Source organism: Sphingobium sp. FW306-1B-F04DB (genome assembly GCF_058781925.1).
Genome location: NZ_JBYSXE010000021.1, coordinates 1 through 57671, shown reverse-complemented (window position 1 = coordinate 57671; position 57671 = coordinate 1). Strand labels below are relative to the sequence as shown.

Sequence of the window (57671 nt, the reverse complement as noted above, 5' to 3'; positions counted from 1 at the left end):
AGACCGCCAATTCATCGGTCGAGGCAGCGGCGTGCTGCGCCCCGCGGCCGCCGTAGGTCATCACGGGAGCCGCGCTCGCCGCCACGCCCTCAAAGGATGAGCGCAGGCGATCGTTGACCGCGTCCCTGACGAAGCGACTGTCTTCGAGCATCGCGCTGCGCATCGTCGCATGGATCTCACCCGATATTGCGTCAAGCGCTTGCCGCACGCCGTCGTCCTGGATCTGGCGAACGATCGCATCGTACACCGGCGTGCCCAGGCCAGTGCTTTCGAACCCGACGGCCGCTGCGCACTGGTTGGCGGTCCGTGCCAGCTCGCAGAAGGTCACATTGTTGCGGATCGACTCAAGATAGACGTGATTGGAGTCATAGGTCAGGATCAGATTGACGAAGGGCAGATCGGTGAACGTCAGCCCATCGAACTCACCTGTCCTACCGCCGGCGGCGCTGACAAGCGTCCAGCGGCTTCCCGGTGTGTAGTTTCCGTCCATCGCCACGACATCGATCGTCCCGCCGTCGATCAAGGCAGTACCGCTCGCGGCAATCAGATCCCCAGTCCCGCTCGCCGCAATGTCCGCGGCATAGAGCGAATTCGGTGCGAAGCGCACATTGCCCGCGACCGTCAGCGTGCCGATCGCGCCTGTCGCGTTGCCGGGCGCGATCGTGCCCGCATTGTTTACGTTGCCCATGATCCGGCCGCTGCCCGCCAGGACCGCGACCGGCGCGACATCGACCGTCGGCGTCGTCAGCGCTCCCACAACATTGAGCATGCCGCCGGTGATCTGGGTGCCCGCGCTGAAGCTCTGGCTGCCCGTCAGCGTGACGGCGCCGGTATTCTGCTTGGTCAACGTCTCGAAGTTGACCGTGCGGCCCGCATCGAAGCTCAGCGCTGCGGCGTTGTTGAGGATCAGCAGGTCGCCCGTCCCATGCGCGCCGCCGCTGATCATGTTATTGAGCACCGCGCCGTCGTTGAGCGTCAGTCTGTCATCGCCGTCGCCGAGATCGACGATGCCTGAGCCGCTCACAACGCCGGCCAGGGTAAAGCTGTCGCCGCTGGCGCTGGTCGTATAGCTGCCGTTGACGATGAGCGTCGCGCCGCTCGCAACGGTGGTGTCGAGCGTGCTGCCCGCCGCCGCGACGATGCTGCCGCCCGCTGCCACATTGAGCGTGCCCGCGAGCACCTCGACCACGGTGAAGTCCGAGCTCATCGGGCCATTGATGTTGAGCACCCCGACGCCCGTCTTGCTCAGCGTCTCGAAGCCCTGCACCGCGCCCAAATCGGCGCTGAACGCGATGTCGGTATTGAAGGTGTCGGCCCCGGTCCCGGCCACGACCGTTCCCAGGATATTGGTGCCGTCACGGATGGTCAGCGTATCGTCGCCAGCTCCGAGCACAAAGACACCGCCGCCCGTGTCGAGCGTGCCAGCCACATCGAGCAGGTCGACGCCGTCACCCAGGTCGCCCGTCGCCCGCAGCCTGCCCGCGGTCCCCACCGTCACGGTGTTGGCGCCCGTACTGCCCGTGATTGCCGCGGGCGTCGCCCCCGCCGCCTGCAGCGTGCCGTCGACAGCGAGACCGGTGTCGTTCGCCAGCGTCACGGTCGGCGTCTCGAGGATGGCGTCGACGTCCAGCGTGCCGCCGATGATATCGGTGCCGATGCTGTAGTAGTGGTTTCCGACAAGCGTCGCCGTGCCGGTGTTCTGTTTGCTCAGATGTTCGAAGTTGATGATCGTGCCACTGCCGAACGTCAGTGCCACGGCGTTGTTCAACACCAAAGTGTCGCTGGCAGGCGGCGCGCCGCCGTCGAGCGTGCCTGTATAGCCGCTGAGGTCCGCGCCGTCGTTCAAGGTCAGGACGTCGTCGCCATCGCCCAGCGCAATCGCGCCCAAACCCCTGACAGCCCCTGAGACGTCGAACGTGTCGTTGTCCGCGCTCGCGGTATAGCTGCCATCGACAGTGAGCGTCGCGCCGCTCGCAACGGTGGTGTCGAGCGTGCTGCCCGCCGCCGCGACGATGCTGCCGCCCGCTGCCACATTGAGCGTGCCCGCGAGCACCTCGACCACGGTGAAATCCGAGCTCATCGGGCCATTGATGTTGAGCACCCCGGCACCGGTCTTGCTCAGCGTCTCGAAGCCCTGCACCGCGCCCAGGTCAGCGCTGAACGCGATGTCGGTATTGAAGGTGTCGGCCCCGGTTCCGGCCACGACCCTGCCCCGGATCGTGGTGCCGTCATGGATGGTCAGCGTATCGTTGCCGCCGCCCAGATCGAAGCTGCCCGCGCCCGTGTCGAGCGTGCCCGCCACATCGAGCGTGTCCGCACCATTGCCGAGACTGCCCGTCGCCCGCAGCGTGCCCGCGGCACCTACCGTCACGGTGTTGGCGCCCGTACTGCCCGTGATCGTCGCCTGGGTCGCCCCCGCCGCCTGCAACGTGCCGTCAACAACGAGAACGGTGCCGTTCGCCAGCGTCACGGTCGGCGTCTCGAGGCTGCCGTCGACATCCAGCGTGCCACCCGTGATCTGGGTGCCCGCGCTGAACATGTGGATCCCGGTCATCGTCGCGGTGCCGGTGTTCTGCTTGGTCAGGAGCTCGAAACCCGCAGTGGTGCCGCCATGGAAAGTCAGCGCCGCAGCATTGTTCAGCACAACCCGGTCGCTGGTCGTTGCGCCGCCGCCATCGATCGCACTCGACAGCGCCGACAGATCGGCGCCGTCGTTCAGGGTCAGGACGTCATTGCCGTTGCCGAGCGCAATCGTCCCCAAGCCCCTGACAATCCCGGATACGTTGAACGTGTCGTTGCCCGCGCCGGCGGTATAGCGGCCATCGACAATGAGCGTCGCGCCACTGGCGACCGTGGTGGCGAGCGTGCCTCCCGGCACGGCGACGATGCTGCCGCCGGCCGCCACATTGAGCGTGCCCGCGAGCACATTGACCGCGGTGAAGTCCGAGCTCATCGGGCCATTGAGGTTGAGCACCCCGACGCCGGTCTTGCGCAAAGTCTCGAAGCCCTGCACCGCGCCCAGATCGGCGTTGAGTGCGATGCTGGTGTTGAAGATATCGGTGCCGGCTCCTGCCACGACCCTGCCCAGGATCGTGGTGCCGTCATGGATGGTCAGCGTATCGTTGCCCGCGCCCAGATCGAAGCTGCCCGGGCCCGTGTCGAGCGTGCCGGCGACATCGAGCACATCAGCACCATTGCCCAGACTGCCCGTCGCCCGCAATGTGCCCCCGGCGCCCACCGTCACCGTGTTCACGCCCGTGCTACCCGTGATCGCCGTCGGAGCGGCCCCCGTCGCCTGCAGCGTGCCGTCGACGATCAGTGCAGTGCCGTTTGCCAGCGTCACGGTCGGCGTCTCGAGGCTCCCGTCGACATCGAGCGTGCCGCCAGTGATCTGGGTGCCCGCGCTGAACATGTGGCTGCCCGTGGTCGTAAGCACGCCCGCGTTCTGCTTGGTCAGTCGCTCGAAACCCCTGATGCTTCCGCTACCGACGGTGAAGGCAGCGGTCTTGTTGATCACAAGGGTATCGGCGCCCCCGGCGGTGCCGGCGTCGATGCCCATGCCGCTGATCACCCCGCCATTGTTCAGGGTCAGGGTATCGTCGCCCGCCCCCAGGCTGAGCAGCGCAGCACCGGTATCGAGAGTACCGGCGAGGATCACGACATCGTTGCCCCCGGCGAGGTCGCCATTGACGCGCAGAATCCCGCCGCCGTTGACGTTGATCCTGTTTACGCCGGCATCTCCGCTGAGCAGGGGCGTCGTGGCGCCTGCTGCTTGCACGGTGCCGTTCACGGTCAGGGTGGAGGTGCCGGTCATCGTCAGAGTCGGCGTGGTGAGTCCACCGTTCACCTGCAGCGTGCCCGCGCTGATCCTGGCGGCGCCAATGCTGCTGCTCGCGGCGGTAAGCACGGTCGTGCCCGTGCCGATCTGTGCCAGCGTGCCGGGGCCGCTCAATGTGCCATTGAACGTGAGACTGTTGCTGCGGTTGATCGACAGCGTCGATGCCGCTGAATTGACGGCCACATTGCCACTGCCGGCGGTGCCGGTGGTGCCCCCGTTTCCAATCACCAGATTGCCGCTGTTGATCGCGGTGCCGCCCGAATAGCTGTTGTTGCCCGCAAATATCCAGGTGCCCGCGCCATTGAGGACGAGATTGCCGCTGCCCGAGATGACACCGGATATGCCGTTGGCGGCGCCGCTGAAACTGCCGCCAAGCGTCGCGGTGTTTGCAATCGCCACGGTGCCGCTCAGTGCCAGCGCGCCGCTGCCGTTGTTGCTGAGGGTACCGTTGTTGATCGTAAATGGCCGGTTGGTGCTGGCGCCCGCGCCGATATAGTTCAATGTGCCGTTGCTGCTGACGCCGATGGCGCCGGTAGAGCCGGTGCCGGTGCCGAAGGAACTGGCGATACCCGCATTCGCGAGCACAGGGGCCCGCATCGTCACGTTCGCAATACTGGTGGTGCCGCCATAGGTATTCGCGCCGCCGAGCGTGATGGTCTGCCCGCTCGAGCCGGTGAAGCTCGCGGGCTTTGTGGGAGCGGCGATGCTGATCGCGCCGAGCAAGTCCAGGTTGGACCCGGCGGCCTCAAAGATGGCGGTGCCTGCCCCGGTACCGGTCACCGCGATGTTGCCGGTCAGCGTCAACGTGCCGCTGCCCGCATTGCGAAGCCGAAAGCCGCCTCCGCTGACGGTCTGCACTGCCCAGTTGCGGTTGGAGCTGTGGCCCGTGCCGGTGTAGTTCAGGGTTGGGCTGCCACTGGTGGGGGTCACAAGGACGGTGCCGTCGGCCACCGTGGTAGGTGCTCCCAGAGAACTGGCCACGCCCAGATCGGCGATGGACGAGAAGGAATAAGTGCCGTTCGCCCCGTTAAACCGGGTCTGGCCAATATAGTCGTTGGCGTTATTGCTCAGGGTGACACCAGGCAGCGCTATGATCCCGCCCGCGCCCGTGAAGCGCGCCGCGCCCACGCCCGCGCCGGTCAGGGTGACGCTACCGCTGGTCAGCGTGACTACCCGGGTGGCGGCCAGCGCGCCGGTGCTGCCGAGTTGCGTGCCGCCGGCCATCACGATGCCGTTGCTGGCAGCGCCTAACGCGGCGTTGCCGTTGACGTTCAGGATGCCGCCATTGACGGCGATTCCGCCGCTGAAGCTATTGACGCCATTGAGCGTCAAGGTGCCGGCACCGGCCTTGGTCAGACCCGCGGTACCGGCGATGATGGAGTTGATGGTCGCGGAGACGCCCGCATTGTTGGTGATGGTCGGCGTGACGTCGCTCAGCGTCAATGTGCTGCCGCTGAGTGTATAGGCGTCTGTCTCGAAGGTGATGTTGTGCACCGTGATCGGGACGCTCAGCGTCACCGTCCCCGGGGTGCCGCCGAAAAAGGCGTTGTCGATCCCGGCATTGTTCCAGCTGCCGTAAGGACCGCTCAAGCCGTCATTATTGGCGCTCCATATGCTCGGGGTCGTGTTCCATGTACCAGTGCCGCCCCGCCCGGCGGCCGTGCCGTTGCGGTCCCAGTACCTGTCCGCATTCTGCGCACGCGCGGCGTCGGCGAGAAGGGCGCAGCACAGCGCAAGTGCAATCGTGCTGCCCCGCGCGCGCAGATGCCAGCGGTGGTTTCTGCCGTCGCCGCGGCGAACCACGCCAACCTGGAAAACAGCTCGATTCTTTTGACGCCGACGCTGGGCAGACGCCAAGTTCAAGTCGAGCGAAAAATACGCGCCTTGATCCCCATCGAGGCGCGGGCAGACGCCCGATGGACGCGAGAACTCCCCCCAGTTCGAAATGATGGTCCTCCCCCACGAAAGACTGTCTTCTGTCGCGCAGACGGTGCCATTTTGAATACAAAATATGAATATTTAACTATGTTTTGCCCGCTCGCGGAAAACGACCTTATTTCTCAACATGTTGTGCTGCGCGTCAGGTAAGGCGAGTATGATGCCTGACGCCGTTCTGGCCGAACCGCGAACTGGATCTGGCCGCGGGGAGTCGTGTTGGAGGATCGCCGACCCCGCCAGGGAGGCGATAGCGCGTTCGGCAATAACGAAGGCCCTGCGGCGCATTTTGCCGCTGATCGGGCTGGGCCTACCTCTTTGCTATATGGACCGCGTCAACGTGAGCTTCGCGGCGACGCAGATGAGCGACGACCTGACGTTTGGCGCATTTCGGCCCGGCTACCGCCGTCGCCCCCTTCTGGCGGGCTGCCCGCGGTCGGATGCCATCGAGAAAGGCCGCGCCGATTGCGATGTGGCCCATGCGCGATTGGGCTGGGCCTGCATGCGGAACCGCAACTCGCCACCGGCCGTGATTTCGCCATGCCGCAGGAAGCTGCGGTCGAGCGGCGTGCCGTTCAGGGAAACCGATCCGACATAGGGATGCGCCTCGTCCAGCCCTTCGGCGACGATCGTGAAGCGCTTGCCGTTGGGCAAATTGAGCACGGCGCGGTTCACGAACGGTCGACCGATGACATATTCGAGGCTTCCCGGGGCCACCGGGTAGAAGCCCAGCGCGGTGAACACGAGCCATGCCGACATCTGGCCGAGATCGTCATTGCCCGATAGCCCGTCGGGCGCCGCCTTGTACTGGCTCTCGATGATCTGTCGCAGCCGTTCCTGGGTGCGCCAGGGAGCGCCTGCATAGTTGTAGAGATATGCCACGTGGTGGCTTGGCTCGTTGCCATGGATGTACTGGCCGATGAGCCCCGCAATGTCCTCGGCATGGCTGTAATCGAGCTTCGAATTGTCATACTCGAACATCTGGTCGAGCTTGGCGATCGCGGCCTTGTCACCGCCCATCAGCTGGAACAGCCCCGCCTGGTCGTGCGGGACGAACCAGCTGTACTGCCATGCATTGCCCTCGGTATAGTCCGATCCATAGTTGATCGCGGTCGGATCGAAGGGCGTCCTGAAGCTGCCATCGGCCTTGCGTGCGCGAACGAAGCCGGTTTGCCGGTCGAAGCTGTTGCGCCAGTTGCCCGCGCGCTTCTCGAACTGCAGCGCGATATCGGTCCGGCCCAGCGCGCGCGCCATCCGCGCGATGGTCCAGTCGTCATAGGCATATTCCACGGTCTTGGACGCGGCCTCGGGCTCGCGGTCGATCGGCACATAGCCGCGCTGCATATATTCGCCGAGCCCGCCATAGGGCGCATAGCTGGCGCTCTTGACCATGGCGTCCAGCGCCGCATTGGCGTCGAAACCGCGAATGCCCTTCAGCCAGGCGTCGGCGATCACCGGCACGGCATGATAGCCGATCATCGTCCAGGTCTCGCGGCCCTGGAACTGCCAGACCGGGAGTATGCCGTGCGGGCTTGTCTGCTGGCTGGCGAGAAGCGAGCGGACCATCTCGCTGTTGACGCTTTCAGGCTGGATCAGCGTGAGCAGGGGGTGCTCGGCGCGAAACGTGTCCCAGAGCGAAAAGGTCGAGCGGTAGGTGAAGCCCTCGGCGCGATGAACCTGGTCGTCGGGCCCGCGGTAGCGTCCGTCCGCGTCGCTGGCGACCGAGGGCGCTATCAGCGTATGGTAGAGCGCGGTGCTGAGCATGCGGCGCATCGGTGCGGGGGCGTCGAATTCGATCGCTCCCAATGCCTGTCGCCAGGACGTCGCGGTCGCCTCTCGGATCTGGTCGAAATTGCCGGGTTCCGCAGCAAGGTTCGCGATGGCGCCGGCCTCGTCGACCGAGGAAAGCGCGACCTTCATTTCCAATGGGCGGTCGAGCCGTCCGAAGTCGAAGCGTGCGACGAGCGCGCGTCCCGAGCGCTCGGGTCCGGAATCGGATCCGCGATGAGGGCCTTGGAAACCCTTGTAGGGAACATCGGCTTCCTTGCTGACGAAGGCGTGACCCGTGAGCGGTGCGGAAAAGCGCATTGCGAAATGCAGCTTGCGCGCGGGCGCCCAGCCGCGCGTCTCGCGCGTGCCGGTCACCGTTCCGTCCGGGTGCAGACGGATCGACGACCAGAGTATCTTGCCGGGATAGTTGTACAGCGACGAGCGGAGATCGAGCACGAGATGTGCTGCGTCCGAAGGACGGAAGCTGTAGCGGTGGGCCCCCACGCGCGTCCCGGCGGTCAGCTCGGCACGCACATGCGCGTCGCTCAGCGTCACGGCATAATAGCCGGGCCGCGCTTGCTCTTCGCTGTGCGAGTAGCTTGATCGATAACCCGATCCCGGCGCCTTGGCGTCGCCCGGCTCGAGCGGAACGGTGTCGCCGCTGACGGGCATCACGAGAAAATCGCCAAGATCCGAATGCCCGGCGCCCGAAAAATGCGTGTGCGAAAATCCCTGGATGGTGGGGTCCTCGTAGCGGTAGCCCGCGGCATGATCGTAGCACGCCCGGATCACGCAGCCGGTGTCGGTATCGGGGCTGAGCTGGACCATGCCGAAGGGCGCGACCGCGCCTGGGAAGGTGTGTCCCTCGCCACCCGTGCCGATCAAGGGATCGACATCAACATAGCTATCCGAAGCGGGCGCGGCCGAGGCGGCGAGCGCAATCGACAGGACGGCGATCGAGATCTTGGAGGCGACGCGCATACGGATTGGACCTCGGGACGGAAAGTGGAAGGGGAAGGGTGGTCGAGACCGCGGCTTTTGGGAACGGTGTTCGTCTTGTCCTGCAACGCAGCACCCCTGACGGGGCACTGTGAAGCGCCGACCTCAGTGCCCTGCCGCGGGCAGTGCTCCGTCGGTGGATTGCGATGCGCGGACGCGTGCGGCGCTCCAGCCGAAGACAAGGATCAGCAGATAGCAAAGCATCGGCACCAGGAACGCGACGAAGCGGCTGCCCGTGACGTCCGCCACCTGGGCAAAGGCCAGCGGGACAAAGGCGCCACCGACGATCGCCATGCACAGCAGTCCCGAGGTAGCCGAAGGTGGCGCGGACGAACGCTCGATGGTGAGGGTGAAGATCACCGGGAACATGATCGAATTGAAAAGGCCGATCGAAAGGGCGGTGATTCCGGCGACGCTGCCCGTCGATTGGCTCACGACCAGGCACATCAGAGCGGCAAAGCCCGCCGCCACGGCCAGGAGCGGGCCCGCCGGCAGGCGCGTGAGCAGGGCCGAGCCGACGAAACGGCCGATCATCGCGCCCAGCCAGTACAGGCTGACAAGGCTGCCCGCGCGAACGGCGCTGACCGCAAGGACGTCGGGCTGCTCGAGGAAGTTTACGAGCGCGCTGCCGATCGCCACCTCCGCGCCGACATAAAGGAAGATCGCGGCCGCGCCGGCGAGCGCCCAGCGCGAGGAAAAGGCACTGCCGATCGACGCGCTCGCCTCCGGCCGCGGCGCCGCGGCGGTGATCTGCCCGCGCGCGCGCCAAAGGAAGATCGCAAGCACCCCGATCACTGTCGCGATGAAGAGATAGGCGATGTCGATACGTCCGAGCGAATAGGCGATCTTGGCCTGGGTCACCTCGCCGCCGTCGAACAGGCCGCCCTGCAGCAGCGTATGCGCGGCAAGATAGGGGCCGACGACAGTGCCGAAGGAGTTGAAGGCCTGGCTCAGCACCAGCCGGAAGTGCGATCGCTCGGGCGGTCCCAGCACCGCTGACAGCGGGTTTGCGGCAACCTGGAGAAGCGTGATTCCCGACGCGATCACGAAGAGGCCCACGAGCACGATCGGATAGGCGTGAACCAGCGTTGCAAGCGGCATGATGAGGCACCCGACGATCATCGTGGCGAGTGCGACGATGATCGCATTCGCCGCTCCGATGCGACCGAGGATGGCGGCCGCCGGCAGCGATACGATGCCATAGGCAAGAAAGAAGGCGAACTGCGTGAGGAAACTCTCGGCGTCGGTGAGCGAGAAGATCATCTTCACCGCGGGGATCAGCACATCATTGACCGACGTCACCGCCCCCCAGATGAAGAACAGCACGGTGACATAGGCGAAGGATGAATTCGTTCGGGTAGATGTCATGTCCTCTCCTGTCCGGATGAATCCGGATCGCGTGGTTGCCGGCAGGGGAATATCACGGGTTCCAAATTAGTAAAATTGGTTTTCTAATTCGTGTTGCTTCGCGCGCTCCCGTGCGCGGCGACCGTAGAGCGGTTGTCCTCGCGACGTCACCCCCCCATCACCTCTCGACGCATCCGGTGCTCGGCGGGGCGCCATGCAGGTTACGCCCTCCAAACTGAGTGGGCGTGGCTCGAATGTTTTACAATTAGAAAATTGCTTTATTAAAACCAATTGACAAAATTAATTTGTTTAATGAATGTGGCGGCCATCCGGACGGTCGGAAGGCGCAAACGTCGGCGACCCGGAAAGCTGGAAAAAAGAAGGAGAGGGGCCGATGGAGCGAACTGCTGGGTTGCACGTATCTTCACCAGCGCTTGGCCGAATCTGCCTGCTCTCGGTCGCCGCGGTCGCGCTGATCGGCGCGGATACGGCCTTTGGCCAGGCCGGTGTAGCAGCGAGCCGACCCGACCAATCCGTCGAAGAAGCCAACCCGCTGGTCGGGACTGCGCCGCTGGACCGCAAGGACCTGATCGGCAACGCGCCGCCTCCCGGTGAACCCGTCTATTCGGGCCAGACGTCTCCGGGCGCGCGGTTGCCGCATAGCGCGGTCGAGACCGCGCCGGTCAACGTCAATCTCGAGCTGAGCTATCCCACGGGCGTTCCCGCGCCCTATCACTATCCCAATCCCACGATGATCGGTTTTACCGGCGGCGGCGGTGCCACCTATGGCGGCAATGCGAAGCCGATCGTCATGCCGGTCGTGGGTGACTGGACCGTGCCGCCCGCCTACAGCCAGTCCTACTACGACAAGGCGCGCGAGGCCGCCTCGCCCGGATATTATTCGGTCTATCTCGACACCTTCCGGACGCAGGTGGAGCTGACTGCGACGCAGTGGACCAGCATGATGCGGTTCACCTTTCCGGAGAGCGAGCGGGCGAACGTCATCATCAACCTGCCGCGCGAGGGTGGCGACGTCGAGATCGTGAGCGACCGCGTCGTGCGCGGCGTCTCGAAGGACCGCGAGAACGCGGCGGACGGGCCCTATTTCGTCGCCGAATTCTCAAAGCCATTCAGCGCGCAGGGCACCTTCCGGGCGGCGATCGACCGCAAGGGGTGGGGCATAGGCGAGCAGGATGTCGACGCTGAAAGGCGCGGTGTCAGCGGCAATTATGCGGGCGCCTATGTCACCTTCGCCACCAGCCAGGGCGAGCAGGTGCTGATGAAGATCGCGCACGGCCACAGCTATGCCGAGGCCGAGCAGCGACTGCGCGCCGAGAATCCCGGTTGGGATTTCAAGCGCGTTCACGATGAGGCGCGCGCTGAATGGGCGAAGCTCCTGGGTCGTGTCGAGATCACCGGCGGCACGCCGAAGCAGCGCAAGCTTTTCTATTCGACGCTGTTCCAGTCCTTCGCGAGTCCCCGGCTCATTGCCGCCAAGGGAGAGCGGTTCACCGACAGCAAGGGGCAGGTGAAGACGGCGGACTATGACCGCTACAGCCCCGTGCCTTTCTGGGATACCGGTCGCAACCAGATCGCGTTGCTCGAGTTGATGGAGCCCGAGCTGGTGCAGGACATCATGCGCTCGGAGCTCGACATGGCGCGCGAGCGCGGGTTCATGAACACCTCGTTCCACGGCGACAATGCGGTGTTCCTCTATCTCGGTGCGATGGAACGCGGCATCCCGTTCGATTACGCGGCCGCCTATGAGTATCTTCGCAAGAACGCGACCGATCCCAAGGGGCCGCGCGGCTATCTGTCCGAATATATGGCAAAGGGCTGGATCTCGGACATCGTGCCCGAGGGGAATCCCAGCCCGCCCTATGCCGGCGGCAAGGCGGGCGCCGACAAGACGCTCGAATATGCCTGGGACGATCATGCACTGGCGCTGATGGCGCGGCGGCTCGGCCGGACGGACGACCAGGCGCTGTTCCTGAAGCGCGCGGGCAATTACCGCAATGTCTTCGATGCCTCGACGGGATTCATGCGCGGCCGGACCGAGGACGGGAAGTGGATTTCGCCCTTCGATCCGGCTGAGCCCTATTACAACTTCATGATGAAGGAGGCGTCGGGTTGGTCGACCCTATGGCTCGTGCCGCACGACGTGCAGGGGCTGATCGACCTGCTCGGCGGCCGCGAAGCCTTCAACGCCAAGCTCGATGCGTTCTTCGACACGCCATACAATCCCAAGGGCATTTGTCGCGACTGCACAGGCATGATCGGGCAATATGTCCAGGGCAACCAGCCCGACCAGCAGGCGCCCTATCTCTATGCCTGGAGCGGCCAGCCTTGGAAGACGCAGGCGCTGGTGCGCCGCATCCTCGACCAGCTCTATGGAAGCGATGCCGCCGGCTATGGCTATCCGGGGATGGATGACCAGGGCGCGACCTCGTCCTGGTATGCGATGAGCGCGATGGGCTTCTACCCCGTCGATCCCTCGACGCCGCACTACGTCATCGGCAGCCCCATTTTCGATCGCGTCAGGCTGCGCATGGGCAACGGCCGGGCGCTTGAGATCATCGCGGAGAACAACTCGGCTGAAAATATGTACGTCCAGTCGGCAACGCTGAACGGCAGGGCTTGGACAAAACCGTGGTTCAGCCATGGCGACATCAAGAATGGAGCTAAGCTGGTGTTGAAGATGGGCCCCAAGCCCAATCCCGGATGGGGCAGCGCGCCCGATGCGGCGCCGCCCTCGATGTCGGAGGCCGCGCGATGAAAGCGGCAGGAACGGCCGCATCGCGCATGCGTATGCTGGCGGTGGCGCTCCTGTGCGCGGCGGCACCGTTTGGCCCTGTGTCGGCGCAGGCGCCCGAGCCAGCGGCGCAGGACAAGGTTTTCACCGGTGAGGTGATGACGCGCTGGGGGCGTGAAGTGACGCCCGAAAATGCGTGGCGCAGCTATCCGCGCCCGCAGCTGCGGCGCGATGCGTGGCAGAATCTGAACGGTCTCTGGGACTATGCGATCACGCCGCCCGCGGTCGCGATGCCGCAGCAGATGGACGGCAAGATCCTCGTCCCCTTCGCTGTCGAATCGCGCCTGTCGGGGGTGGCGCGCCGCGTGGGTCCCGAGGATCGCATCTGGTATCGCCGCAGCTTCACCGTGCCCGCCGCATGGGCCGGCCAGAACGTGATGCTCAATTTCGGCGCGGTCGATTACGAGGCGAAAATCTGGGTCAACGGCGCGATTGTCGGCGGCCACAAGGGCGGCTTCGATGCCTTCGGCCTCGACATCACGCCCTATCTCCGGTCGGGCGAGAATGAACTGATCGTCCAGGTGGCCGATCCGACGAGCGCGGGCAGCCAGCCGCGCGGCAAGCAGATCCTCGACCCCGATGGCATTTGGTACACCGCCGTCAGCGGGATCTGGCAGACCGTCTGGCTCGAGCCCGTGCCCAAGCTGCACATCGCCGATGTGCGCGCTACCCCCGATATCGACCGGGGCGTTGTCGAGGTGGACGTAGCGCTGAGCAGCTGGGCGAATGATACCGATGCGGTCCGGATAACGGCGAGCGCGGGCGGCAAGACGATCGCCTCTACGGTCGTTCGCGCCAATCGCCATGCGACGCTGGCGATCCCGAGCGCGAGGCTCTGGTCGCCTGAGAACCCGTTCCTCTACGACCTCAAGGCTGAGCTGGTGACGGTGCGCGATCCCTATGCGGGGCACGAGGACCGCGACCGCAAGGCCTATGACGCTCGCTTCACCGAGGGGGAGCGCAAGACCTACGCCGCCGCACAGGTAGTTGGTGCGCCTCGGGATGGCGTCGAAAGCTATTTCGGCATGCGCAAGATTTCGGTCGGGCCGGGGGCGGTCCACGGCCAGCCTGTGCTGCTGCTCAACAACAAGCCCTATTTCCAGCACGGCACGCTCGACCAGGGATGGTGGCCAGACGGGCTGCACACACCGCCGTCCGAGGAAGCGATGAAGAGCGATCTCGTCTTCCTCAAGCAGGCGGGCTTCAACATGGTGCGCAAGCACATCAAGATCGAGCCCGCGCGCTATTATTACGACGCCGACCGGCTGGGCATGCTGATCTGGCAGGACATGCCGTCGGGCGGGGGCGAGGACCAGTTTGTCACCGGCACGAGCAAGAGCCAGGCGGTGATGTCGTCCGACATGATGGCGCAGCATCAGGACGAGCTTACGCGCATGATCGGCGATCTGCGCGGCTTCCCCTCGATCGTGATGTGGGTGATCAACAACGAGGGCTGGGGCCAGTACGATTCTGCGACGCTGGCGCGGTACACGAAGGGCATGGACCCGAGCCGGCTCGTCAATGCCGACAGCGGGTGGCTCGACGTCGCGCCCGATGTGTCGGACGTGTTCGACATCCACACCTATGAGGATGTGCCGAGGACGCCCGAACGTCAGGCGCGCCGCGCCATCGTGCTGGGCGAATATGGCGGCATCGGCATGCCGGTCGGCGGCCATCTGTGGTGGTCAGGCAAGCGCAACTGGGGGTATCAGACCGCCAAGGACGAAGCCGACTATCTTGCGCGTTTCCGGCTCAAGCTGGAGGGCGTGATCCGGCAGGCTAAAGAGCATGGCCTCAGCGCCGCGGTCTACACCCAGACCAGCGACGTCGAGGGCGAGGTCAATGGTCTGCTGACCTATGACCGCGCGGTCCCCAAGGCATCGGCAAAGGCGCTCGCGGACATTGCTGCGCCGCTGTCGGAGCAGGGCGCACAGGCGTCGAAGCCGTCCAAGAAAAATCCATAATATCAAATATTTGATCAGGAGAATTTTGCTTCGGACAATACAATTGACAAATTGCTTTTTTTATTCTGGAATTAGCATCGATGGGAATCGCCTCGCCAAATTCGTTCGGGCGGGGAGGCAATCAAATGCGAGGGTGGAGATCACCCCGAGTTGGGAGGATGTCAGAAATGAATTTGGGGCAAGCCAGTTTTGGTCGCGGCATCGTGCGGGGTAAAATGATCCGCCACCTGCTTCTGTCGGCAAGCGTCATTGCCGGCATGACCGCCGCGGCGCATGCGCAGGACGCGCAACCGACGACCGAGGATGCCGCGGCTCAGCAGGCATCGGGTGCCGCCGATGATGCCGAGGCGATTGTTGTCACCGGCTATCGCGAATCGATCGAGGAAAGCCTTCGTCAGAAGCGCGAATCGAACGCTGTCGTGGACATCATCACCGCCGAGGACATCGGCAAATTCCCCGACAAGAACGTCGCCGACTCGCTGCAGCGCGTGCCCGGCGTGGTCATCACGCGCGACGGCGGCGAAGGCAGCCGCGTCAGCATTCGCGGCCTTCAGCCGGGACTGACTCTGTCGCTGCTCAACGGCAACTTCCTCGCCGGCGCCGACAGTGGCGATCCGCAGCGCTCGTTCAATTATGTGTTGCTACCGTCGAACTTCATCGCCAGCACCGAGGTCTACAAGTCGTCGGAAGCCCGTCTCGAGGAAGGCGGCGTCGGCGGTACGATCATCCTCAATACCCGTCGCCCGTTCGACGTACCCGCATGGTCCGGCTTCGTCTCGGCGGAAGGCACCTATTCCGACACGACCGAGAAATTCGAGCCGCAGTTCGCCGGCCAGGTCTCGTGGAAGAACGATGACGAGACCTTCGGCGTGCTCGTTGGCGGCGTCTACCAGAAGCGTTCGAACCGCGAACTGCGCGGCTCGACCGAAACCTGGCGCTGGTGGAGCGATCGCGATGCCAACGGCGACATCATCACCCCCGCGACCGACGTCAACGGAAACCCGTTCGCCAATGACGACGCCATCTCCTACTGGCCGGGCGGCGGCACGACCACACAGGGCGGACAGCATTATTCGGGATACTGGGCGCCGCAATCGGTCAACACCGAAGTCTTCAACCAGGATCGCGAGCGCTATGGAATCCAGGCGACGGTCCAGGTGCGTCCGTTCGAGGACTTGACCGTCACCTCGAACTATTTCCGTTTCGAGTATAGCAGCAATTTCGTGAGCAACGTGCTCAAGATTCCCGAATGGGGTTATGGCAACTTCTTCACGGGCGCGGAGTTCGACAAGAGCGGAACCATCTTCCAGTCGGCGCAGTTCCAGGTGCCTGCAGCGGGGACGGGGTGCCTCGCCAACAATCCGCCCTGCACCATGGAGACGCCGCAGCTCGCCGGCAGCTTCAGCCGCGAGAAGCAGGTTTCGGACACCTTCGAAACCGAGGTTGCGTTCAACCGGGATAGCTTCGACGCCGTGCTCAAGCTCGGCAAGACCAAGGCAAGCGGCGGGCCGTCGATGCGGTTCAATGTTGCCGCGAAGCCGCGCCTCACGACCACGGGCGCCGAGCAGAACGGCAACTTCCTGAGCGCCTGGGATTTCTCGAACGGTCGGGTCAACATGGAATTCTCGCCCGAACTCCAGGAGAATATCAAGAAGGGCATCGCGCAGATCGATATCGGTTCGACCGGTTCGAGCTTCGTCAACAGCGAGCTTGCGCAGCGTTATGCTCAGCTGGACCTGACCCAGCGCTTCGAGGACAGCTTCCTCAGCTCGGTCCAGGTCGGCGCGAAGTGGCGCGACCTCAGCATCCACCGCGAAACCGGGCGCAACGAATGGTATGCGAATGCCGCGACCAAGCAGCGCTATCAGGACACGCCGCAGGGCGCGGTCGCGCTCCCTGAATTCTTCTACGACAAGCCCATCGGCAACATCGCGGGCGGCTTCAACGCGAGTTCGTTCCCCGGGATCGATTTCAATCGCTACCTGGCGCACCTGAACTCGACCTACGGCCCCGCGGTGCGTGTCGAGGAGACCGACTTCGTCTATGATCTCGGTGAGCGCGTCTGGGGTGGTTATGTCCAGGCCAATTTCGAAAGCGGCGGCTTCCGCGGCAATATCGGCCTGCGCGTCGCCAATACCAAGCAGTCGGGCAACACCTCGGATCGGCTCCAGTATCTGAACGACTATTGCGTCGACGGCCCGGGCGGCCCCTTCTCGCCGCCGCCGCTGGGGCCGGACGGCAACTGCCTTGTGCTTCCGCGCGACGACCGCGAGGACATCGTCAACACGCGCGTCGATCAGTCGAAAACCTATACCGACTGGCTTCCCAGCCTGAACGTCGCCTACGAGGTCACGCCCGACGTGCTGCTGCGCGGTGCGGTCGCTAAGGTGATCGCGCGTCCGTCCTTCAACGACCTGGGCTCGCAGCGTTCGCTGACCTATCGCTCGGCGGAATATGCCTATGACCGTGGCCAGTTCGGCGAATTCGAGGGCTGGTCGGGCAGCGGCGGCAACGCCGAGTTGAAGCCCTTCTCGGCATGGCAGTACGACCTCGGCATCGAATGGTATTTCCAGCAGGGTTCGGTGCTGGGCGCGACGCTGTTCCGCAAGGAGGTGTCCGACTTCGTCGTGCCGCTCGTGATCGACGTGACGCGCGAGGTGGCGGGCGAGCAGGTGCTGATCCAACCCTATTCGACGGTCGCCAACGGCTCGAACGCAGTATCGCAGGGCATCGAGCTTTATGCACAGCACACGCTGCCCTTCGGCCTCGGTGCGCAGGTGAACTTCACCTATAACGACACGTCGAAGGCCGATATCACGCTCGACGGGCAGAAGGTCGGCACATCGGCGCTGGTCGGAAGCTCCAAGACGCAGGTCAACGCCTCGGTATTCTATGAAAACGACAAGCTGCTGCTGCGTGCCTCGTACAACCGTCGCGGCACCGTGGTTGGCGGTCTCGCCTCGGGCCTGAACGAATACACCCGGCCCTACCAGCAGGTCGACCTCAACGCATCCTACGAACTGTTCGACAACCTGGTGCTCACCGCATCGATCATCAACCTCACCAAGTCGGAAGAAAGCCGGTACCTTGGCAACGACACCAAGGATCGTTTCACCTACAGGAACTATTTCGGGCGCCGCGGCTATGTCGGCATCTCGTATAATTTCTGAGGTCTCCGGTTAAAGGTCCCCAGGGGATGGTTTCAGCCTCCGCCATCCCCCTCCGATCCCGCCAGGTGCCGTCTGCACCTGGCGGGAGATGACCGGGGAGTATCGCGCAGGGGGCTGTGTGGATTGCAAGGGGTAGGCGTCGGGCGATGAGGAAGCATCTAGCGGGCATCGCAACTGCGGCCGCGCTGCTGGTGGCAGGATCGGCACTGGCGTCGAACCCGATCGTGCCCGGCTGGTATGCCGATCCCGAGATCCACGTCTTCCAAGGCCGTTACTGGATCTATCCCACCTATTCAGATCATTTCGGCGAGCCCGATGTTTCGCACCGCTTCTCGCCTGCGCAGCAGGACTTGCGAAAGCGGCAGATGCTGCGGCCGTCCTACGCCATCCAGACCTTCTTCAACGCCTTTTCCTCGACCGACCTCGTCCACTGGACGAAGCACGAGCATGTGCTCGACGTCGAGAATGTCGGCTGGGCCGCCTATGCGGTCTGGGCGCCCTCGGTGATCGAGGCCAACGGCAAATACTACATGTTCTTCAGCGCCAACGACATCCAGAGTGACGCGGAGCCGGGCGGTATCGGGCTGGCGGTGAGCGATCACCCCGGCGGCCCGTTCCGGGACGCGATCGGCAAGCCGCTGATCGACAGGTTCCACAATGGCGCGCAGCCCATCGATCCCTTCGCCTTCCGTGACAGGGACGGACAGGTCTATCTCTATTATGGCGGCTGGAAGCACTGCAACGTCGTCAGGCTCAGCAAGGATCTGAAGTCGGTCGTGCCCCATGAGGATGGCACGCTGTTCAAGGAGATAACCCCGCCGGGCTATGTCGAAGGTTCGTTCATGATCGAGCGCAAGGGCGTCTATTACCTGATGTGGTCCGAGGGCGGCTGGACGGGCCCCGACTACAGCGTCGCCTATGCGATGGGGTCGAGCCCGACGGGACCGTTCAAGCCGATGGGCAAGATTCTGGCGCAAGACTTCGCTATTGCGCGGGGGGCGGGGCATCATTCGGTGGTGAACGTCCCGGGCACCGACGAGTGGTACATCGCCTATCACCGCCGACCGCTCGACACCGACAAGGGCGAGCATCGCGAGCTCGCGATCGACCGCATGATCTTCAACACCGATGGCACGATCCGCCCGATCGTGATGACCAACAAAGGCGTGGCACCGCGGCCGCTTGTGGCCACGCGTCCGGCGCCCACGAACAAGCAAGGGGAGTAAGGTTTTGAGCAAGAGCTCGTTCAAGCTGCGTGGTGCATTGCTGGCGCTTCTGGCAACCGGCGCATCGCTGGCGGCGCCGGCGGTCGCGCAAGAGGCGCCGCAGGAAGCGCTGGTTGATCTGGTCAACCCGCTGATGGGCACCGATTCGAGCTTCGAGCTCTCCTACGGCAACACCTATCCCGCGGTCGCGGTGCCGTGGGGCATGAACTTCTGGACCCCCGTCACGGGCGAGATGGGGAATGGCTGGGGCTATACCTATGACGCCCACAAGATCAGCGGGATCAAGCAGACCCACCAGCCCAGCCCGTGGATGAACGACTATGCCGCGTTCGAGCTGATGGCGGTGACAGGTCCGCTGCGCATCAAGCAGGACGAGCGCGCTTCCTGGTACAGCCACAAGGCCGAGGAGAGCCGGCCTTACAAGTACAAGGCGTATCTCGCCGATTACGACGTGACGGCGGAGGTCGTGCCGACCAGCCGCGCCGCGCAGTTCCGCTTCACCTTCCCCGAAAGCGACGACGCGCACATCATCCTCGATGCGTACAACGAAGGCTCGATGGTGACGGTCGACGCGAAGCGGCGGCGCATCACCGGCTATGTCCGCAACAACAGCGGCGGCGTGCCCGCGAACTTCCACAACTATTTCGTGCTCGAGTTCGATCACGACTTCACCGTCAGCCGCACCTGGGACCAGAACTGGCAGCTGCACGACGCGCCCAAAAGCGAGGGCGCGCATGTCGGAGCGGTCGTCAGCTTCAAGACAAAGAAGGGCGAGCAGGTCGGCATCAAGGTCGCCTCCTCCTTCATCAGCCTCGAGCAGGCCGAGCGCAATCTCGCGCAGGAGGTCGGCGGCGACCGTTTCGAGCAGACCGAGGCCAAGGCGCGCGCGGTATGGGAAAAGGAGCTGTCGCGCATCCGCGTGACCGATCCCGACATCGACAATCGCCGCACTTTCTACTCGGCGCTGTACCGCATGCTGCAGTTCCCGCGCACCTTCCACGAGGTCGACGCCAAGGGCCAGACCGTCCACTACAGCCCCTATGACGGCAAGGTGCATCCTGGCCCGATGTTCACCGATAACGGCTTCTGGGACACCTGGCGCGCGGTCTTCCCCTTCTTCGCCTTCATGTATCCCGAGCTCGACAGCCAGATCATGCAGGGGCTGGTCAACACCTACAAGCAGTCTGGCTGGCTGCCCGAATGGGCGAGCCCCGGCCATCGCAGCGTGATGATCGGGTCCAACTCGGCGATCCTCATCGCCGACGCCTATGCCAACGGTGTTCGCGGCTTCGATGTCGAGACGCTCTACGAAGCGATGGTCAAGAATGCGACCACGTCCGAGGGGCGTCCGCGTGACGACAAGGGCAGGGTGCTGACCGCGGTCGGGCGCGAGGGTGTCGAGCATTACAACCGGCTCGGCTATGTGCCCTATGACGTCGGGATCAACGAGAGCGCGGCGCGCACGCTCGAATATGCGACCGCCGATTTCGCGCTCTCGCGGCTGGCGGCGGCACTCGGCAAGACCGAGGACGCAAAGAAATACGCGGCGCAGGCGCAGAATTACCGCAAGCTGTTCGATCCCCAGTCGGGCTGGATGCGCGGGCGCAACCAGAACGGAAGCTGGGCAACGCCCTTCAACCCGCTGAAATGGGGCGACGCCTTCACCGAGGGCAATTCGCTCCACTATAGCTGGTCGGTGATGCAGGACGTTCAGGGCCTCGCCGACCTGATGGGTGGCGACACGGCCTTCGTCGACCGGCTGGATTCTATCTTCACGACGCCGCCGCTGTTCGACGACAGCTATTACGGCCAGACGATCCACGAGATCCGCGAAATGCAGATCGTCAACATGGGCCAGTACGCCCATGGCAACCAGCCGATCCAGCACATGATCTATCTCTATGACTGGGCGGGCGCGCCGTGGAAGGCGCAGTATCACGTCCGCAACGTGATGGATAAGCTCTACTCGTCCGCGCCCGACGGCTATCCGGGCGACGAGGACAATGGCCAGACCTCGGCCTGGTATGTCTTCTCGGCATTGGGCTTCTATCCGGTCACGCCCACGGTGGGCCAGTATGCGATCGGCAGCCCGCTGTTCCGCAACGTCCAGCTTACGCTGCCCAACGGCAAGACGCTGACGATCGAGGCCGAGAACAACGGCCCCGACAATGTCTATATCCAGTCGGTCACCTTCAATGGCCAGCCGCACGACAATACCTGGCTCTCGCGCGAGGCTATGCAACAGGGCGGCACGCTGCACTTCGTGATGGGCCCGCAGCCCAACAAGCAATGGGGCAGTACCAAGGCGGCGGCGCCCTTCTCGATGAGCGCGCCGGCGAAGCAATGACGGCGCGGCATAGCCAATCAACGGGAGAGAATGTGTGATCGATCTTAGCCGTCGCGACGTGCTGTCGAGCGCGGGCGCGCTTGCCGTGGCAACCGCGCTTCCGGGCGCCGCCGCCGCGCAGCAGCGCGTCTCCCAGCGTCCGCCAAAGGACAAGCGACGCTTCACGAGCAAGGCCGTCGAGGCCGAGATCGCGCGGGTGAAGTCGAAGATCGCCGACCCCGAGCTCGCCTGGCTGTTCGAGAATTGCTACCCGAACACGCTCGACACAACCGTCTTTCTCGGCGAGGTCGACGGCAAACCCGACACCTTCGTCATCACGGGCGATATCGATGCGATGTGGCTCCGCGACAGTTCTGCGCAGCTCCAGACCTATGTCCATCTGACGCCGAAGGACGCCGGGCTGCGTCGCCTCTTCCACGGCGCGCTGCAGCGTCAGGCGCGCTGCATCCTGATCGATCCCTATGCCAACGCCTACACCAGGGATCCGGCGGCGAAGTCGAACCTGTCGGCGATCAACGACAAGACCGAAATGAAGCCCGGGGTCGCCGAGCGGAAGTGGGAGATCGACTCGCTCTGCTATCCGATGCGCCTCGCGCATGCCTACTGGACCGCGACGCGCGACAAGACGCCGTTCGATGGGCTCTGGGCGAAGGGGATGGCGGTGGCGGTGGCCACGCTTCGCGAGCAGCAACGCAAGGATGGACCCGGCGGCTATCATTTCCAGCGCGTCGATCCCTCGCCGACCGAGACGCTGATGTTCGGCGGTTATGGCGCGCCGACGAAGAAGGTCGGCCTGATCCATTCGGGCTTCCGCCCTTCCGACGACGCGTGTGTGTTTCCGTTCCTGATCCCGTCCAACCTGTTCGCGGTGTCAGCGCTGGGCATGCTCGCAACCGTGCTGCGCGAGGCGCGCGGCGACGATGCGGCCGCGCGCGACTGCGAGGCGCTGGCTAGCGAAGTGCGGCAGGCGCTTGAGGCGCACGGGAAGATGCCCGACGGCAAAGGCGGGGAGGTCTGGGCCTTTGAGGTCGATGGTTATGGCAACGCCATCTTCATGGACGACGCCAATGTCCCGAGCCTGTCGGGGCTGCCATTGCTCGGCGCGGCCGAGCGCAACGATCCGCTTTATCGTCGCACCGCCGCGCTCGCGTGGAGCCCGCGTAACCCCTATTTCTTCTCGGGCACCGCGGCCGAAGGGATCGGCGGGCCGCATGTCGGCATGGACATGGTCTGGCCGATGTCGATCATCACCCGCGCGCTGCTGAGCGATGATGACGCCGTGATCCTGCAATGCGTGCGCTGGCTCAAGGACACGCATGGCGGGACGGGCTTCATGCACGAATCCTTCCATAAGGATGATCCGACGAAGTTCACGCGGAGCTGGTTCGCCTGGGCGAACGGCCTGTTCGGCGACCTGATCCTCGATCTCGAGCGCCGCAAGCCCGCAATGATCACCGCGCGTATCTGACGAGAGGAAACTAGCATGCTGCGTACCAACCGCCGACAGATGCTGGCGGGAACCGGCCTTGCCGCGCTCGCCGGCCTGGCCCCGCGCACGGGATGGGCGCAGGCGCCGATGCCCGGAAAGCCCGACCTGTTCGTCGGCACCGGCGGCCACGGGCACACCTTTCCCGGCGCGTCGCTGCCCTTCGGCATGGCGCAGCTCAGCCCTGACACCGACAATGCGCGCTGGGATGCGTGCTCGGGCTATCACGACACCGACAGCTCGATCATGGGCTTTTCGCACACGCATCTTTCGGGGACGGGCATCGGCGACATGCTCGACGTGCTCGTGGTGCCGACGCGCGGCAAGCTCGAGCTCGTGCCCGGGGCGCTCGACAATCCCGATGGCGGCTATCGCCAGCGCTTCTCCGACGAGCATGCCGAGCCCGGCTATTATCGCGTGCGCCTCGAATCCGGTGTGCTCGCCGAGCTGACGGTCACCGAGCGCTGCGGCCTCCACCGCTACCGCTTCCCGAACGGGCCGGGGCACATCCTGATCGATTTCGCGCACATGATCCTCGACACATGGGACAAGGGTACGCTGATCGAGAATGCATCGCTCGCGCTTGGCGCCGACGGGCTGCTGACCGGCAGCCGGCAGGTCAACCGCTGGGCCAAGGGACGCCACATCCATTTCGCGATGCAGCTTTCGCGTCGCCCCGATCGCGTCCAGTTCTTCGGCGATGGCGACGCGCCCGCAGCCAAGGGGGCGACGGGGATCACGGGCAAGAGCCTCAAGGTCGCGCTGTTCTTCGACGATGCCGGCGGCGAACCGATCCTCATCAAGACCGGGGTCTCGGCGGTCGACGTGAGCGGCGCGCGCGCCGCGCTCGCAAAGGAGGCACCGGGCTGGGATTTCGACGGCGCCCGCGACGCGGCACGCGGCATCTGGGCGAAGGAGATCGACTGCGTCCGCGTCAAGGGCGGCACCGAGGCGCAGCGCACCATACTCGCCAGCGCGCTCTATCACAGCTTCCTTGCGCCGACGCTCTTCACCGATGTCGATGGCCGTTATGTCGGCCTCGACCGCACGGTGCACCAGACGCCCGAGGGCTCGCCCGCGTTCAGCACCTATTCGCTCTGGGACACCTATCGCGCGCTGCATCCGCTGCTGACGCTGGTCCGCCCCGAGCGTGCGGCGATGTTCACGCGCGACCTGATCCGCCACACCGCCCAGAGCCCTTATGGTCCGCCGGTCTGGCCGCTTCAGGGCGTCGAAACAGGCTGCATGATCGGCTGGCACTCGGTCGTCGTGCTCGCCGAGGCGAAGGTGAAGGGGATCGAGGCGGACTATGCCGCGGCATGGCCCAATATCCGCCGCCGCGCCTTCGATCGCGACTTCAAGGACAGCGACAGCTCGCTGGGCCGCGGCTATTATTACGACCTCGGTTACATCCCCGCCGACAAGGTCTGGGAATCGGTCAGCCGCACGCAGGAATACGCCTATGACGACTGGGCGATGGCCGTGCTCGCGGAGGCCGCGGGCGCGCATGAGGATGCCGCGACGCTGCGCAAGCGCAGCCTCAACTACCGCAACGTGCTCGACGCCTCGATCGGTTTCGCGCGCCCCAAATTTTCTGACGGCAAATGGTGGGAGCCCTACGACCCGATCCAGATCGGCCACGATCCCAAGAAGCACCGCGACTACACCGAGGCGAATGGCTGGCAGACGACCTTCCTCAACCAGCACGACATCTATGGCCAGATAAAGCTGTTCGGCGGCGACGCGGCGTTCGAGAAGAAGCTCGACGGCTTCTTCAACGCGCCCTCGACATTGCCCGACAATGCGCCGCCCGACATATCGGGGTTGGTCGGCCAGTACGCGCATGGCAACGAGCCCGATCAGCACGCCGCGTATCTCTATGCCTATTGCGGCGCGCCGTGGAAGACGCAGGCGATGGTCCGCCGGTTGCTGACCGAGATGTACAAGGCGGCGCCCGACGGCGTGATCGGCAATGATGATTGCGGCCAGATGAGCGCGTGGTTCATCCTCTCCGCGCTCGGCTTCTATCCGGTCGATCCGGTGAGCGCGGCCTATGTCTTCGGCTCTCCGCTCTTCGACGAGGCGGAGGTAGGGGTCGGCAACGGCCGGACGCTGCGTATCCGCGCGACGGGCAACGGCCCCGCCAGCCCCTATGTCCAGTCGGTGCGCTGGAACGGTCGTCCTTACAGCCGCAACTGGATCAGCCATGCCGAACTCGCAAAGGGCGGCGAGCTACTCTTCGAAATGGGGCCGCGCCCGTCCTCGTTCGGCGCAGCCATCAAGGACCGCCCACCCTCGTTCGGCAACGCGCCTGGTTGAAGATGGTGGCTCGCTACGCGCCGATGATGGCCGCGCCTGCGCCGCGCGGCGCCTTCCAGAGCGCGCCGGGTTTGGGCAACAGGAAATGGCTGAACGGCAGGATCGCGGCGCCCACTGCCGGTGCATCTTCGGACAGGGCGGCCCGGACGACAGGCGCGATCGCGGGTAGCTTGGTCGCCATGTCTTCCATGCGTGCGTTCACCCGGTCGGCGATCTGCTCCACCAGATATGTGGGCAGCCGTCCGCCCAGTAGCACGGCTGCCGGATTGACGAGGCAATTCACGGCCGCGAGTGGTTCGACAAGCTCTTCGGCCGCGGTGTTGATCCATTGATCGATACAGGCACTCAATGCCGCGGACGGCGCGTCGTTCGACATCGCCTCGGCGAGCGGGAAGCCCTGCGCCGCGAGTTCCCTGGCCAGCGCCGAGAGAGAGACCATATTCTGCAATGGTTCGTCGCGCCCGTTGGCGCGATGCGTGCGCATGAAGCCGATCTCGCCGCTTCGCCCGTCGGCGCCGCGCACATAATTGCCGTCCACGACGAGGCCGCCCCCCAGGCCCGAGGAAACCAGGATGTAGAAAAAGCTGTTCATGGTCTGGCCAAGGCCCAGCTGCATCTCGCCCATGGCGGCCGCGGCGGCGTCGTTCTCGGTGAAGACGGGCAGGTGGTAGGGCTCGGCGAACAGCGCCTCCATCCCGAGGCCCTCCCACTGCGCATAGGCGGCGGGCCGTCCGGGCAATTCCACCGAGCCGAGATCGTCGGGCACGGCAACGCCAATTCCAACGATCTTCTTTGCGTCGACGCCGGCAGCTTCGAGCATGCCGGCGATCGAGCGCTGGTAGAGCGCCCGCACATCGTTAGGCAGGGCATAATCGACTTCTTCGGTCACACGCGCGAGCGTCTGCCCCGAGAAATCGACGAGGACGATCGTGATGTGATCCCGATCGATATTGATGCCGATCGAAAAGCAGGCGTCGCTCCGGATGACGAGCTTGGTTGGCGGCTGGCCGCGACCCCCGCGCCGCTGGCCGGCTTCCTCGATCAAGCCCTCCTGGAGGAGGCGCTTGGTGATGTTGGCGATGGCGGGCGCAGTCAGTCCGGTAATGTTCGCCAATTCGACCCGCGTAAGCGATCCGCCCACCCTGATGGCATGCAGCGTTATCCGCTGGTTGTGATCGGCCGCGCGTTCCAGGTTCGTGCCCGACAATCGCGGACGATCGCGATGGGAAGACGTCGTCATGCTGTGGGGCTCGCTGGAAGAGGGATGCCCGGAATCCGCTGCCCGGTCCTGCCGGGAGATGTCGCTGCTGTTCGTCGCCATGTGTCGGCTTCCCACCTTTATGGTTCAGTCGTCAATGGTTTCAGTACAACGGCCGGGCAGTTCCGGGCCCTCAGGACAGGACAGCACGCGTCGCGACCCGCTTTGCGCGGTTCATATGGTTGCTTTTTGCTCAATCCGATCATGTCGGGTTGCATCCGAAATTGAATAATGCAATTTAATGTATTAATTATCATCGCGGCCCAGACAAGCCGCGAATGCGAGCTTCGACAGGGCTTGCGCTGCAAAGAGGGAGGAGCGTGAAGATGCCGCCAGGATCAGCTTTCTGCGCATATGGGGCGCCCGTCGGCGCGCGAAATGCCTATCCTCGCACGAATGCCTGGGTCGAGGGGCCTGGCGCGCGCTTGTCGACGACAATTCTGTTGGCGGTGCTTGTCGCTGCGGGGGCGAGATAAGCGATCGTGAGCGAGACTGGACGTCCGATGTCGGCCATGGCTGATCTTCCTTTTGCCGGTGTCGAGCTCGGCGGCACCAAATGCGTATGCACCTTCGCTTATGGCCCGGATGCCATACTCGATCAGCGCACGGTACCAACGACGTCGCCCGACGAGACGTTGCCGGCCCTTCTCGCCATATTGCGGGAGTGGCATGAGGAACGCGGCTTTGCCGGGCTCGGGCTGGCGTCCTTCGGGCCGCTGGACCTCAATCCAGGGTCAGCGAGCCATGGGCGCATTCTGGCCACGGCCAAGCTCGCATGGCGCAATGCGGATGTGCTCGGCACGCTCTCGGCGCCTTTCGCGGTCCCGGTGGGTTTTGATACCGATGTGAATGGCGCCGCGATCGCGGAAATGCTCTGGGGTTCCGGGCAGGGATTGCGCGATTTCGCCTATGTCACTGTTGGCACGGGGGTCGGCGTCGGGCTTATCGTCCACGGCCTGCCGACGCGCGGCATCGGGCACAGCGAAATCGGGCATATGCGTGTGCCCCGCCGGCCCGGCGACACCGCGCCCAGCGCCTGTCCCTATCATTCCGACTGCGTGGAAGGGCTGGCGTCGGGGACAGCGCTCGCGGCGCGCCTGGCCGGGCGTTCGCCTGCCGATGTGGCGTCAGACGATCCGGTCTGGGAGCCGATCGTCGACGCGCTTGCGGCGATGTGCCATTCGCTCGTTTGCGGAACTGGGCCGCTGCGGATTGCGATCGGAGGCGGCGTGTTTTCAAGCCAGCCGCACCTGATCGGGCGCATCAACGAAGCACTGGTTCAAAGCCTGGGGGGCTATATGCAGTTGCCCGAGGGCACGGACTATGTCGTCGCGCCGCGCCTGCTCGCACAGGCCGGGCCGTTGGGATCGATCGCTCTCGCGATCAGTGCCGCGAAAAGTGATCCGACCGAAACTCCTTGCGCCGTCGGCTAGGCCACGGCAGAGCAAAGGTGGCGAGAATGCCGAGACTTGATGCGACCTATGTTGAAAAGCCCTGGGGGCGCACGACCCTGCCCTCCTTCCTGCAGGATCATGCGGGCAGACGCATCGGCGAGGTCCATTTTCAAGGGCCGCAAGGCGATAAGGATCCCTTGCTGGTCAAATATATCACCACCAGCGAACGGCTCTCGATCCAGGTGCACCCTGACGACGCCCAGGCCCGCGCTGCGGGCATGGCGCGCGGCAAGGAGGAGTGCTGGTACATCCTGGATTGCGCGCCGGGCGCCGTGCTCGGCATCGGCTTCAGAGATGCGCTGACGGAGGACGCATTCGAGGCTGCGGCCCGCGACGGGTCGATCGAGGAGCTTATCGACTGGAAGCCCGTGCGGCCGGGCGACTTCTTCTTCATTCCTGCCGGAACTGTTCACGCCATTGGTGCCGATATCGTGCTGGCAGAGATTCAGCAGAACGCCGACATCACCTACCGGCTCTATGACTATGGCCGTCCGCGTGCGCTGCATCTCGAGCAGGGAAGGGCGGTGAGCAAGCTCGTCCCATATGATCAACCCGCGATGAATGGGCCCCTCGGCACGCAGCAGCGACTTCTTTCGACCGATGTTGCACCCTTCCAGGTCGATCTGAAACACTGGCGGGGCGGCGAAACCTTGCAGCTGACGGGAAGCGACCAGATCTGGTTCCTCCCGCTGAGCGGCAGGGGTACGGTCGATGGACTCGAGTTCCTCCCCGGCGAATGCTGGTTGATCGACGATCAGTCAGCGGTCACGACACAGGATGCGGTGGACGCGTTGATCGCGTTCATTCCCGCTAGAGCGGCATGAGGCACTTGAGCGCCGGTTCGATTGTCGCGCATTGAACTGGGCGGCGCCTTCTGGTTAGTCTGGCGTCATGCTGCTTACCGCCATGCTGCTCGCTGCAGCTTCCGACCCCGTTGCCACTGTCCGCGTCTCCTTCGATCGCGAGGGCGAAGTCGTTGCGCAGGCGTCGGGATACGCCGATATCGCCTCGCGCCGAAAGGTCACCGCCGACGATCCGGTGCGCGTGGCATCCATTTCGAAGCTGGTGACCGTAATCGCGGTGATGCGACTGGTTGAAGAGGGGCGGCTCGATCTCGACGCCGATGTCTCCGGCCTGCTCGGCTGGCGGCTGCGCAACCCCGCTTTCCCCGACCAGCTGATCACCTTGAAGTTGCTGCTCTCGCACCGTTCCGGCCTCAACGACGGGATCGACTATGTGCTCCCGCTCGATGCCGAACTCAAAAGCGTGCTGACCGATCCCAAGGCGTGGGACGCCGAACATGCGCCGGGCAGTTTTTTTCGCTATGCCAACATCAATTTCCCCGTGATCGCCGCGGTGATGGAGCGCGCAACGGGCGAGCGTTTCGACCGACTGATGGATCGCCTCGTCCTTGCGCCGCTCAAGCTCGATGCCTGTTACAACTGGTCGAACTGCAGCGACGAAACCGCCGCGCGCGCGGTCGTGCTCTATCGCGCGGGTGCGCCGGTCCGCGACGACAATCATGGCGCCAAGCCCACATGCGCCGTTCAGCCCGCGCGCGACGGAAGCTGCGACCTGGCGCAGTGGCGGCCGGGAACGAACGGCGCGATCTTCTCTCCACAGGGCGGCCTGCGCATTTCGGCGCGCGGGCTTGCGCGGATCGGGCGATTGCTGCTCGGCCAGGGCAGCATCGATGGCGTCACCCTGCTCAGCCCGCGTTCGGTGGCGCTGCTCGAGCAGCCGCTCTGGACCTTTGACGGCAGCAACGGCGACACCGGTAGCGACGAGTCAACGGGGATGGGGAATACGGGTTTCTACTGCAGCTACGGCTTGGCGATAACCTTCCTAGCGACTTCGCAAAAGGGTTGCCGCGACGACGTGTTCGGCGACGCTCGTCGGCGTTTCGGTCATGCCGGCGACGCCTATGGCCTGCGCTCGGGGCTGTGGATTGATCGCGAGCGCGGCACCGGCGTGGCCTATTTCGCGACCGATGTTCCCGCAGACGAAGCGGGCAAGCGATCCGCTTTCACTGCCACCGAAGAGGCGCTCGCGCGCGACACCAAGGCGGCGCAACGATGAAACTGCGCCATATCGAAATCTTCCACGCGGTCTATACCAACGGCTCGGTCACGGCCGCGGCGCGCGCGCTCAACATCTCGCAGCCCTCGGTATCGAAGACGCTTCGTCACGCGGAATCGCTGCTCGGCTTTCCATTGTTCGAGCGCACCAATGGAGGGCTGGTGCCTACCGAGGACGCGCACATGCTGTTCGAAGAGGTGCGCGAGATCCAGGACAGGGTCTATTCGCTGCGTGAGGCGGGGCGCAATCTGCGGCGCGGCGCGGGCAGGACGCTCCGCGTCTCCGCGCTCCCCTCGCTGGCGCTCGGCGCACTCCCGATCGCGGTCGCACGCTTCCTGCGCACGCACCAGGATGTGAAGTTCGACCTTCAGACCGTCCATCACGACGATCTCGTCCGCAAACTCTATGAACGCGAGACCGATATCGCGATCGCCTATGAAGTGCCGCCGACCGCACCCGTCGGCAGTCGCTGGCTGAGCGAGGGCGAACTCGCGGTGCTGTACCGCGAGGAGGACATGCCCGATGCCCCGCCGCGTCTCGAGCTTTCGGATCTGCGCGGCCACCGACTGGTCAGCGTCGCGGCGAGCGGACCGATCGGCTACATCTTCACGCAGGAGTTGGAGCGTCTCGGGATAGAGCTTGATGAGGCGGTGTCGGCGCGCACCTTCTATATCGCGACCGCGCTCGTCCGCGCCGGGGTGGGGCTCACGGTGGTCGACAGCTTCACCGCGCAGGCTTCGCTCGGGCCCGGGCTTGCGATGCGCCCGCTCAAGCCATCCCTGACCTTCGATGTCCACGCGCTTTTCCTGATCAACCGCCCGCCGACGGCACTTGCCACGGCCTTTCTCAAGACGCTGGCCAAGGTAATCGACGGGTCATAACGCGCGGCTATGGTCTCGCGCGCACTCGCTATGCCCGATTGGCGCGCGAGCGGCTTACCGTGGCGACGATGATACCAGCACCCTTTTTCCTTTATCTCGGCCACAGCACGGATTCGGTCGGGATCAAGACCTCCCGCGGCCTCGCGACCTTCCGCCGTCAGGATTGCGTCGGCGAATTCCGGCATGACGATTGCCCGCTCACGCTCAACCTGCCGCGCCTGACCATGGCCGAGGCGGCTGCTGCGGGCGCGCGCACGCTCGTGCTGGGGATCGCCAATTCGGGTGGAACCATGGCCCCCGACCTCATTGAAGACGCGCTGGCCGCACTCGAGGCGGGGATGAATGTCGCCTCGGGCCTCCACCAGCGGCTGCGGGACGAGCCGCGGCTGGTCGAAGCCGCGCGCAGCAGCGGGCTGCAGTTGTTCGACGTGCGCGATCCACCCGTGGATCTCGTCGTCGGCAATGGCCGGCCCCGCGCCGGGCACCGGCTGCTCACCGTCGGTACCGATTGCTCGGTCGGCAAGATGTACACGTCGCTCGCGCTCGTCGATGCGATCCGGGCGCGTGGGAAGAGTGCGGATTTCCGCGCGACGGGCCAGACCGGCATATTGATCGCGGGTGGGGGGGTTCCTGTCGACGCGGTCGTGGCCGATTTCATCTCGGGCGCCATCGAACAACTCGCGCCGGCACGCGATGATGACGGCTGGGACGTGATCGAGGGGCAGGGCTCGCTGTTCCACCCCTCCTTCGCGGGGGTTTCAACCGGACTTCTCCACGGCGCGCAACCCGAGGCTATCGTACTGTGCCACGACCCTGCCCGCGCGCATATGCGCGGTATCGCGGGCCGGGACCTGCCCGGTCTCGGTGAATGTCTCGAGCTCAACCTGCACATGGCGCGGCTCACCAGCCCCCATGTCCGGGCGGTCGGCATCTGTCTCAACACCTCGGCGGTGGACGAGGCAACAGCGCGGCGGCTGTGCGATGAGACCGCGCTGGCCTTCGAACTTCCCTGCACCGATCCGATGCGCTTCGGCCTCGATGCGATCATGGATGAACTGCTGTGTCCCGACGTCTCGAAGCCCGCCACGACCGCTTCGCGCTGAAATCACCCTTTCGCATTTCGCGTGGGGTGAAAACCGAGGCCGACGTCGTCACGGTCACGATCGCGCAAGGCGCGTTCAGCGGGCGCGGCGAAGGCGTTCCCTATGCGCGCTATGGCGAGAGCGTCGAGAGCGCCTTGGCGATGATCGAGGACGTGCGCGGCGCGGTGGAGGACGGCGCCGATCGTACGGCGTTGCTCACCCTGCTCCCGCCGGGTGCGGCACGCAACGCGCTCGATTGCGCGCTCTGGGATCTCGAGGCGCGGCTGGCGGGGTCGAGCGTCGCGGCGATGATCGGCGCACCGTCGCCCGATAGGCTGCCGACCGCACTCACCGTCGTGATTGACACCCCCGATGCGATGGCACGCGCGGCGGCCGCGATCGCCGATGCGCCGCTGATCAAGGTGAAGGTCGACGCCAATGATCCTGCAGCACAGATCCTCGCGGTCCGCGCCGCCGCGCCCGCCGCGGCCCTGATCGTCGACCCCAATGAAAGCTGGGACCAGCCGCTCACCGAGAAACTGCAGGCGATGCTGCTGGAAAGCCGGGTTGCGCTGCTCGAACAGCCCGTGTCCGCTGGCGAGGATGCATGGCTAGAGAGCTTCAACCCCCTGGTGCCGATCTGCGCTGACGAAGCGATCCATGTGGCCGACGATCTCGATATCGTCGCGCGACGCTACCAGGCGGTGAACGTCAAGCTGGACAAGACCGGAGGGCTTACCGAGGCGCTGCGCCTTGCCGACGCTGCGCGGGCGCGCGGGATGCAACTGATGACGGGGTGCATGATCTGTTCGTCGCTTTCGATCGCGCCTGCGCTGCATGTCGCCCGCCTTTCCGGCTTCGCCGACCTTGACGGGCCGCTCTGGCTCCGGGAGGATCGCGCCGGTGGCGTGGCCGAAGCGCACGGGATGCTCGTGCCGCCGGCGCCAGGTTTCTGGGGGGAAGAATGAAAAAAACGCGGATTGCGCGTGCGGCGGCGATGCTCACGATCGCGATCTCGACACTCGGCGCGGCTTCCGCGCCCGAACAGGTGGACCTGCTGATCCGCGGCGGCACCGTTTATACCGGTTCGGACGAGCCCTTTGCCGGCGATGTTGCGGTCACGGGCGATCGCATCCGCGTCGTCGCGCCGCGCGCCGATGTGCAGGCGAAGCGCGTTATCGACGCAAGCGGCATGGTGGTTGCCCCCGGGTTCATCGATCCGCATACCCATGCGGGCGCGATGCTTGCGTCCGACGATGCGCAGGAGCGGCTTGTTCTGCCCTTCCTGATGCAGGGCGTGACCACTGCCTTCATCGGCAACGACGGCGGCGGCGATCTCGACGTGGCAGGCGTGCTGGGCAGGGCGGCCGGGAAGCCGGTTGGCATCAACTATGCGACCTATGTCGGGCTGGGGCCCGTCAGGCAGTCGGGGATCGGAGAGTCCGACCGCGCGCCGACGACGGACGAACTTACGCGCATGAAGGGCCTCGTCGCCAGGGCGATGTGCGAAGGCGCACTCGGTCTTTCCACCGGTCTGTTCTACGCGCCGCAGAGCTTCGCCAAAAGCGACGAAGTGGTGGCGCTCGCACGCGAGGCGGCATCGCGCGGGGGCACCTATGACAGCCATATCCGCGATGAATCGAGCTATTCGATCGGGCTCAAGGCCGCGATCGAAGAAGCCATCGATATCGGGCGACAGGCACGGATGCCGGTCCATATCGCACACATCAAGGCGCTGGGCGTCGATGTGCAGGGGCAGGCGAACACGATCATCGGCATCGTCGAGGCCGCGCGCGCGCAGGGCCTGAAGGTCACGGCCGACCAATATCCCTGGTCGGCGTCGGGCACCAGCCTCGCCGCCGCGCTGGTGCCCCGATGGGCGCAGGATGGCGGGCGTGCCGCGCTGCTCAGGCGCTTCGACGACGCGACGCTTGCGGCTCGGTTGCGCACCGACATGGTCGAAAATCTCCGCAAGCGCGGCGGCGCGGCTGCGCTGCTGATTACTGAAGGGCACCACAAGGGAGCGACGCTTGCAAAGGTCGCCGAGACATATGGCGGGGATGCAGTCAGCGCCGCGATCGCAGTCATTCGCGACCACGATCCCGGCGTGGCATCGTTCAATCAGAGCGAACAGGACATCGCCGCTTTCATGCAGCGTCCCTGGGTGATGACGGGTTCCGACGCCTCGACCGGCCATCCGCGGGTCTATGGGTCGTTCGCACGCAAATATGCGAAATATGTCGTCGCGGAAAAAGTCCTGACGCTGCGCGAATTCATCGAACGCAGCAGCGCGCTGACCGCCGACACGTTCGGGCTCGAGGGGCGGGGCCATCTGCGCACCGGCGCGTTCGCAGACATCGTGATCTTCGACCCCGGGCACTATCGCGAACGCGCGACCTATGACGCGCCGACGCAGCTCGCCGAGGGTGTGCGAACGGTCGTCGTGAACGGCGTCGTGGTGGTCGATGGAGGCAAGCCCACGGGCCGCGCCGCGGGCCGTGCGCTGGCACACAAGCCCACGGGACACTGCGCATGATCCGCGGCTGGTTCGCCATACCGCTGTGGAAACGCGTGCTCGGCGGACTTGGGCTGGGACTGGTCCTCGCCTTTGTCTGGCCGACGGCGGCGCCATCGGTGGCGTTCATCGGCGATCTCTTCGTGCGCGCGATCCGCATGCTGGTAGCGCCGATCGTGCTCGTCACCATTGCGGCGGGCATCACGTCGCTCGCCGATCCCCGGCGGCTTGGAAGCCTTGGCGGACGGACGATCGGGCTGTTCGCCCTCACTACCGCGATCGCGGTGTCGGTGGGGATGGCGGTCGCAACGCTGGTCGAGCCCGGCGTCGGCGCGCCGCTTGGCACAGCGGCCCCGCACGCGCTGGGTGATCCCGTCACGCCTTATCAGCAGCTCGTCGGCATCATCCCGCTCAACATTTTCGAGGCGCTCGCCAAGGGAGACATGCTTGCGCTGATCTTCGTCGCCATCCTGATCGGCGTCGGCACCGTCGTCGCGGGTGACGCCGGCAAGCCCTTTGCCGCACTTCTGCAATCGGCCTCGGCGGTGCTGCTGAAAGTGGTCGGCATCGTGATGGAAGCGACGCCCTTCGGCGTCTTCGCGCTGATCGCAAACGCCGTCGCCGCGAACGGCGCGGCGGTGTTCGTCAATGTCGGCTGGCTCGCGCTCGCGGTGGTGCTCGGCTCGCTCGTGCAGATCGTGGTCGTGCACAACCTCATCCTGAGGCTGCTCGCGCGGCTTCCCGTGCTGCCTTTCTTCCGCGGCATCGTCGACGCGCTCGTCGTTGGCTTTTCGACCGCGTCGAGTTCGGCGACACTGCCCGTCGCGATGCGCGTTGCGGAGAATAATCTCGGCATCAGCCGGCCGATCTTCTCGACCGTGCTGCCGCTCGGCGCGAGCATCGGCAAGGACGGCACCGCGATGTATGTCGGTCTGCTCAGCATGTTCGCGCTTCAGGCTTTCGGGACGCCGCTCTCGCCTGCGGTCTATGGCCTCGTCCTGCTGACCGGCGCGCTGGCCGCCTTTGGAACCGCGCCCGTGCCCTCGGCCTCACTCTTCATGCTGGCAGCGGTGCTCTCGGCGGTCGGCGTGGCGCCGGAGCAGACCGCGCTCGTCGTCGGCTTCGTCCTGCCCTTCGACCGGCTGCTCGACATGACACGCACGGTACCCAGCGCCAGCGCCAACCTGACGGTGGCGACCACGGTGGCGCGCTGGGAAGGCGAACTCGACGAAACCATATATCGATCACGTCCGGAGGCCTGAGCGAGAATGGCGAACGCTTATCCCGATAATCTCGTGACCCGCTATCAGCGCAATGGCTATGCGGTGATCAGGGGATTCTTCAACGCCGAGGAGGTCGCGACGATCGGGGCGGCGATCGATCGGCTGCACGAAGAAGGTGTGTGCCACGGCCGCAGTTTCCGGCACGGCAACCTGTTCTACAACGTCACCCCCGGCGGCGATGGCGAACCGCTGGTGCGGATGGTGCAATGGCCGTCCTATCACATCGCCGCTCTGAACGCGGTCCGCCTCGACCGTCGCTTTGCCCGGCTGCTGGAGCCATTGCTCGGTGTGAATCTGAAGCAGATCATCAACCAGGTTCACTGGAAGGCGCCGGGCGCGCTGGGCGATTTCGCCTGGCATCAGGATTCGCGCTTTCGGCAGCCTCAATGGGCCTATCGCAACCTTGCGACATCCTATGTCCAGACCGGGCTCGCGATCGATCCGCACACTCCCGAATCGGGCTGTATGCGCTTCATTCCGGCAAGCCATCTCAAGGGTGATCTCGGGCTCGACTGCTCGACCGAGGTGCTCGGAACCGCGATGAGCGACGCCGCACTCGCCGCCGCATCGCTTTCATCCGCCGACGCGATCGACGTGATGCTCGAGCCGGGCGACCTCGCGCTGTGGAACCCTTACCTCGTCCATGGATCGGGCACCAACCGGTGCAGCCACCGCCGGCGGCTCTATATCAACGGCTATGTCCGCGCCGAGGATTGCGATCGCGGCGAATGGGCGTTCCGCGGGGGTGAGCCTGTACCCTTGGGGCCAGAGCCCGCGCTGGTCCATTACGAGGAACTGCGCGATCGCGGCGGACCGCATTATGTGTGATTGGCGTCCACCCGAACGCGGTTAGTCAAAACGCACCGCGCGTCCCGAAACCCATGTGCGCCGCACCTGATACAGATCCTCGATCTGCTCGTCGGGCCGGCCCGCCACCAGCACCAGATCAGCTCGCTGACCGCGGGCGATCCGGCCATGATCGCGTGCGCCCATGATGCGCGCGCTGGTGGTTGTCGCCGCCGCGAGCGCCTCACGGGGCGTGAAGTCAAGCGTGGTGAGCAACCGAATCTCGCGCTGCGCGGCAAGGCCGGGATAGACACCGCCAATGCCGGTGTCGGTGCCGATGCCGATCCGGATTCCCGCCGCACGCAGCAGGCGCACATTATTCTGCATGATCTGCCAGCGCCGCGATTCATATTCGGGAACGGGCGCGACCGGTTCCGCCTTGCGCTCCGTCTCGCGTTCGAGGTCGCGCGGTCGCAACCGGCTCCATTCGGCGGCAAGCAGTGTGCGGTCCTGCTTCGGCTCATAGACGACGAGCGTTGGCACATAGGCCGTCCGGTGCCTTTTCATCAGCCGGATGAGTTCGCGATCGACTGGCGCGTCGCCCACGCCATGGACCAGCGCGTCCACGCCCGCGCGCGCAGCGCGCTTGGCGCCCGCGAGGGTCACCGTATGCGTCACGACCCGGATGCCTTTGGCGTGCGCGGCATCGACGATCGTCTTTAATGTCGGCAGGTCCATATCGGGCCGGTCGGCATCGCGCGCATAGCGCCAGCCGTCGGCGAAGACCTTGATGACATCGGGGCGCGAGGACAGCAGATGCTTCATCGCGGCATGCGCCTCGGCAGGCGTGGTCACCTGCGTGGTGATCGAATTGGTGAATTCGGATTCGGTGCCATGGCCATGCGGCACGCCAAGCCTGATGGCGAGGACCATATGCGGCGCGTCCGCCTGTCCCGAGGCCACGATCGCGCGGATGGGCGCGAGCATCGGTCCCGAAACCGAATATTCGTTGATCGAAGTCACTCCGCTCGCGAGATAGGGCCGGTGGGTGTCGGCAAGCGCCTGGGCGCCCTCGAATGCGGCGCGCGGTGTATGGACGTGCAGATCGTGCAGCCCGGGCATCAGCGTCAGTCCGCTCGCATCGACGATTTCGGCGTTGCGGACGCGGATACGCCGCCCGACTGCGACGATCCTGTCGCCACGCACAAGCACGTCGCGGATCTTTGCGGGCGCGCCCGTGCCGTCGAAAACGCGCGCGCCGCGGATCAGCGTCTCGGGCTCGGCATGCGCTGCGGCGGCAAAGGTGAATGCGCCTACCAGCGCAAGCAAGTTGCGCAGCCAGCGTTTCACTTCGCTTCACCCTTCAATGTCTCGTCGAAAAACGCCTTGGCCGCTTCCATGCTTCGCAGCCAGCTTTCGTGCCGGAAAAAGCTGTGCCGTTCGTTGGGAAAGGTTAGCTCCTGAAAGGCGATGCGCCGCGCTGCAAGTTCGCGCGCCAGCAGCAGCGACTGCAAGAAGGGCACGTTCTTGTCGTCATCACCATGGATCAGCAGCACGGGCGACTTCCAGTGATCAAGCGCCGCCATCGGAGAACTGTCCCATTGAAGCTGGCGCGCTGCCTCCTGCGCCTTGGGGGAAAGACTAGCGGGCACCGTCCGTAGCAGCGTGTGCACACCGTGAAGGTCGACGCCGGCCCCGAAAAGCGCGCTGTCGCGCGCAAGCGCGAGCGCGGTCAGGTAACCGCCCCAGCTCCCGCCCCAGATGCCGATCTTCCCGGCATCGACATCATCCCGCGCGGCGAGCCACCGGCCCGCGGCCAGCACGTCGCGATATTCGGAGGCGCCGCCCCGGCCCGTGTCGCGCGCCTCGCGGAACGCCTGCCCATAGCCGGTGCCGCTGCGATAGTTGACCGCAAGCACGGTGTAGCCCTCGGCCGCGAGATACTGGTTCATCGCATAGGTGTTCGAATAGTAGCCCGAGGGGTGGTAGCCGAGCAGCATCTGGCGCCGCGGCCCGCCATGGACGAAGACGATCGCGGGGCGCTTGCCGTTGGCGCGACCGCGGAACAGCTGGGCGTGCACCTGCACACCGTCCTCCGCCGTAAAGGTTACAGCTTCGGGCGCGACAAATCCTTGCGCCTCCACCGCCTTGCCCAGGGGCTTCAGGTTCCGCCCGACCAGTACGGGATGGGCGGGGCTGGCCGTATCGCTCGCAATCACCGCAAGCGCATCGCCGGCCACAGTCGGATTGCTCTCGATCGTATCACCGCGCGTCAAAGCCTCGGGCGCGCCGCCGCCAAGACGCTGACGCCAGACATGGCGTCGATCGATGTCGCCCGCATTGGCGGCGTAGATCAGGGTCTGCCCGCCAGCATCGAGCAGAAAGCTCTCGACCTCAAAGGCGCCCTGTGTCAGCGGGCGCGGCGTACCGCCCTTCGTTGCGTCGAGCGCATAGGCATGGACCCAACCACTGCGTTCCCACGGGAAGATGATCTCGCCCCCGCTGCTCCAGAACAGGTTACGGCTGCGCGTGCCATAATAGCGGCCGCCTTTGCCCTGTGGGGCGGTCCAGAGCACACGCGCCGCGCCGCTCGCGGCATCGGCAATCCGGATCGACCAGTAGGGCCCGGCCGTATCGTCCGCGCTCTGAGGCGGATCGACATAGCGGATGAAAGCGATCTGCCGCCCGTCGGGAGAGAAGGCAGGTTCTACAGAATAGCCGAGCCCGGGAGCGAGGTAGGTCAGTCGCGCCGACGCGATGTCGAGCACCGCCACGAAACTGTGATCGTCGCGATTGTCGACGAACAGCAGCCGCGCGCCATCGGGCGACCATTGCAGCGCGGTGACATCACCCGCCACCTCGGCCAACCTGCGCGGCGCAGCGCCATCGTGCCACAGCCAGATTGCGCCCTTGCGGGTATAGGCAAGCCGTTCACCCTTCGAATCAAAGGCGGGCGAATGTCCCTCGCCAACGCGCACGGGCGCGCCGCCATCGGGCGCAACGACGAAAACCTGCTGGGCGGGCGTTTCCGCACCCTGGCCCGCATTGGGCCGGTCATCGTCGGGAAACTCGCCGTCCCCGCCAGCGACAAAGGCGAGGTGCCTGCCGTTGTTGCTGAACGCCAGGTCATAGAGCTGCTGGCCGTCATCGGTGCTGTATGACGTCAGTCGGCGGGCGGGGGCATCCCGATCGGTGGTCCAGATATTGCGCACGCCGGCAACATTTTCGACCCACGCAAAGCGCGGCACGTCGCGTGCACCAGCAAGTCCGCTCGCAACGGGCAGTGCGAGTGCCTCGGCAAGCGTTGCACGGTCATCGGCAGCCGCCGGGCCGGACAGCGCCAACCCCGCCGCGCAAAGGATCAGCCAGAGTCCCCTCAGCATCTTCATGCTATCTGTCTGTAGCGCATGTCGCGGCGCCGCAAGCGCGAACTCCCCTGCTATGCCAAGCGGTTATAGGCACGCCAACACTCAGAATGATCCCGGGGTGATTGCGTTGGGCGCGGTCGCGACTAGGCTCGCGGAATGATCCTGCTACGCACTACGCTCGCGCTTTCGCTCGCTGCGGCCGCCATGCCCGCCGCGGCCCAGACACCGCTTCAGGGGCGCATCGAGGCCAGGCTGGCCGAGGCGAGACCGGGGACGCGCTTCGGTCTGGTCGTGACCACCGCCGATGGCAAGGAGCTGATCGCGATCTCGCCGGATGATCGCTTCATCCCGGCGTCCAACACCAAGATCGTCACCACCGCCGCCGCGTACGCGGCGATGGGTGCGCTTGATCAGCCCGACGCGCGTGGCGGCGCCGCGGTACGGCTCGACGATAATGGCGCGGGCGCACCCGATGTCGTCCTGATCGGCAGGGGCGACGCGCGGCTTTCAAGTGTGACCGACTGCGTGGCCAACTGCCTTGCGGCGCTGGCCGACGCGGTTGCGGCGCGCACACGCACCGTCGGCAACATCGTCGGCGACGACACGCTCTTTCCCGACGAGCGCTGGAGCCCGGGCATGAGCTGGAACAACATCGCCACGCGTTCGGGCACCGCGACCTCGGCGCTGACGGTTGACGACAACGAGTTGTTGATGACGGTCACGCCCGCCGCGCCGGGCGCGTCGGCGCACGTCGAACTCGCGCCCTATTACACCCTCGACAACCGCGTGCTGACCGTGGCGGCGGGCGAGACCAAGGTCGAATTCGCGCGCGATCCCAACCGCAATGTGGTGCGCGTGACTGGCACGATCGTCGCGGGCGCCGAACCCGAGCAGCTGAGACTCAGCATCGACGACCCCGCTCATTATGCGGCGTGGCGCCTGAAGGCGCTGCTTGCAGCGCGCGGCGTTCGCGTCACGGGCGACGTCGAGGCGCGGCATCGCCCGCTCGCGCCCGAAGACGATCCCGAGATCCGCAAGCGCACGCCACCCGTTCGACCACCCGAAGCGCCGGTGCTCGCAGCGCTCTCGCCGCCGCCGCTTGGCGAGGACATCGTGCTGATCAACAAGGTGAGCCAGAACCTGCACGCCGAGCTGCTTCTGCGGCGCGTGGCGCTACAGCAGGGATCAGGGTCGATCGGAGACGGCGTAGTCGCAGTCCAGGCGATGATGGAGCGGGCGGGCGTGGCGCGCAACGCCTACGACTTTTCCGACGGCTCGGGCATGTCGACCTATAACCGCGTGGCTCCGCGGGGCATGGCGAAGCTGCTCCGCTGGATCGCCGAACAGCCCTGGGGTGCGGCGTGGCGCCAGACGCTTCCCGTGGCGGGCGTGGACGGAACGCTGTCCAAACGCTTCCGCGGCACCACGCTGGAAGGCCGGTTGTTCGCCAAGACGGGCACGCTCAATGCAACCAATGCACTGTCGGGCTACATGATCGCGAAAAGCGGGCGTGAGCTGATCTTCTCCATCTACGCCAATGACGTTCCCAAAAATATCCGCGCGACCACGACGATGGATGCCGTGCTCGAGATGGTCGCCGCCGAAAACTGAGCGACGTCAGCCGTCCCAAGCCGCGATCACCGCATCCCCCGTTGCCGGCCGCAGCGTGAAGATGCCGCTGTCGCGGTGGCGCGTCGGGTGGACGCGATTGGTAAGCAGCGTCCAGGCGAGCCCGCGCTCAAAGTCGATCCAAAGGCCCGTGCCGGTGAAGCCGGTATGGCCGATCGTCTCGTCCGAACAGGCGTCGCCACCCGACCACCCCGCAAAACGGCGCTCCCACCCGGCGGTGCGATCGCCATTCATGCGGGTGCGGATCGCGGCAAGCGTTGCAGGAGACGCGCTGCTGCCGTTGAGGAGACCTTCAGCAAAGCCGAGCACACCATCCACCGTGCCGAACAGTCCGGCATGGCCGGGCGCCCCGCCCAGTGCCGAGGCATTCTCGTCATGCACCTCGCCCTTCAGGGCGCGGCCGCGCCACTGACAGTGCTCGGTCGCGACCGCCGGTCCGGGTGGCGGGCCGTAGCTCAGCCCTTCGCTGAGCGACCAGGCGGATAGCGGCGCACCGGTGATGCGTTCGATCGCGATGCCGAGAAGGATATAGTTGATGTCCGAATAGACCGCGGGCCCCTGCCTCCATTCGCGCTGGAGCACGAACGCGCGCAGCCGCACGGGATCATTGCCATAGGTATAGATCGGCTCGACCGCGGGAAGGCATGTCCGGTGCGACAGGCAGTCGCGAAAGCTGATCCTTCGCTCGGCGGCGTTCGCGACGTCATATTGCCGCAGATCGGGGATGGCGGTGGTCAGCGGCGCGTCGAGGTCGATCCTTCCCGCTTCGGCGAGCTCGAGGATCATCATCGTCGTCGCAATCACCTTGCTGACCGAGGCGAGGTCGAACCAGTGATCGGCGGTCAGTGGCTCGGGTTCGGGCACGAGCGCGGCCATGCCCGCGGTCTTTGTCCAGCGCCGGCCATCGGCCGCAACCACGCCCAGCGTCGCCCCGGGAATGCGGCCCTCCGCTACGGCAGCGGCGGCGGGCGCGAATGCCTGGTCGATCATATGTCCTCGCTCCTCGGCCGAATGCGCGCGATCAGCGGCAGGAACAGAATGGCGGCAAGACTCACCAGCCCCGAAAGGATGAAGAAACCATCATAGCCGATCCGCACCGCCATCGCGCCGCCCGCCCCCGAAAGCAGCCGCGGCAGCAGAAAGGCGAAGCCGGAGAGGAAGGCATATTGCGCGCCGGGATAGCGCGGGTTCACCAGCATCGAGAGATAGACGACGAAGATCGCGCCCGCCATGCCGTTGCCGAACTGGTCCGCCGCGGTGGCGATGTAGAGCATGGCTTCGGACGACGTCTGATGCGCCAGCCAGACAAAGCCGAAATTGCCCAGCGCGGCAAAGACCGCGCCGATCGAGAGCGTCACGCCCCAGCGCCAGCGCGCAGCCATCCAGCCGCCAAGCCCCACGCCGACGATGCTTGCGATCAGCGCCACATAGCTGTCGGCACGCCCGATCTCGCTCAGCGAATAGCCCAGTTCCTTGATCATCGGCTTGGACAGGTTGAGCGCCAGAACGTCGCCCATCCGATAGACCGAGACGAACGCCATCAGCAGCAACGCGCCATAGGCATAGCGCCAGAAGAAATCGACATAGGGGCCGACCGCCGCCGATCGCCGAAGCGGATGCGCTGCTGGCAGGGTGCGGATCCTGGGTATCGCCGCCGCCATGATCAGGAACGGCACCATGCAGATCATAAGCACATAGGGAGTCACATTGGTCTTGTCGCTCATTCCCATGTTGGCCGCCGCGCCCAGGACCACCCAGCCGACCGCCGCGGTCAGCGCCATGGCTGCGAACAGGATCAGCACGCTCGTGCCGACACCAATGGCGAGCGCCGGCCAACGACTGCCGCCGTGCCCGGGATCGGGGCGCATGGCGGCCAGGATCGGGAAGGGCAGAAAGGCTGCCGCGGCTATTGCGAGATAGGCGATGGTCCAGTCGGCCCGATCGGCGACCAGCAACGCGCCGCTCCCCGCCGCGACCATCGCGCTGCGGTAGCCCCACAGATTCGCTGCAGCGATCGGGCCCTGCTGCTCCTGGGTCGGCGCGAGCTCGATCCGCCAGGCGTCCGCCGCCACCTCGAGTGTCGTGGTCCAGAAGGCGAGGAGCACCGCGAACAATGCGGTCACCGCGAGGTTCGTGTCCGACGATGTGAACGCCATCGCGACCATCGCGGTGAAGATGCCGAGCTGAGACAGCATGATCCAGCCGCGCCGCTTTCCCCAGAAGCGCGCGAATCCGGGCACGTCGAAGCGGTCGAGCATCGGTGCCCACAGGAATTTGAAGGTCGGCAGCAGCTGCACCCAAGCGAAGAAGCCGATGATGACGAGGCCCACGCCATGCGCCTGCAGCCTGAGCATCAACACCGTCGAAAACATGTAGAAGGGCAACCCCGCCGAAAAGCCGAGCAGGATGTAGAGCGCCTGGCGCGCGCGGATCGAAAGCAGCGCCGAAACGTCGTGCCGACTCGCCGTGGCCGTGACCGCGCCAGCCTCACTCATCGCTGCATGTCCATCGCATATGCCGGCAGACGACCTCCTGCGGCCGAGCGTGGCCCCGCGGCCTTGGTCGGGCCAAAGCGTGCCGCCAGTCAATGGTCGCCATTGGAGTGCGCCATACACGCGGCAAAACTGTTGCAGAAAGATTACAGTTTCCTTGCGGTTATGCCCTTGCAACCAGATACTATGGCACTCAGCGCTTGATGTGACTCTTAATGCTGCAGCCGCCTTGGGAGGGCGGAATCACAACGAGGGGGCAATCATGCGTGAGGTTACAGCGAGGCGGCGGTTTCTGGTTACGGGGACGGCACTGGCCGCGCTGTGCTGGTCGGGCATGGGGGTGGCGCATGCGCAGGACGCCGCGCCCGAGGACGCGTCCGCGACCAGCGTCGGCGCAAGCGACATTGTGGTCACCGGAACGCGCATCCGTCGCGACGGCTTCGAAGCGCCGACGCCGCTGACGGTGCTCACACAGGAAGACATCCAGAACAGCTCGCCGTCGAACAACATCGCCGACTTCGTCAACCAGATGCCCGCGCTTGCCGGTTCGACGCGGCCGTCGAACTCGCGCCTCAACCTGTCGAGCGGACAGGCGGGCATCAACGCGCTCAACCTGCGCAACTTGGGCGAAGTCCGCACGCTGGTGCTGCTCGACGGGCGCCGCTCGGTCGGTTCGACAATCACCGGTCTGGTCGACGTCAACACGATTCCACAGGCGCTGGTGAAGAGCGTCGAGATCGTGACGGGCGGCGCCTCCGCCGCCTATGGCTCGGACGCGGTCGCGGGCGTCGTCAACTTCGTCCTCGACAAGAAATATGAAGGACTGAAGGTTCAGGGCGATACTGGCGTCACCACCTATGGCGACGGCTTCAACTATTCGTTCAACGTCGCGGGCGGCAAGTCGTTCGCCGGCGGACGCGGCCACATCCTGCTGAGCGGCGAGATCGCGCACCGTGACGGCATTTTCGAGGTGGACCGCGCGTGGAATCACACCGGCTATGTGCGTATCCAGGACCCCAACTGGGTTGCGGGGAGCACAACACCTCGATTTCTGATCCGCCGACAGGTCGGTGCGTCGAACTCGACGCCAGGCAGCATGATCCTCAATTCCTCCGGCGGGACAGCCAACCGGCTGCGTGGCATCTATTTCGGTCCGGGCGGTTCGGTCAACCAGTACCAATATGGTGCGCTGACCTTCCCCTCGCCCACCGGCGCGTCTCCGCCGACGCTGACGCAGGGCGGCAGCTGGCAGGTGAACGATTCAGGCCGTCGCATCGGCCTAGATCCGGAAGACGATCGTCACGGCGTCTTCGGACGGATCAGCTACGAGGTCGCCGATGGCGTCGAACTCTTCGCCGAAGGCTCGTACAACAAGCAGAAGATCCGGTTCAACGCCGGCCCCAACCTTGCGTCCACCACCACAGCCTTCAATCCCGCCAATGTTGGCGCCGGTGCGGCGGGCGCCAGCACCCTCGCGGCGGACAACGCCTATCTGATCCAGGCGCTCGGCGCCGCGCGGCTGGCGGGCATCACCGGCGTGACGATCGGCACGACGGCCGCCGACCTTCCGTTCCGCGGCGTTGCGAACGAGCGTGAGGTGCAGCGCTATCTGATCGGCGCCGAGGGCCAGTTCGAGGCCTTTGGCAAGGCGGCTCAGTGGGACATTTTCGGGCAATATGGCCGCGCGGAGATGCATGAGGAACTGAATAACATCATGCATACGCAGCGGACCGCGAGCGCGGTCGACGCCGTGTTCGCGCAGGCGGGCAATCCAGGCGGCTATGCCGCAGGCTCGATCCAGTGCCGCATCAACGTCGATGCGAATCCCAACAACAACGATCCCAACTGCCGGCCACTCAATCGTCTGGGCATCGGCGTCGCCGATCCGGCAGCGATCGCATACATTCTGGGCAACCCCTATCGCGACGAGGTTGCGGAGCAAATCGTGGTGGGCGCCAATCTGTCGCTGACCCCATTTGCGACCTGGGCCGGCGATGTCAGCATCGCCCTTGGCGGCGAGTATCGCGAAGAGAAGATCAGCGGCTTCGTTCCGACCGAGTTCCAGCCGAAGGTCACGGCCAATCCGAGTGGCGGCCTCACGACGACCAATACCTGGTCGGTGGGCAATTATCTGCCGACGAACGGCAAGTACAATGTGAAGGAGGCCTATCTTGAGACCGTAGTGCCGTTGGGCCTTGGCCTTGAATTCAACGGCGCGGTGCGCGCGACCGATTATTCGACCTCGGGCTATGTCACGACATGGAAAGTCGGTGCGACGTGGCAGCCGATCGAAGACATCCGCTTCCGCGTAACGCGTTCGCGCGACATCCGCGCGCCCAACCTCAACGAGCTGTACCAGGCCGGTTCATCGAACACGGACGCCGTCACCAACCCGTTCGGGGCAGGAAGCGGCCCCAATGGCGGCGTCTATGGCTCGAGCATTTCCTATTCGGCGCTGAACCTCGGCAACCCGAACCTGCGCCCCGAAAAGGCGGATTCATGGAATGTCGGCGGCGTGCTTTCGCCGCGCTTCCTGCCCGGCTTCAATCTTTCGGTCGATTATTTCCGCATCGACATGGAAGATGCGATCGACACGCTCACTGCGCAGGATATCGTCAATCGCTGCTTTGAGGGTCGCGCGGAATATTGCGCAGCCATCACCCAGGATCCGAACAGCACATCGCGTATCCTGATCCGCAGCCAGCCGTTCAACTTTGCGCAGCGGCTCGCAAAGGGAATCGATTTCGACGCGTCGTACCGCATTCCGCTGGACCGCATCTTCAATGCCGAGGGCAGCTTCACGCTGCGCGGTGTGGCGACACGCTATCTCGACAATATCGTCGACACCGGCATCCCGGGGAACGTGCCGCTCAACACCGTCGGCGTGAACGGCGGGCAGTACAGCACGCCCAAGTGGATCTACCGCTTCAACGCGGGCTATGATACCGACGACTTCTCGATCACCGCGGTGGCGCGTGGCGTCAGCTCGGGCAAATATACCGCCAGCGGCATTGAGTGCCAGACGGGCTGCCCGCTCTCGACCACCCAGTTCCCCACTTATGATGACCTCAGCATCAAGGGACTGTTCTACGTCGATCTCAACCTGTCGCAGAAGATCGCCATCAACAGCGGTTCGCAGGCACAGTTCTTCTTCAACGTGACGAACCTGTTCAACAAGGGCCCCATGCTGCTGCCCGAAACCGGCCTCGCGGCGAACAGCACCTATTCGGATCTTCTGGGCCGTCAGTTCCGCGTCGGTGTCCGCATGGAGCTACGCTGATAACGCACTGATCGGCGATGCTGATCCTCGCGCTCGCCGCGGCATTGAGCCGTCGGCGGGCGTCAGTATTCCCTTCGCGGCGGCGCGTGACCCAGGATGTTTCGGTGGCCAACCGTGCGCGTCAGGCTCAACCCTGACCGCCCAGCCGATAGCCGACACCGAGTTCGTTGACGATGACGCGTGGCTGCTGGGGATCGGTCTCGAGCTTCTGGCGAATATTGCGGACCACGACGCGCAGATATTCGATGTGATGCTCGACCTCGTGCGTCCAGACATTCTTGAGCAGCTGGGCGTGGGTTACGACGCGTCCCGGCGATCTGGCGAGCGTCTCGACCACCCCATATTCCTTGGGCGTCAGATGCACCTCTACCCCGGCCTTCACGATGCGACGGCGCACGAGGTCGATCTCGACATCGTGCGCGACGATCACGGGTGCGCCGCCCTGCGTCACGACGCGGTGCCTCAGCGCGGTGCGCACGCGCGCGAGCAGCTCGTCGGTGTCGAAGGGTTTGGTGACATAGTCGTCCGCACCCAGATCGAGCGCGTTCACCTTTTCTTCGGTCGCCTCGCGCGCGGAGACGACGAGCAGCGTCGCGTCCGAGCGCTGTTTGATCAACGGGACAAGCTCCATGCCGTCGCGGTCGGGCAGCCCGAGGTCCAGCAGCACAACGTCGGGCGCCTCGTCGATCGCGGCAAGCGCGCGCCGCGCATCCTCGGCTTCGACGACGTCATAGCCGCCGCGGGTGAGCGCGGTGCGCAACAGACGACGGATATGCGATTCGTCATCTATAACGAGAACCTTGTTACGGACGGTCACGTGATGGGCTCCGGGCTGGTGTCACGCATGAGCAGCGCATTGGGGAACAGCAGGCTGAAGCGCGCGCCCTGACGGTCCTCGCGATTGGCAGCGGCGACGCCGATTCCCATCGCCTCCGCGAATCCCTTGACGATGGCGAGGCCAAGCCCGGTGCCACTTTTTGAACGGTCGGAGCCTTCCAGGCGCGCGAAAGTCTCAAAGATCCGACTTTCCTTGCCCGGCGGCAGCCCCGGCCCTTCGTCGAGGATCGAGAGCGTGACACCATCGGCCGACCGCACGCCGCTGATCACGATCGGCGTTCCCGGATCGGCGTAGCGTCCGGCATTGTCTAGCAGGTTGATCAGGCAATGGTGGAAGAGTTGCGGGTCGATCCGGACGAGCGGCAGCGTTGGTGGCACCTCGAGCGTGATGGCATGGCCCTCAAGCGTCTGACGCGTATCGTGGACCGCGCTTGCTACGGCGTCGGTCAGGTCCGTTGCCTCGATATTGAGCCTGAGCGCGCCCGCCTCGACGCGCGCCATGTCGAGCAGGTTGGCGACGAAGCGGTTGAGCCGTTGCGCCTCGCCCTCGATCACCTCGACCAGTGGTGCCGGATCCTTGCGCTTGAGTTCGGCGGCGGCGGCGAGGATCGTCGTGAGCGGCGTGCGCAGGTCGTGGCTGACCGAGGACAGCAGCGCCGCGCGCAGCCGGTCGCGCTCCAGCAGCTGCTCGATGCCACGCATGTCGCGCTCGAGCTGCATCCGTTCGAGCACGATCGCGGCCTGATCGAGCAGGCTCATCAGCATCGGCATCTGGTCGGCGCGGACGGGCTCGCCCGCATCGTCACGCGCGAGGCCGATCACGCCGAGCACCCCGCGTCCCGTGCGCAGGGGATGGAACAACCAGTCTGATGCGGTGAGCGTTGCAGAGCCGCGCCCCGCCGGCTGGTTCTTCTCGATCGCCCATTGCGCGGCGGCCAGCTCGATCTGTTCGAGACGGTTCTCGGGCGGGATGGCGGCATGGAGCTGCGGGCCGTCGGGCGAGGGGAGGAGGAGCACCGCGCGCGCGTCGAACAGGCGCGCGAGCTCCGCGCAGATCGCCTGCATCAGCTCTTCCTCGTTGACGGTCACGGTCAACTCGCGCGAAAAGCCCGCGAGCGCTGCGTTCTGGCGCGCGCTCGATGCCGCGAGATCGGCCTGCGCGCGCACCCGCGCCGCGAACTGGCTGGTCACGACCGCAACCCCCAGCAGCACGATGATCGTCACGACATTTTCGGGATTGCTGACGGTGAGCGTGCCCGTGGGCGGCAGGAAGAAGAAGTTGTAGGCGAGCGACGATAGCGCGCCCGTGAAGAGCCCGGCACGCAGTCCGAACAGGCTGGCCGCGAACATGACGGGCACGAGATAGAGCAGCGCGACATTCTCCAGAGCGAGGATCTGGAACAGCAACCGTCCGATCGCGGTCACCCCCGCCACCATCAGCATCGACCAGAGATAGTCGCTGGGCTCGCCCCAGTTGCTCGGGCGCCCGCGCTCGACGCGCGGAGCGGGGGTTTCCTCTTCAGCGGGCAGCACATGGACCGCGATATCCGAGACACTCCGGACGAGCCGATCGACCACCGATCCGTGGCGGAATTCGAACCACCAGGAGCGCGACGACTTGCCGACGACGATCTGCGTAGCGCGTGCCTCGCGCGCGAACGTCGAAAGCCCGCTCACGACATCGGCGGCGGGGATCGTCGCGGTGACCGCGCCCAGTTGCGAGGCGAGCGCGAGCGCCTCGGCGACGCGCTGGCGCTCGGCGTCCGAAAGCTCGTGCGCGCGGCGCGTCTCGATATGCACCGCGGTCCAGGGCGCGCGCAGCGCATCGGCGAGGCGCTTGGCTGCGCGGACGAGACCGAGCGTATGCGGCTGCTCGCTGACCGCGACGAGCACGCGTTCGCCCGCCGCGAAGGTGCCCGCGAGCGCGTGCGCGCGGACATAGTCGAGCATCTGCGCATCGACAGCCTGCGCCGCGCGGCGCAGCGCGAGCTCGCGCAGCGCCGAGAGATTGGACTTGGAGAAGAAGTGCGTGAGCGCGCGGCTCGCCTCCTCGGGAATATAGACCTTGCCCGCCTTCAGTCGCTCGATCAGCTCGTCGGGCGGGATGTCGACCACCTCGATCTCGGCGGTCTCGAGGATGCGATCGGGTATGGTCTCGCGCACGCGGACGCGCGTGAAGGACGCGACGACGTCGTTGAGGCTTTCGATATGCTGGATGTTGATCGTCGAATAGACGTCGATCCCCGCATCGAGGAGTTCCTCGACATCCTGATAGCGCTTGGGGTGTCGGCTGCCCGGCGCGTTGGTGTGCGCCAGCTCGTCGACGAGCACGAGCTGGGGATGGCGTTCGAGAATGGCGTCGATGTCCATCTCGCTGATCACATGCCCCTGATAGGGAATGGAGAGTCGCGGAATGATCTCGTGCCCGCGCGTCAGCAGCTCGGTTTCCTGTCGGCCGTGCGTCTCGACCACGCCAATGACGACATCGACTCCGTCACGGCGCTGCTCTGCACCGTCGGAGAGCATCTCATAGGTCTTGCCCACCCCCGGTGCGGCGCCGAGGAACACCTTCAGACGGCCGCGGCCCTCCTGCGTCGCCTGACGCAGAAGGGCCTCGGGTTCGGGTCGATTTTCGTCCTGTCTCACTCGGGCTTATTAGCGCCGAGACGGTCCAGCTGTCGATTGAGCGCGAGCACATTGATGCGCGGCTCTCCGAGAACACCGAGCAGTGGCTGCGCGATCGACTGTTCAACCAGCGTGCGAACGCCGGCTTCGGGCAGACCGCGCACGCGCGCGACACGCGGAACCTGCGCCAGTGCGGTTTCGGGCGAGATATCGGGATCGAGGCCCGAACCCGAGGCGGTGACGCTATCGGCGGGCAGGCCACCCGAGATACCTTCGGCGCGGCGCGCCTCGATATCGGTCTTCACCCGATCGACCAGCGCCTGGCTCGTCGGCCCGAGATTGGAGCCTGACGAGGCAAGCCCGTCATAGCCCTTGCCCGCGGCCGAGGGGCGCGTGTGGAAATAGCGCTCGCCGGTGAAAGCCTGGCCGACGACGCTCGAGCCGATGACCTTGCCGTCCTCCTCGATCAGGCTGCCATTGGCCTGGCTGGGGAAGATCAGCTGGCCGATGCCGGTGAGCGCGAGCGGATAGGCGATCCCGAGCAGCAGCGCGAACAATATGGTGAGCGCGAATGCGGGACGGAGCGCGGTTGCGATATCCTTGCCCATGGTCATTTACTCCTATGCAAGGCCGATGGCGTTGACGACGACGTCGATCAGCTTGATGCCGATGAACGGCGCCACCAGGCCGCCAAGACCGTAGATGGCGAGGTTGCGCGCGAGCAGCGGGCCCGCGCCCATCGGCTTGTACTTCACGCCCTTGAGCGCGAGCGGCACGAGCAGCGGGATGATCAGCGCGTTGAAGATGATCGCCGAGAGGATCGCCGATTCGGGCGTAGCGAGTCCCATCACGTTGAGCACGGCGAGCCCCGGATAGAGCACGACGAACATCGCGGGGATGATCGCGAAATATTTGGCGACGTCGTTGGCGACCGAGAAGGTGGTGAGCGCACCCCGCGTCATCAGCAGCTGTTTGCCGAGGCCGACGACCTCGATCAGCTTGGTCGGATCGCTGTCGAGATCGACCATGTTGCCCGCCTCGCGCGCGGCCTGGGTGCCGGTGTTCATCGACACGCCGACATCGGCCTGGGCAAGGGCGGGGGCGTCGTTGGTGCCGTCACCACACATCGCGATGAGCTTGCCGCCTTCCTGCTCCTTGCGGATCAGCACCAGCTTGTCCTCGGGCGTCGCCTGCGCGAGGAAATCATCCACCCCCGCCTCGGCCGCGATCGAGGCGGCGGTCAGCGGATTGTCGCCGGTGATCATCACGGTGCGGATGCCCATGGCGCGCAGTTCGGCGAAGCGTTCGCGAATGCCCGCCTTGACGATGTCCTTGAGGAAGATGGCGCCAAGCAGCTTGCCGTCCTTGGCCACTGCCAATGGCGTTCCGCCCTGACGCGCGATCTCGTCGGTGATGCGGCGCAGCTCGGTTGCCGCGGCGGTTTCGCCGACGCCGGGATTGGCCTTGAGTACCGAGTCGACCGCACCCTTCTGGATCGTCGAGCTGTTGTGCCTGATCCCCGAGATCCGGGTCTGCGCGGTGAAGGGAATGACCTCCGATCCTTTGGGCAGCTCGGCGATTTTGATGCCGAACAGGTCGCGCGCGAGTACGACAATCGAGCGACCCTCGGGCGTTTCGTCGGCAAGGCTGGCGAGCAGCGCCGCTTCGGCAAGCTCGTTGACGCTGGTGTTGCCGACGGTGCGGAACTCGCTCGCCTGGCGGTCGCCAACCGTGATCGTGCCGGTCTTGTCGAGCAGCAGCGTATCGATGTCGCCCGCGGCCTCCACCGCGCGGCCCGACTTGGCGAGCACGTTGAAGCGCACCAGCCTGTCCATGCCCGCAATGCCGATCGCCGAAAGCAACGCGGCGATGGTCGTGGGGATGAGCGTGATCAGCAGCGCGGCGAGGATCGAGACGGGGATGCTGCCCCCCGCATAGCTCGCGAAACCGGGGATCGTCGCGACCGCGATCAGGAAGATGATCGTAAGGCCGACCAGCAGGATGGTCAGCGCAATTTCATTGGGCGTCTTCTGTCGCTCGGCGCCCTCGACCAGCGCGATCATCCGATCGAGAAAGCCGTGACCGGGATTGACCGTGACGCGGACGCGGATCTCGTCGGAGATGACGCGCGTGCCCGCAGTCACCGCGGAGCGGTCGCCGCCTGCCTCGCGGATCACCGGCGCGCTTTCGCCGGTGATTGCCGATTCGTTGACCGAGGCGACGCCCGCGACGACATCACCGTCGGAGGGGATGATGTCGCCGGTCTGGACGAGGACGATGTCGTCGATCCTGAGCGCGCTGGCGGGCACGACCTCGATCGCGTCGCCCTTGCCCTTCAGCCGCTTGGCGGTGAGTTCGGCCTTGGTGGCGCGCAGGCTGGCGGCCTGCGCCTTGCCCCGGCCCTCGGCAAGCGCCTCGGCAAAGGTGCCGAAGAGCACGGTGAGCCACAGCCAGATTGCGAGCTGGAGCTTGAAGCCGAAGCTCAAGGGGTCGTTGCCGACGACGAGCAGGATCGTCAGCAGCGCTGCCACGACGGCGGTGACGAACATCACCGGGTTGCGGATCAGCTGCCGCGGATCGAGCTTGCGAAAGGCATCGCCGATCGCAGGCACGAGCAGGTCTGCCGTGAAGATGGATTTAGGTGCGGTGCGAGTCATATGTTTTCGCCCCGATCAGAAGAGTTGGCCGCGGATCATCGAGAGATGATCGGCGATGGGACCGAGCGCGAGGCTCGGCAGGAAGGTAAGGCCGCCCAGGACCAGGATGATCCCGACCAGCAGGCCGACCCACAGGCCGCCCGTGGTGGGGAAGGATCCCGCGGACTCGGCATGGTGCTTCTTGGACGCGAGCGAGCCGGCGATCGCCAGCATCGGCACGATGATGAAAAAGCGTCCGAGCCACATCGCGATGCCAAGCAGCGCGTTGTAATAGGGCGTGTTGGCAGTGAGCCCCGCAAAGGCCGAGCCGTTGTTCGCCACGCCCGAAGTGAAGGCGTAGAGGATCTCGGAAAAGCCGTGGGGCCCCTTGTTGAGCGGACCCGCGAGCCCCGCATCGAGCACGGAGCTCAGTGCGGTGAAGCCGAGGATGATGAGCGGCAGGATCGCGATCGCGAGAACAGTGAGCTTCACCTCGCGCCCCTCGATCTTCTTGCCGACATATTCAGGGGTACGTCCGACCATGAGGCCCGCGACGAACACCGCGAGGATCGCGAAGAGCAGGAAGCCATAGATGCCTGCGCCGACGCCACCGACGACGATTTCGCCGAGCTGCATGTTGAACAGCGGGATCATGCCGCCAAGCGCGGTAAAGCTGTCGTGCATCGCATTGACCGCGCCGCACGAAGCCGCGGTGGTCACCACCGAGAACAAGGCGGAGGCGGCAATGCCGAAACGGACCTCCTTGCCCTCCATATTGCCCCCCGCAACGCCGAGCTGATGCAGCACCGGATTGCCTGCGGCTTCCTGCCAGTAGGTGACGGCAGTGCCTGCGAGAAACAGGATCATCATCGCCGCAAGGATTGCCCAGCCCTGGCGCGTGTTGCCCACGGCCTTGCCGAAGGTCCAGGTAAGCCCCACGCCGATCAAGAAGATCGAGAGCATCTGGACGAAATTGATGAGCGCATTGGGGTTTTCGAAGGGATGCGCGGAGTTGGCGTTGAAGAAGCCGCCGCCATTGGTGCCGAGCATCTTGATAGCTTCCTGCGAAGCGACCGGGCCGAGCGCGAGCGTCTGCTTCACGCCTTCGAGCGTTGCGATGTCGACAGAACCGGCCAGCGTCTGCGGCACGCCGTTCGCGATCAGGAAGAGGGCATAGACGATGCAGAGCGGCAGCAGCAGATAGAGCGTGACGCGCGTGACATCGGCCCAGAAATTGCCGATCGCCTTTGCCTCGCGCCGGGCAAAGCCGCGGAACAGCGCGAAGGCGAGCGCGATACCCGTCGCCGCCGACAGGAAGTTGTGGATGGTGAGGCCGAGCATCTGCGACAGGTTCGACATCGTCGATTCACCCGCATAGCTCTGCCAGTTGGTGTTGGTGGTGAAGCTGACCGCCGTATTGAAGGCGAGATGCTCGCTGACCCCGGCGAAGCCCAGCGGATTCCCGGGCAGCACGCCCTGGAGCCTGAGCACCGCATAGGTAAGGAACAGCAGCACCGCGTTGAACAGCAGCATGTGGACGGCATAGCGCCGCCAGCTCTGCTCTTCGTCGGGATTGATGCCCGAGAGTTTGTAGAAACCGCGCTCGACGGGGCCGAGCACGGCGTGAAGCGGCGTCCGGCGCCCTTCATAGAGCGCGAACAGCCACTGACCCATGGGTTTTGTGAGTGCCAGCAATGTGCCGACAAAAGCGAGGATGAGGATCCAGCCCTGAAACGTCATGGCAAGCCTCCGATCAATAGCGTTCGGGTCGCACGAGCACGGCGACCAGATAGATGAGAAGGGCAATCGCGGTGATTGCGGCGAGCCAGAGATCAAGTGTCATGCCGCCCCCTCACGCGTTGTCGCACAGGCGGACATAGGCGATGGTTACGCCCAGCAGTCCAAGGATCAGTCCGATCCACAACACATCACCCATGGGTGTTCTCCTTGTCAGAAGGCTGCGGTGAGCGACACGACCGCGGCGCCGTCGACGATCTGGCGGCCCGGGGTCGTCCCGCTCGTGTAGAAGGTGTCGGCTGCGGTCTTGCCGATGTCGGTGTCGACATAGGCGACGCCCAGGGTCAGCATCTTGTAGGTAAAGTCGGCGCCGATCAGCCAGTCGACATAGTTGCCGTCAGGGCCGGCGAGTGTCGAACCGTTGCCGGTCGTGTAGCCAACATGCGCCTTCAGCGTGACCGGTGCGCCGGGGATCCCGACACCGGCATCGGTGTACACATAGAGGTTGTCTTCATCGCCGATCGCATCCTGCTTGGGTGCATAGGCGGCGCCGAGCTTGAGCGATGCGGGGCCAACGGTGCCACTGATCGAGGCATAGGGCTCGGCATAGTCGGTGCCGTCGGTGCCGGGGTAGAGATACCAGAGCAGGCCGCCGTCGAGCGTCACGCCGCCGACCTGCGTCTTGTACCCGCCGAACACGTCCAGTTCCATGTTCGAACCGCCAAAGCTGCCGAAGCCCGCGAGGTTCGAGCCCCAGGTGCCGACATAGAAGCCCGACTCATGCGTCGCGGTGAGGCCCGCCTGCACGGCCAGATCCTCGTCGGACTGCGAAACGCCGCGGAAACGATATTGCGAAACGAGCGCGGCGCTTCCCGACAGCGTGATCGCTGGCGTCGGCGTCTCGGTCTCGGCGGGTTGCGCGGTTTCCTCCTGGGCATAGGCCGGCGCCGCGGATGCAAGCGCGAAGGTGGAAACGGCGAGAAACTTGGTAATCTTGTGCATTGTTACACCCCAAATCACCGCTGGGGCGCTGGATCATCCGGCACCCGAGTCGATGTGAGGCGTGCGATTAGGTGATGCGCGGATTTGAATGCGAGACCGGCGAGGATCGCGTTCCATATGTTTTGCATATGGTTTTGCCCGGCGGACGCGCCCAGATCACGGTTGTGCCGGATTTGCCAGGGCGCGACGATGCCGATTGCCTGTGGCATGATCGGCGCATGTCCGCCTGCCGCGTCATGCAACTGGATGCACCGCACCTGCCGCTGCGGTTGGCGGAACGCGCGCTACCTGCGATGGGGGCAGAGGATCTCCTGCTCGCGGTTGCCGCCTGCGGGGTGTGTCGGACAGACCTTCATATCGTCGATGGCGAGGTCGCGGCGTGTTACCCGATCGTCCCGGGGCACGAGATCGTCGGGCGCGTCCTCGCGATGGGGCGGAATGTGCGGAACGTTTCAGTCGGGCAGCGGGTCGGCGTGCCCTGGCTCGGCGCGAGCTGCGGCGCCTGCCGCTATTGCCGCGCCGGACACGAAAATCTGTGCGATCGTCCGGTCTTCACCGGCTGCACGCGCGATGGGGGCTATGCGACGCACGCGGTCGCGGATGCGCGCTTCTGCTTTTCGTTGCCCGATCGGCTTGGCGATGCCGAGGTGGCGCCGCTGCTCTGCGCGGGGCTGATCGGCTGGCGCTCGCTCGCCATGGCAGGGGAGGGGGGCGACATCGGGCTCTACGGCTTCGGCGCCGCCGCGCATATCATCGCGCAGGTCGCGGCATGGCAGGGCCGGCGCGTCCATGCCTTTACCCGGCCCGGCGACGAGGCGGCGCAGCGGCTCGCCCGCGAACTGGGCTGCATCTGGGCAGGCGGTTCGGACGCACCCGCGCCGCGCCCACTCGACGCGGCGATCATCTTCGCGCCCGTGGGTGCGCTCGTGCCGCCGGCGCTGCGGCAGGTCCGCAAGGGCGGGCGTGTGGTCTGCGCCGGGATCCATATGAGCGACATCCCCGGCTTTCCCTATGCCGATCTTTGGGGCGAGCGCGCGATTCTGTCGGTCGCCAATCTCACGCGCGCTGACGGCGAGACCTTTTTCGCGGTCGCCGAACGGATGACGCTCAGGACGGTCGTCACGACCTTCCCGCTGGAGCAGGCGAATGCACCGCTCGCGGCATTGCGCGAGGGACGGCTGACCGGGGCCGCGGTCCTCCTGCCATGAACCGTCCTGTACGATCGAATCAGCCGACGATTCGGCTCCGGTGACGAACCAGCGCGCCGCCAGCGACGATTCGCGCCCGCGCATGGCCCGGTCTCTGGCAGGCCAACCGCCAGACGCTAGGATCGAAATGCCCGGAAATCAGCCGTTTGACTACCTTCACCCTTCGTTGTCGCCATCTTTTTTACAGGATCGTGACCAAAGCGCAGAAAGGCGGTTGACGCGACTCAACCCCCTCCATATATGCCCTTTCACCGCGGCGCTGAGCCACCTGGCCGGCGCGGTGGTCGCTAAAATGACGGATGCGCG

At 65.3% G+C, this 57671-nt stretch carries 34 protein-coding genes (1 of these 34 running past the window's edge); 19 read left to right on the top strand and 15 right to left on the bottom strand.

Translation table 11 applies throughout. The features are described from left to right. From AC3WJD_RS11345 to AC3WJD_RS11335, 3 genes are all read right to left on the bottom strand, one after another. Window positions 1-5641, bottom strand: the 5' portion of a protein-coding gene (locus AC3WJD_RS11345; RefSeq protein ID WP_492746743.1) for an autotransporter domain-containing protein. 812 nt of this gene lie to the left of the window's left edge; the window shows 5641 of its 6453 coding nt (coding positions 1-5641); the start codon lies at window positions 5639-5641; its stop codon lies off the left edge, out of view. A gap of 531 nt (window positions 5642-6172) precedes the next feature. Then, entirely contained in the window at window positions 6173-8524 is a 2352-nt protein-coding gene (locus AC3WJD_RS11340; protein ID WP_492746741.1) for a GH92 family glycosyl hydrolase, read from the bottom strand. A gap of 123 nt (window positions 8525-8647) precedes the next feature. Continuing rightward, window positions 8648-9910, bottom strand: coding sequence for a sugar MFS transporter (locus AC3WJD_RS11335; RefSeq protein ID WP_492746739.1), 1263 nt, complete (start codon window positions 9908-9910; stop codon window positions 8648-8650). Window positions 9911-10283: 373 nt separating this feature from the next. Here AC3WJD_RS11335 and AC3WJD_RS11330 point away from each other — a divergent pair, with 373 nt between their 5' ends. The 7 genes from AC3WJD_RS11330 to AC3WJD_RS11300 all read left to right on the top strand — a co-directional run bounded on the left by AC3WJD_RS11330 (window position 10284) and on the right by AC3WJD_RS11300 (window position 25213). Next, a complete protein-coding gene (locus AC3WJD_RS11330) occupies window positions 10284-12665 on the top strand; it encodes a GH92 family glycosyl hydrolase (RefSeq protein ID WP_492746738.1) in 2382 nt (793 codons plus the stop codon). A 26-nt stretch (window positions 12666-12691) separates the two neighbouring features. Beyond that, window positions 12692-14665: a glycoside hydrolase family 2 protein gene (locus tag AC3WJD_RS11325; protein WP_492746737.1), complete on the top strand. Its 1974-nt coding sequence runs from the start codon at window positions 12692-12694 to the stop codon at window positions 14663-14665. Between the two features lie 167 nt (window positions 14666-14832). Then, complete coding sequence (locus tag AC3WJD_RS11320) at window positions 14833-17835, top strand: TonB-dependent receptor (RefSeq protein WP_492746736.1); 3003 nt, start codon at window positions 14833-14835, stop codon at window positions 17833-17835. A 146-nt stretch (window positions 17836-17981) separates the two neighbouring features. After that, window positions 17982-19061, top strand: coding sequence for a glycoside hydrolase family 43 protein (locus tag AC3WJD_RS11315; RefSeq protein ID WP_492746735.1), 1080 nt, complete (start codon window positions 17982-17984; stop codon window positions 19059-19061). A gap of 25 nt (window positions 19062-19086) precedes the next feature. After that, window positions 19087-21408, top strand: coding sequence for a GH92 family glycosyl hydrolase (locus AC3WJD_RS11310; RefSeq protein ID WP_492746749.1), 2322 nt, complete (start codon window positions 19087-19089; stop codon window positions 21406-21408). 37 nt (window positions 21409-21445) lie between these two features. Next, window positions 21446-22876, top strand: coding sequence for a glycoside hydrolase family 125 protein (locus tag AC3WJD_RS11305; protein ID WP_492746748.1), 1431 nt, complete (start codon window positions 21446-21448; stop codon window positions 22874-22876). A 15-nt stretch (window positions 22877-22891) separates the two neighbouring features. Then, window positions 22892-25213 (top strand): GH92 family glycosyl hydrolase, encoded by a 2322-nt coding sequence (locus AC3WJD_RS11300; RefSeq protein ID WP_492746733.1) that lies wholly within the window; start codon window positions 22892-22894, stop codon window positions 25211-25213. A gap of 13 nt (window positions 25214-25226) precedes the next feature. On the opposite strand, the gene AC3WJD_RS11295 is transcribed toward AC3WJD_RS11300, so the two are convergent. Further along, window positions 25227-26453, bottom strand: a complete 1227-nt coding sequence (locus AC3WJD_RS11295) for an ROK family transcriptional regulator (RefSeq protein ID WP_492746732.1) — start codon at window positions 26451-26453, stop codon at window positions 25227-25229. 530 nt (window positions 26454-26983) lie between these two features. Here AC3WJD_RS11295 and AC3WJD_RS11290 point away from each other — a divergent pair. The 9 genes from AC3WJD_RS11290 to AC3WJD_RS11250 all read left to right on the top strand — a co-directional run bounded on the left by AC3WJD_RS11290 (window position 26984) and on the right by AC3WJD_RS11250 (window position 36593). Continuing rightward, window positions 26984-27904 carry an ROK family protein gene (locus AC3WJD_RS11290; protein ID WP_492746731.1) on the top strand — a complete coding sequence of 307 codons (921 nt, stop codon included), beginning with the start codon at window positions 26984-26986 and terminating at the stop codon, window positions 27902-27904. Between the two features lie 26 nt (window positions 27905-27930). Then, the gene (locus AC3WJD_RS11285) at window positions 27931-28749 is read left to right on the top strand and encodes a class I mannose-6-phosphate isomerase (RefSeq protein ID WP_492746730.1); all 819 of its coding nucleotides are present in this window, start codon (window positions 27931-27933) and stop codon (window positions 28747-28749) included. A gap of 67 nt (window positions 28750-28816) precedes the next feature. Continuing rightward, a complete protein-coding gene (locus AC3WJD_RS11280; protein WP_492746729.1) occupies window positions 28817-30004 on the top strand; it encodes a serine hydrolase domain-containing protein in 1188 nt (395 codons plus the stop codon). Beyond that, the gene (locus AC3WJD_RS11275) at window positions 30001-30885 is read left to right on the top strand and encodes a LysR family transcriptional regulator (RefSeq protein WP_492746728.1); all 885 of its coding nucleotides are present in this window, start codon (window positions 30001-30003) and stop codon (window positions 30883-30885) included. Before AC3WJD_RS11280 ends, AC3WJD_RS11275 begins: the two co-directional genes overlap by 4 nt. Window positions 30886-30953: 68 nt before the next feature. Further along, on the top strand, window positions 30954-31988 hold the full coding sequence (gene dgcN / locus AC3WJD_RS11270) for an N-acetyltransferase DgcN (protein ID WP_492746747.1): 1035 nt from the start codon (window positions 30954-30956) through the stop codon (window positions 31986-31988). Then, window positions 31946-32935 (top strand): N-acetyl-D-Glu racemase DgcA, encoded by a 990-nt coding sequence (gene dgcA / locus AC3WJD_RS11265; RefSeq protein ID WP_492746727.1) that lies wholly within the window; start codon window positions 31946-31948, stop codon window positions 32933-32935. The genes dgcN and dgcA overlap by 43 nt, the downstream gene beginning before the upstream one ends. After that, complete coding sequence (locus tag AC3WJD_RS11260; protein WP_492746726.1) at window positions 32932-34503, top strand: N-acyl-D-amino-acid deacylase family protein; 1572 nt, start codon at window positions 32932-32934, stop codon at window positions 34501-34503. The genes dgcA and AC3WJD_RS11260 overlap by 4 nt, the downstream gene beginning before the upstream one ends. Further along, window positions 34494-35744, top strand: coding sequence for a dicarboxylate/amino acid:cation symporter (locus AC3WJD_RS11255; protein WP_492746746.1), 1251 nt, complete (start codon window positions 34494-34496; stop codon window positions 35742-35744). Before AC3WJD_RS11260 ends, AC3WJD_RS11255 begins: the two co-directional genes overlap by 10 nt. Window positions 35745-35750: 6 nt before the next feature. Beyond that, a complete protein-coding gene (locus AC3WJD_RS11250; RefSeq protein ID WP_492746725.1) occupies window positions 35751-36593 on the top strand; it encodes a phytanoyl-CoA dioxygenase family protein in 843 nt (280 codons plus the stop codon). Window positions 36594-36614: 21 nt separating this feature from the next. Here the strand turns inward: AC3WJD_RS11250 and AC3WJD_RS11245 are convergent, their stop codons facing one another. Together AC3WJD_RS11245 and AC3WJD_RS11240 are read right to left on the bottom strand one after the other, a co-directional pair. Then, window positions 36615-37901, bottom strand: coding sequence for an amidohydrolase family protein (locus AC3WJD_RS11245; RefSeq protein WP_492746724.1), 1287 nt, complete (start codon window positions 37899-37901; stop codon window positions 36615-36617). Beyond that, the gene (locus AC3WJD_RS11240) at window positions 37898-39940 is read right to left on the bottom strand and encodes a S9 family peptidase (RefSeq protein ID WP_492746723.1); all 2043 of its coding nucleotides are present in this window, start codon (window positions 39938-39940) and stop codon (window positions 37898-37900) included. The genes AC3WJD_RS11245 and AC3WJD_RS11240 overlap by 4 nt, the downstream gene beginning before the upstream one ends. Window positions 39941-40075: 135 nt before the next feature. Here AC3WJD_RS11240 and dacB point away from each other — a divergent pair, with 135 nt between their 5' ends. Beyond that, entirely contained in the window at window positions 40076-41530 is a 1455-nt protein-coding gene (dacB, locus tag AC3WJD_RS11235; RefSeq protein WP_492746722.1) for a D-alanyl-D-alanine carboxypeptidase/D-alanyl-D-alanine endopeptidase, read from the top strand. Window positions 41531-41536: 6 nt separating this feature from the next. Here the strand turns inward: dacB and AC3WJD_RS11230 are convergent, their stop codons facing one another. Beyond that, window positions 41537-42538 carry a serine hydrolase domain-containing protein gene (locus AC3WJD_RS11230; protein ID WP_492746721.1) on the bottom strand — a complete coding sequence of 334 codons (1002 nt, stop codon included), beginning with the start codon at window positions 42536-42538 and terminating at the stop codon, window positions 41537-41539. Then, on the bottom strand, window positions 42535-44043 hold the full coding sequence (locus tag AC3WJD_RS11225; protein WP_492746719.1) for an MFS transporter: 1509 nt from the start codon (window positions 44041-44043) through the stop codon (window positions 42535-42537). Before AC3WJD_RS11225 ends, AC3WJD_RS11230 begins: the two co-directional genes overlap by 4 nt. 259 nt (window positions 44044-44302) lie before the next feature. On the opposite strand from AC3WJD_RS11225, the gene AC3WJD_RS11220 reads away from it, so the two are divergent. After that, complete coding sequence (locus AC3WJD_RS11220) at window positions 44303-47320, top strand: TonB-dependent receptor plug domain-containing protein (RefSeq protein ID WP_492746718.1); 3018 nt, start codon at window positions 44303-44305, stop codon at window positions 47318-47320. 127 nt (window positions 47321-47447) lie between these two features. Here the strand turns inward: AC3WJD_RS11220 and AC3WJD_RS11215 are convergent, their stop codons facing one another. The 7 genes from AC3WJD_RS11215 to AC3WJD_RS11185 all read right to left on the bottom strand — a co-directional run bounded on the left by AC3WJD_RS11215 (window position 47448) and on the right by AC3WJD_RS11185 (window position 56157). Further along, the gene (locus AC3WJD_RS11215) at window positions 47448-48137 is read right to left on the bottom strand and encodes a response regulator (RefSeq protein WP_492746717.1); all 690 of its coding nucleotides are present in this window, start codon (window positions 48135-48137) and stop codon (window positions 47448-47450) included. Next, window positions 48134-50803 (bottom strand): DUF4118 domain-containing protein, encoded by a 2670-nt coding sequence (locus AC3WJD_RS11210; RefSeq protein ID WP_492746716.1) that lies wholly within the window; start codon window positions 50801-50803, stop codon window positions 48134-48136. The genes AC3WJD_RS11215 and AC3WJD_RS11210 overlap by 4 nt, the downstream gene beginning before the upstream one ends. Further along, complete coding sequence (gene kdpC / locus AC3WJD_RS11205; RefSeq protein ID WP_492746745.1) at window positions 50800-51390, bottom strand: potassium-transporting ATPase subunit KdpC; 591 nt, start codon at window positions 51388-51390, stop codon at window positions 50800-50802. The genes AC3WJD_RS11210 and kdpC overlap by 4 nt, the downstream gene beginning before the upstream one ends. Before the next feature lie 12 nt (window positions 51391-51402). After that, window positions 51403-53439, bottom strand: coding sequence for a potassium-transporting ATPase subunit KdpB (gene kdpB, locus AC3WJD_RS11200; RefSeq protein WP_492746715.1), 2037 nt, complete (start codon window positions 53437-53439; stop codon window positions 51403-51405). 15 nt (window positions 53440-53454) lie between these two features. Then, a complete protein-coding gene (kdpA, locus tag AC3WJD_RS11195) occupies window positions 53455-55158 on the bottom strand; it encodes a potassium-transporting ATPase subunit KdpA (RefSeq protein WP_492746714.1) in 1704 nt (567 codons plus the stop codon). Window positions 55159-55171: 13 nt separating this feature from the next. Beyond that, window positions 55172-55261 carry a potassium-transporting ATPase subunit F gene (locus AC3WJD_RS11190; RefSeq protein WP_241632919.1) on the bottom strand — a complete coding sequence of 30 codons (90 nt, stop codon included), beginning with the start codon at window positions 55259-55261 and terminating at the stop codon, window positions 55172-55174. A gap of 107 nt (window positions 55262-55368) precedes the next feature. Then, complete coding sequence (locus tag AC3WJD_RS11185) at window positions 55369-56157, bottom strand: TorF family putative porin (protein ID WP_492746713.1); 789 nt, start codon at window positions 56155-56157, stop codon at window positions 55369-55371. 218 nt (window positions 56158-56375) lie between these two features. On the opposite strand from AC3WJD_RS11185, the gene AC3WJD_RS11180 reads away from it, so the two are divergent. Further along, window positions 56376-57365 carry a zinc-dependent alcohol dehydrogenase family protein gene (locus AC3WJD_RS11180; protein ID WP_492746712.1) on the top strand — a complete coding sequence of 330 codons (990 nt, stop codon included), beginning with the start codon at window positions 56376-56378 and terminating at the stop codon, window positions 57363-57365. Window positions 57366-57671 lie beyond the last annotated feature (306 nt).

Coding starts and splice junctions, on each gene's coding strand:
- AC3WJD_RS11240 (WP_492746723.1), bottom strand. CDS start 39,940: ATGAAGATGCTGAGGGGACTCTGGCTGATCCTTTGCGCGGCGGGGTTG.
- dacB (WP_492746722.1), top strand. CDS start 40,076: ATGATCCTGCTACGCACTACGCTCGCGCTTTCGCTCGCTGCGGCCGCC.
- AC3WJD_RS11180 (WP_492746712.1), top strand. CDS start 56,376: ATGTCCGCCTGCCGCGTCATGCAACTGGATGCACCGCACCTGCCGCTG.
- kdpB (WP_492746715.1), bottom strand. CDS start 53,439: ATGACTCGCACCGCACCTAAATCCATCTTCACGGCAGACCTGCTCGTG.
- AC3WJD_RS11190 (WP_241632919.1), bottom strand. CDS start 55,261: ATGACACTTGATCTCTGGCTCGCCGCAATCACCGCGATTGCCCTTCTC.
- AC3WJD_RS11220 (WP_492746718.1), top strand. CDS start 44,303: ATGCGTGAGGTTACAGCGAGGCGGCGGTTTCTGGTTACGGGGACGGCA.
- AC3WJD_RS11285 (WP_492746730.1), top strand. CDS start 27,931: ATGCCGAGACTTGATGCGACCTATGTTGAAAAGCCCTGGGGGCGCACG.
- kdpC (WP_492746745.1), bottom strand. CDS start 51,390: ATGGGCAAGGATATCGCAACCGCGCTCCGTCCCGCATTCGCGCTCACC.
- AC3WJD_RS11325 (WP_492746737.1), top strand. CDS start 12,692: ATGCGTATGCTGGCGGTGGCGCTCCTGTGCGCGGCGGCACCGTTTGGC.
- AC3WJD_RS11260 (WP_492746726.1), top strand. CDS start 32,932: ATGAAAAAAACGCGGATTGCGCGTGCGGCGGCGATGCTCACGATCGCG.
- AC3WJD_RS11295 (WP_492746732.1), bottom strand. CDS start 26,453: ATGACGACGTCTTCCCATCGCGATCGTCCGCGATTGTCGGGCACGAAC.
- kdpA (WP_492746714.1), bottom strand. CDS start 55,158: ATGACGTTTCAGGGCTGGATCCTCATCCTCGCTTTTGTCGGCACATTG.
- AC3WJD_RS11185 (WP_492746713.1), bottom strand. CDS start 56,157: ATGCACAAGATTACCAAGTTTCTCGCCGTTTCCACCTTCGCGCTTGCA.
- AC3WJD_RS11330 (WP_492746738.1), top strand. CDS start 10,284: ATGGAGCGAACTGCTGGGTTGCACGTATCTTCACCAGCGCTTGGCCGA.
- AC3WJD_RS11225 (WP_492746719.1), bottom strand. CDS start 44,043: ATGAGTGAGGCTGGCGCGGTCACGGCCACGGCGAGTCGGCACGACGTT.
- AC3WJD_RS11300 (WP_492746733.1), top strand. CDS start 22,892: ATGCTGCGTACCAACCGCCGACAGATGCTGGCGGGAACCGGCCTTGCC.
- AC3WJD_RS11280 (WP_492746729.1), top strand. CDS start 28,817: ATGCTGCTTACCGCCATGCTGCTCGCTGCAGCTTCCGACCCCGTTGCC.
- AC3WJD_RS11315 (WP_492746735.1), top strand. CDS start 17,982: ATGAGGAAGCATCTAGCGGGCATCGCAACTGCGGCCGCGCTGCTGGTG.
- AC3WJD_RS11250 (WP_492746725.1), top strand. CDS start 35,751: ATGGCGAACGCTTATCCCGATAATCTCGTGACCCGCTATCAGCGCAAT.
- AC3WJD_RS11290 (WP_492746731.1), top strand. CDS start 26,984: ATGGCTGATCTTCCTTTTGCCGGTGTCGAGCTCGGCGGCACCAAATGC.
- AC3WJD_RS11340 (WP_492746741.1), bottom strand. CDS start 8,524: ATGCGCGTCGCCTCCAAGATCTCGATCGCCGTCCTGTCGATTGCGCTC.
- AC3WJD_RS11335 (WP_492746739.1), bottom strand. CDS start 9,910: ATGACATCTACCCGAACGAATTCATCCTTCGCCTATGTCACCGTGCTG.
- AC3WJD_RS11320 (WP_492746736.1), top strand. CDS start 14,833: ATGAATTTGGGGCAAGCCAGTTTTGGTCGCGGCATCGTGCGGGGTAAA.
- AC3WJD_RS11230 (WP_492746721.1), bottom strand. CDS start 42,538: ATGATCGACCAGGCATTCGCGCCCGCCGCCGCTGCCGTAGCGGAGGGC.
- dgcN (WP_492746747.1), top strand. CDS start 30,954: ATGATACCAGCACCCTTTTTCCTTTATCTCGGCCACAGCACGGATTCG.
- AC3WJD_RS11275 (WP_492746728.1), top strand. CDS start 30,001: ATGAAACTGCGCCATATCGAAATCTTCCACGCGGTCTATACCAACGGC.